The following is a 53,453-nucleotide window of genomic DNA, read 5'->3' on the forward strand; positions in this document are numbered from 1 at the left end:
GGCGGGTTCGGGGGGTTCTATACTGCGCTCGGGCTGGAGCGGCGGCTGCGCGGGCGCGCGCACCAAGTCACGCTCGTTTCCCGCGAGAACTACATGCTATACACGCCGCTGCTCCCCGAGGCCGCCGCCGGGGCGCTGGAGCCGCGGCACCTCGTCGTGCCGCTGCGCACCGCGCTCCGGCGGACGAACATTGTGGTCGGCGCCGTCGTCGCGCTCGACGTCGGGAATCGGTCGGTCACGGTACGGCCGGCCGAAGGCGCGGACCGCGCGTTGACGTTCGATCACCTCGTCTTCGCGCTCGGGAGTGCCACCCGCATGCCGGCGAGCGTGCCCGGCCTCGCTCAGCATGCGATCGGATTCAAGAGCCTGGCCGAAGCGATCTACCTTCGGAACCGTCTCCTCGCGCACCTGGAGTTGGCCGACGGGACGCCTGACGATGCGACGCGGCGCAAGCTCCTGACGTTCGTCTTCATCGGCGGCGGATACGCGGGCGTCGAGGCGGCGGCCGAGCTGCACGCGATGGCGAACGACGCCCTTCGCTTCTACCCGAACCTGCGCCCGGAGATGACGCGGTTCGTGATACTCGAGGCGTTGCCGTCGATCCTGCGCGACCTCGGCGACGCATTCGCGCTCCGGGTGCAGCGGCGGCTGATCGAGAAGGGGATCGAGATCCGGGTCGGCACGACGCTGCGCGAGGTGCGCGCCGACGCGGTCGTGCTCTCGAACGACGAGGTCGTGCCGACGGATACGGTGGTCTGGACGGCGGGGGTGGTCGCGAACCCGCTGGTGGCCGGCATCCCGGGCGAGAAGGACCCCAAGGGACGCATCGTCACCGCCCCGGACCTTCGCGTGCCCGGTACCGACGGCCTATGGGCGCTCGGCGACAGCGCCGCGGTGCCCGATGACAAGGCGGGCGGGCAGGCGGCGCCGGCCACCGCGCAGCACGCCCTGCGCCAGGCTCGCACGCTCGCCCACAACATCGCGGCGACCCTGGACGGCGGAACGACGCGCCGCTTCGCGCACGGCAACCTCGGCATGCTCGCCGCGCTCGGCAACTACGACGGCGCCGGGCGGCTGCTCGGCGTACCGGTGCGAGGGTTCCTGGCGTGGTGGCTGGTGCGCACCTATCACCTGCTCCAACTCCCGACGCTCGCGCGCAAGGCTCGCGTGGTCATCGACTGGACGATTGCGCTCTTCTTTCCCCGCGACCTCGCGCAGCTCGGGAGCCTCGGAAGCGTGCGGCCGGAGGCGCGAAGCGATAGCTTCGAGCCCAGGGAATGAGCGACCAGCCGAACGTTCCAGCCTCCAGGCCGCCGACGGCGGAGCGCCGAGACATCACGATCGAGGCGCTGTCGTCGCTCTTCGCGGTGGGCCGGCTCGAGCTGGAGGAGTTCGAGGCGCGGGTAGACCGTGCCATCCGGGCCGAGACGGTGGCCGACCTCGACCAGCTCGTCGCCGACCTCGCGCCGACGGGAGAGCACCGGACGGCGCCGGTGCCGGCGCCGCCGCGCGAGCCGATGGGCCAGGATCTCCCGCGAGGGAGCCGCGCCACCATCGCGGTGTGGAGCGGCACGCAGCGCAATGGCCGCTGGTTCCCCGCCCCGCGCCACGTCGGCATCGCCCTCATGGGTGGGTTCGAGCTCGACTTCCGCGAGGCGGAGCTGGGACCCGGGACAACCAACGTCTACCTCTACGCGCTATTTGGCGGGATCGGCGTGATCGTGCCGCCGGACCTGGATGTCGAAGTGAGCGGCATGGCGATCATGGGCGGGCTGACGCACCTCGCGTCGCACCCCGAGCGCCTGGAGTCGCAGCGGCCGCGCTTGCGCATCCACGCCTACGCGCTCATGGCCGGGGTCGATGTGAAGGTGCGGTTGCCAGGCGAGACGGCCAAGGAGGCGCGCCAGCGCCGGCGCAGTGAGCAGCGCCGGCTGCGCGGCGGAGACGAGGAGTAGGCGTTAGGCTGCGAGGAAGGCTGTGAGGCTTCGCCCCTCACGGCACACCGATCATGTCCACCTCGGGTTCCGGTCTCAGGCGCGCGGCCAACGGCTAACGCCTAACGGCCAACGGCCAACGGCTATCTCTCCGCTACCGCGGTCCCCAGCCTCGTCGCGAAGAACTCCGCCGCCGCGCGATACGCCGCCAGCCAGTGTTCGTGCCTGAGGAAGTCGTGTACGTCATCCGGGAAGACCAGCTGCTCGACGCTCACGCCCCGCCGGCGCAGCCGCTGGACCAGATCCACCGTCTGAGAGAAGTCCACGTTGCGGTCGTCGTCGCCGTGGATGAGGAGCACCGGCGAGCGCCACCGTTCGATGCTGCCCACCGGCGATGCCTGCCGCATCCGCGCGACCATCGAATCGGGAAGCTGCATCGGCCGCGCGTCGGGGTTCCCGCTCCGCGACCAGTCGTGGACGCCGTGCAGGTCCACGCCCGCGGCGAACAGGTCCGAGTTACGCGCCAAGCCGAGAGCGGTGAGGTAGCCGCCGTACGACCCGCCCCACAGGCCGACGCGCGCCGGGTCCACGTCCGTTCGTGACCGCAGGTACGCCGCCGCGGCCAGCACGTCCGAGTATTCCGAGGCCCCGTCGCGCCCCGTTCGCGGCGCCTGCCGGAAGGCCCGCCCGTAGCCGGTGCCGGACCGGTAGTTCACCGAGACGACGACGAACCCGCGGCTCGCCAGGTACTGATTGAAGGCGTAACTGTTGTGGTAGTAGTACCGGTAGTGCCAGCCCAGCAGCATCTGCCGCCGCGGACCGCCATGGAAGAACATCACGGCGGGACGCCGCCCCCCCTCCGTCCCGCGCTCAGGCGGAAGGAACAACTGAAGATGGACCTCGGTCGAGTCGGATGCGCGGACGATGACCTGCTGTGGCTCAACCAGCTGCTCGGCGGGGAACGCCGTGGGCGCCCGCCATCCCGCCATCGGCTCGGGGCCTGCTCCGGCCGGCATGATGGATGGAGTGGCGGGAAGGCGCGCGTCCGATCTGAGGAGCGCGAGCGTGCTGTCCGCGAGCGGCCTCGGGCTCCATTCGATGGCGTCGCCCGACGTCACGTTGTCCACCGGACCGCCCGACGTAGCCACGCGCTGGATGTGCCGCCGGTCGATGTCACCGCAGTTGGTCGTCAGGTACGCGAGGCGCCGGTCCCCGGTCAATGCGACGTCCTCGACCTCGCAGCCTTGAGGAGTGAGGCGCGTCGCCTCGCCGCCCGCCGCGCCCATCGAGTACAGACCTAGCCAACCGCCGAGTTCCGCGGCGAAGAGCAGTCGGTCGTCCGCGGCCCATTGCAGCACCCATTCGCCGGAGTTGCCGGGCAGCGCGCCGTCGGGCGTGGCCGGTGCGCGCCAGGCCTCGCGGGTGGTGCCGGTCGCGGCATCCGCGACCATGATGGTCCAGGGCGGCACGGTGGTGTCCGAGGCCGCGGGCGTGGCGGGACCCGAAGCCGACGTGGACCCGGGACGCCTGACGAACGCGAGCCTCGAGCCGTCCGGCGACCAGCGGGGGAAGTCGTCGCGGTCCACCGTAGGCGCGATCCAGCGGAGTGCGTTCCGCCGCACCTCGTACACGCCGATGAAGCTGTGGTCGTCGCGCCCGCTGACGAAGGCGAGCGATCGGCCGTCCGGCGACCAGACCGGCCGGGCGCTCTGGCCTCGCGCCCGGAAGAGCACCCGCGGCGGGCCGGCCGCTCTGAGCGGAGCGACCCGCATGGTGTCGCGCAGCACGAACGCGACGAGGTCTCCCGCGGGCGAGGCCGCAGGGTGGGCGCCGTCGCCCAGGCGCCGAGGCGCGCCGCCCGCGACCGGCACGAGCCACACCGCCTGGTCCGAGCCGCCCGGATCACTGGTCGGATTGACGGGGACGTCGGCGGACCAGTTGGAGCCGGGCGCGCCACCGCGGACGTACAGCAGCGCGCGGCCGTCAAAGGTCCAGGTGAGGCCGGACAGTTCCTGCCCGTCGTCGGCGGTGTAGCGGGTGAGCCGGCGGGCGCGGAACGCGGGCGCCTCCGCCACCCAGACATTGCGCCGCCCTTCCTCGTCCCCGATCCACGCCACGCGCGCGCCGTGCGGCGCCGCGACCATATCGGACGGGAACGGTGCGCTGAGGATGTCGGCGAGGGTGAACACTCCAGGATCGGCACGCCCGCGCTGGGCGAACGCCGCGCGTGGATCGAGAGCGATGCCGATGGCCATCGCGACGATCGTCAGCGCCGCTCCGCCCGCCAGGCCGGTCAGCAGCGTGCGGGCCGAAACCCGCCCCATCAGGACGCCGCGTTTACTCGCGCTCATACACCACGCCCGCCGCGGCCCATGGCAGCACCCTGCGCGCGGAGCCGCCGGCGGCCCCGTTCGAGCCCCGCACGTAGCCGGACGGCACGACGGTCAGGTAGCCGGCGAGCTGGAGGCGCACCGCGCCTAACTGCCGGTAGACCGGCACACCGATCTCCACCCCGGACATCCGGTCGCCGAAGCCGCTCGGCGGCCCGTACTCGTCGAGGTAGTCCACCTGGACGTAGGGCTCCGCCGACCACCGTCCCCCCGCCCAGGCGAGCGTGTGCTGCACCCAGAGATTGACGCTGTTCCCCACGCCGGACCCGTGGCCGCGCGCGTACGTGAGCGTCGCGTAGCCTCCGCTCCAGTTCCGCGTAACCGAGGCGACGAACTCGCCCGACATCGCGGGCGACAGTGAGTCCGGGCCTTCGGGCGACGGCTCCGTCTGGGTGCCTGGCATGACGTACAGGAGGTACCCGAACCCGACTTCCCACGCGCCGCGCACCTCGCGGCGGAAGGTCAGGCCGAGCTGCGCCTCGTCCAGCTCGGTCTGACGGTCGAGCGCGCTGGTGGTGAAGGCGTTGAACCCGAGACCGGAGGGAAGCGTCACCTCGACGTAGGGCTGGAAGGCCGGCTTGGCGCGCGACAGGTCGTAGCCACGCCAGGCGTAGCGCGAGACGACCCGCGCTTCGGCATAGACCTCGAGCTTCGGCGCCGAATCGGCCTCGGCCGCCGCCTGGGCGTGCAGACGCGGCACGATGGCGAGGAGCGCGCCGCCGACGAGCGCGGGCCGAAGCCGGCGGATGCCGAGGCTCACGAGTCCGCCGTGCCGTCCAGGACGTCCCGGACGCGGCGCAGCAGGTCGGTGATGGACCAGGGCTTGGTGAGGAAGGGCGTGTCCAGGTCCATCTGGGACGACTCGGCGACGTCGCGCGCGGTGTAGCCGCTGGTAAAGAGGAACTTGGGGGTCTTGCCCTTCTCCCGGAGCGCGGCCATGAGCTGGGGTCCTCCCAGACGCGGCATCACCACGTCCGATACCACCAGGGCGATGCGCGCCTCGTTCGCCTCGAACAGTTCCAGCGCCTCGGCACCGTCGGCGGCGGCCAGCACCGTGTACCCGTGCTTGGCCAGCACCCGCGTGGCGGCGCGCCGGAGCGCATCCTCGTCCTCCGCGAGGAGGATGGTCTCCGTGCCCCCCCGGACGGGACGCGCCGCGACCGGCGCCTCCGCCGCGGTCGCGACCGCGGCGACCTCCGGGAAGTACACCTTGAAGGTGGTGCCGTGGCCCAGCTCACTGTAGAGGTCGACGTACCCCCGGTGCTGCTTGGCGAGCCCGTACACGATCGCCAGGCCGAGGCCGGTGCCGACACCGGCCGGCTTGGTCGTGAAGAACGGCTCGAAGGCCCGCCGTTTGGTCTCGTCGCTCATGCCCGCGCCGGTGTCCGACACCGCGAGGACCACGTACTCGCCGGGCTTCCCCCACCCTTCCCTGGCCTCGAACTGGGCGTCGAGCGACGCGGGGCCCGTGTCGATGGTCAGGGTACCCCCGTTCGGCATGGCATCGCGCGCGTTGGTGACGAGGTTCATGAGGATCTGGTCCACGGCGCCGGGATCCGCGTGCACCGTGGCGTCGGGATCGCGGGAGTGCACCTGCAGCTCGATGTCGGCCCGGACCATCCGTCGCACCATGCGGGCGAAATCGGCCACCGTTTCAGCGAGCTTGAGCGTCTGCATGGTCAGCTGATGCTGTCGCGTGAAGGCGAGCAGCTTGCGCGTCAGCTCGGAACCCCGCTCGCCGGCCCGCTTCAGGCTCTCGAGGTCCTCCAGGTACGACGCGGTCGGCGGCGTCTCGGAACGGATCAGCTCGGCGGTGGCGACGATGGTGGTGAGCAGGTTGTTGAAGTCGTGGGCGATGCCCGCCGCGAGGCCGCCCACGGCCTCCATCTTCTGCGCGTGGCGCAGCTGGGCCTCGATCGCCTCGCGCTCGGTGAGGTCGTGAACCGACACGAGCACCGTCGGCTTCCCGTCGAGCTCGACGAGGGCGCTCACCACCCCGACCGGCACGGAGGCGCTCGCGCCGTGGAAGCGGAACGAGCCGCTCGGGAGCGCGTCGCCGGGTGCGGGATCGAGCCGTTCCGCCAGTCTCGTGCCGGCCAGCTCGGCGCGGGTGCTTCCCGCGAGCGCCTCGGCGGCCGGGTTGGCGTCCACGATCTCGCCGCCCGCCGGGTCCAGGAGGAAGAGCGCGTCCACGCCGCGGTCGAATACCGTCCGGTACTTCTGCTCGGATTCGTGATGGGACTCGATGGCGCGATTGAAGGTGGCGACCAGCTCCTCCCACTCGCGCGAGCCCCCGATCGCGGCGATGGGCCCGAGCCGGCCGGTCTGCCGCATGTCGGCGAACGCGCCGGCGATCGCGCTGAGCGGCGCCTCCACCTGCTTCGCGACGAGCCGGCCTCCGCTCACCGCGAGCAGCACCAGGCCCAGGGCCACGACCAGCGCCGCCGAACCGAGCAGCACCAGGCTCCACCGGCGCAAGTCGCCGACGAAGCTGTCCGAGTGCCGGAGTTGCACCACGATGGTGGGCTCGCCGTAGAGGTCGGCCTCGCGGAACCGGGTCTCGGCGCTGTCCCCCGCGATCCGCTCGTGGCTCGGGACGGTGTCCGCGGGATCGCTCGGAGCGGCCGTCAGCGACACCGCCTCCTGGAGCTCGCCGCCGATCACCCGCAGCAGGGAATCCGTCACGACCTGGGCGAAGACGACGTACCCGTTGCGCCGGCCCCGCGCCGACTGATCCTCGGTGCGCACGATCACGCTGCCGCCGACGAGGTAGAGGCCATGCGTCGTGCGCACCAGTCCGCCGACTCGCAGGCGCCGGTCGATCAGCGGGAACAGCGCCGGGTCGGTAGAGCTCCAGGCCTCGCTGTCGGCCCGGCTCGCCGCCCAGTGGAACAGCAGCCGCCGGTCGTGCCCCCAAAGCAGCACGGCGGTGGAGCCGTACTGGTGCGGCACCCAGTCGACGAAGTTCACCTCCGTGAACTCGGCGGCCGCGCGCCCTTCGGGATGGGCCGCGAAGTTCCACGCTTCGGTCCAGATCCCGAACTCGCCCGTCGTGAGGCGGAGGGCATCCAGCCGGCGGGCCAGCAGGAGCTGGGCGCTTCGCACGCGGGCTTCCTCCTGGTCGCGCTCGACCGTGCGGAGGAGGAACCCCGAGACCAGCCACGAGCTGGCGGTGAGCCCCGCCAGGGCCAGCCCCGCGAAGACGATGACGCGCCGCAGCAGGCGCCGGACGGCGCCGGCGTGCGCAGCCAGCGGCTGGCCGCGCCCGTCCTGCGGTCTCGCAGGGACAGGCGCGGGGTCGGTCACTGCTGGACGTTCTTCAGAAAGCTGAGGTCGTGTCCCTTGGCCTTGAGCATCGCCTCCAGAGCGCTCTTGTCCACGGATTTTATCCACGCCTCGTGCGGCTCCACGAGCTTCTTCTCCACGGCGTCGAGCAGCGCGTCGTTCAGCGTCACCATGCCGATCTTCTTGTTGGTCTGCATCATGGACTGGATCTGGAAGGTCTTTCCCTCGCGGATCAGGTTCGCGATAGCTGGGATGTTGAGCAGTATCTCCCGCACCGCCACGCGCCCGCCGCCGATCTTCTTGCAGAGGATCTGCGCGACCACCCCCTTCAGGGACTCCGAGAGCATGACGCGGATCTGGCTCTGCCGGTCGGCGGGGAACTGGTCGATGATGCGGTCCACGGTGGACGGGGCGGTCGTGGTGTGCAGCGTCCCGAAGACGAGGTGTCCGGTCTCGGCGGTCTCGATCGCGATGGCCACGGTCTCGAGGTCGCGCATCTCGCCCACCAGCACGATGTCCGGGTCCTCGCGCAGCGCGGCGCGCAGCGCCCGCTTGAACGAGTCGGTGTGCAGCGACACCTGCCGCTGCGTGATAACGCAGCTCTTGTTGGGGTGCACGAACTCGATCGGGTCTTCGATCGTGATGATATGATCGGTGCGCTTGCGGTTGACGAGGTCGATCATCGCCGCGAGCGTCGTGGACTTGCCGGAGCCGGTGGGGCCGGTCACCACCACCAGGCCCTTGCTCAGGAAGCAGAGCTTCTGCACGTCCTCGGAGAGGCCCAGCTCCTCCACGGTCATGATCTTGGTCGGGATGACGCGGAAGGCGGCGGCCGGACCCTTGCGGTCGCGGAGCACGTTGGCCCGGAAGCGCGCCAGGTCCAGGATCTCGTACGCGAAATCGCTGTCGTTGGTCTCCGCGAATTCCTTCCGGTTCCGCTCCGGCATTATGGAGAGGAGGAGGGCCTGCACCTCGTCCACGGTGAGAGGCTCGTAGCCCTCCAGCCGCTCCATCACGCCCGACTTGCGGATGATGGGCGGCTCGCCGACGCGCAGGTGCAGGTCGGACGAGCCCGACTTGACCAGCCTCTGGAGCATCTCCTGGATGCGCTCTTCCGCGGCGTCGGAGGCCTCGACCGCCTGGCGGGTCGGCGCGGGCGCGGACTGCATCGGCGGCAGGTTGCCCTCCACGCCCATCCGCGCTTCCATCGGCATCGAGATCGCGGCTGACGAGCGGCGGGCGCGCGCCGGCGACACCCTCACCCGCACGTCCTCTCCGGCGTGCAGGATCTCCACGTCCACCCGCTGGCCTTCGAGCGCGTAGCCGAACGCCATCCGCGACTCGGCGTCGAGGTGGTCCTTCATCCCCTCCGGCGCGATCTCCCGCACCAGCGCCATGACCTTGGGTCTGGTCAGGACCTCCTTGGTGACGGGCCGGTCCGCGCCGTCCACCTCGAGGACGACCGCCGCTCCGCTCTCGAGGCGCACGCAGCCGGCGCCGTGCTCGAACATCACCTGGATGAACTTGTCGAGAATGGCCATCGGTGGGTGGATCCCCGGGTTCGCGACTAGTGGCTGCCGGACGCCGCTTGCTTCTCCTTCTCCTTCTCCTTCTCCTTCTCCTTCTCCTTCTCGCCCTTCTCCCGCTTGTCCGTTTCGACGATCGCTTTCATCGTGCGCTCGATCAGCTGCTTCAGCGCGATCGAGCCCTCGCGGATGGTGCGGGACCGCTGCATCTGGTTCCCGCGCCCCGCGGCCACTCCCAGCATCCCGGCATGATCGGCGACGAAGCCGAGGTTCTTGATCATGGCCTGCTGACGGATCTGGCCCAGCGTGCGCGTCATCTGCGACAGGTACATGTCGGCGCCCTTGTTGGCCTTCGCGTACTGCTCCACCAGGGCCGTGATGTGGTCGCACCTCTTGAGCACGCTCTCCAGGAACTCGTATTCCTCGGCCGCCTTCGCGGACAGCTTGATTCCAGCCATCCACAATCCTACTGCGCCCGCGCGGCTACGTCCAACGCGGAATGACGGAAGAGGAGAGGAAAGAGGGGAGTGGGCAGCGGGGGGAGCGAGACCGGATCGCGAGCCGTCAGGAAACCTCCTAGCAGACCAGCCGGTAGGCGAAGGGACGGAAACCGGTGCCCTGCACCGCCCCGGAAACGGTGATGCGGGCCGCGACGGCGCGCGGCACGTTCACCGACTCCGGAACCGCGCTCACAGCGCCGCTCGCACGTGATGGTGCCCCGCGGTCTTCGCCCTGACCCGCCGCTCGATCCACTCGACGACGCGGGCAACCCCTTCGCCAGTGCGGCACGACACTGGGAAGATGTCCACGCCCGGGTGCACGTCACGGGCGGCGGCCACCGCCTCGTTGTAGTCGAAGTTGGTGAAGCCGAGGAGGTCCACCTTGCTGACGACGATGAGGTCGGCGCGCCGGAACATGAGCGGGTACTTCTTGGGCTTGTCGTGCCCCTCGGCGACGGACAAGAGCATCACCGCGTCGTCCTCTCCGAGGTCGAATTCGGCCGGGCAGACCAGGTTGCCGACATTCTCGATCAGCAGCACGTCGATGCCGTCGCGCACCACGTGGTGGATGGCGTGGTGCACCATGCGCGCGTCCAGGTGGCACGCGCCGCCGGTGTTGATCTGCTGCACCGGCACGCCGAGCCGCGCGATGCGCTCGGCGTCGGCACTGCCGACGATGTCACCCTCGATCACGGCCACGCGGAGGTGCCGGGCGAGCGCCGGCACCAGCCGCTCCAGCAGCGACGTCTTTCCCGCGCCGGGGCCGCTCATCAGGTTCACCGCGTAGGTGCCGCACGAGGCCAGGACGTCGCGGTTCTCCTTCGCGAGCTCCGAGTTCGGCTCGAGGAGCCCGGACTTCAGGTCGATCTCATGCATGGCAGGGCACCTCCACATCCTCGACCTCGAGCTTCCGGACTTCCAGCTCCCGGCCGCTAGCGATCTCGGTACGCTCCGACCCACAGGCCGGGCACCGGAAAACGTACTCCTCCACCGGGTTCGTCGCGCCGCAGGCCGCACAGGCGACGGTGAGCGGCACGACCTCGAAAACCAGACGGGCGGCCTCCAGCCCCGTGCCGCGGGCCAGGCACCCGAACGCGAAATCGAGGGCGTCGGCGCACACGCCGGACATCGCACCGATTCGAACGTGGATCTGGCGCACCGGGCCGTGCGGCACGGTCTCGAGACGATCGATCACACACTCGATGAGCTGCAGAGCTATGCCGGCTTCGTGCATGCGGCCTCCTCTATCACACCCCACTGCACCAACTGGGCCTCGACGCGGCTCACGACTTCCGGAACCGCGTCCTCGACGGCCGGGGTGGGTCGCTCGTCGAACGTGCGGGTATCGGACGCCTCGACGGCGAAGAAGACGATCTCGCCGGGGAGCGGCAGGCCCACGGCGCGGCCGAAGTCGAGCGCCGAACCGAGGCTGATGTCGTGGTAGCCGGCGGCGCGCAGGGTGGGGATGGCCCGGTCGGGACTCAGGCGGTAGACCGTGCCGGGCGGCCCGTGCCGCCACTCGATGGCGTCGATGATGATCGCGCGCGCGAAGCCCGCGAGCAGGTCCAGGAACCGGATCCCGCCCCACGAGCTCTCCCGCACCTCCACCGGCGCGCCGGCGAGGCGCTCGGCCAGCACCCGCGCGGCGAGCACGCCTACGGCGTCGTCGCGCAGGATCGGATTGCCGAGCCCGACGACGACCACCTGGTGAGCGGGGTCCGGTCCGGTCACGCGCTCCTCCTGCGCCGGCGCTACGGTCGGCGCAGCACCTGAACCACCCGGCCGTCCGGGTCGCGGATGCGCAGCTCCAGCGGCATCTGCCCGGGGAGGCTGTGCGTCGCGCACCCGAAGCACGGATCGTAGGCGCGGAAGGCCATCTCGACCATGTTGAGGACGCCGTCGCTGGCCTCGACACCCTTCCGGATCAGCTTCGACGCCGCCCGCTTGACCGCCATCGAGATGGCCGCGTGGTTGTTGGTCGTCCCGACGATCAGGTTCACCTTGCGGACGATCCCCCGGTCGTCCGTCTGGTAGTGGTGGTACAGCGTGCCCCGTGGCGCCTCTACGGATCCCACCCCCTCCGTTGGGATCTCGGTCGGGATGGTGCGGTACTCGGCGCTCGTTATCTCGGGGTCCGTCGCCAGCTCGAGGGTGCGCTCGGCCGCGTACATGATCTCGATCACGCGCGCCCAGTGGGTTGCCAGCGTGGCGTGGACCGGCTTGCCGCCGAGCGTCTGGTACATCCGCTCGTAGGCCTCCTGGGCCTTCGGCGTCGCCATGCCGTCCGCGGCGTTGAGCCGCGCGAGCGGGGTGGCCCGGTAAACGCCCGAATCGGGACCGTCCACGAAGCCCTTCCAGCCGACTCGCTTCAGGTACGGGTACTTCAGGTACGACCACGGCTCGACGTGCTCGGCGATGTGGTCGAGGTAGTCCCTGGCCGGGAACTTCGCGAATTCCTTGCCTTCCTGGTCCACGACCCGGATGAGGCCGTCGTAGAAGTTCACCCGGTTGTTGGCGTCCACCGTCCCCATCGAATAGAGGCGGTGGTTGTACACGTCACCGAGGATGAGGTCCACGTACTCCTGGTTCTTGAGCACGATCGCGTCGAACACGCCGAGCGTGAACTCGGCGAACTCGACGAACTCGCGGGCGAGCTGCTCGATGCGCTGGCGCTCCGGCTCGGTGAGGCCCTTGCTCACCCCGCCGGGGATCGAGGTGACGGGGTGGATGGCCTTGCCGCCCAGGATCTTCACCACCTCCTGCGCGCCCGCCCGCTGGCGGATCACCCGCTTCCCCGCCTCCAGGCCGACCTTCGCGATCACGCCGAGGATGTTCCGCTCGGCCGCGGGCGCGGTGGGCCCGACCACGAAGTCGGGCCCGCCCAGCGCGTAAAAGTGGGTGGTGTGGTCGCCGGTGTAGAACGCGGCGTACAGCAGCTCGCGGAGCTTCTTGGCTGCGGGGGGCGGCTCGACATGGAAGACGGCGTCGCACGCCTTGGCCGACGCCATGTGGTGCGCTTCGGGACACACGCCACAGATCCGCGTCATAATGCGGGGCAGCTCTTCCACCGGCCGCCCCTCGCAGAACTTCTCGAAGCCCCGGAGCTCGGGGATCTGAAGGTAGGTTTCGGCGACCTCTCCCTCGTCGGTGAGGAAGATGTCGATCTTCCCGTGCCCTTCGAGCCGGGTGATGGGATCGATCGAGATGGTCTTCATTTCGCCATCCCCCTGACCGGCGAGACCGGGAGGCTAAACCGGTAGAAGGTGCCGATGGGGTCCTCGATGCCGGAGAGTATCGCCTCGATCTCCGCCGGGTCCTGCGAGTCGATGACCGACGCGAGGGCGCTGATCATCTTCGCGCCCTGGTCCTTGGAGCCCGGCGGCGGGCCGTAGCAGCCGCGGCACGGCATCCCGACGGCCGGGCACAGCGCCCCGCACCCGCTGCGCGTCGCCGGCCCCATGCAGACGATGCACTGGTCGAGGAGGCAGCGGCTCGGGTCGGTGACGACCTCGTGCGGCCGGACGAACTTCCGGATGCGCTTCTCCTCACGCACCCGCGGGCACTCGTCGCAGCAGGTCTTCTCGCCCGCGCCGAGGACCGAGCCCTTGGGCGGCAGCGGCTTGCCCTGCATTATGTGCTCGAGCACCGCCCAGATCTGCACGGCCTGCGGCGGGCAGCCGGGGATGTAATAGTCCACGTCGACCACCTGGCCCAGCGTGCGCACGCTGTCCTGGAACACCGGCAGGTCGAGGTGGCCTTCGGGCACCGCCGTCCGCGCCTGCGGCAGCGTGCCTTCGGGATTCACGGTAGACGGGGTCTCGCGGTACACGCGGGAGAAGATCTCGTCCCTGGTGAACTGGTTGGCGAGGCCGGGGATGCACCCCTCGTGCGCGCACGACCCGAACGCGACCAGCACCTTGCTGGTGCGCCGCAGCAGCCTCGCCATGTGCTCGTTCTCGGACGTGCGGATAGCGCCGCTGAAGAGGCACAGGTCGATCGCGCCGTCCGGCAGCGCCTCGATGTCCTTGTACTTGAAGTCGGTGGCCACCGGCCACAGCACGAGGTCGAACGCCGCCGCGACGTCGAGGATGTGTGCCTCGATGTCGAGGATGGCGATGTCGCACCCGCCACAGGCAGCCGCCCAGTAGATCGCCAGCTTCGGCTTGCTCATCGCTCGCGCTCCTCGCCGCCCCGTCAGTCCGCCGCGGCGGCGGCCGGGGCCGGCGCCTCCACGGGATGCAGGGGGCCCAGGCTCCGGATCTCCTCGGTCATCTCGTTCACGACCCGCGCGTACTTCTCGCCCTCGGCCGCCGAGATCCACTCGACGCGGAGCCGGCGCGGATCGATGCCCTGTGCCTTGAGGAGCATCTTCAGTGCCACGCCGCGGCGCATCGCCTTGTAGTTGCCCTCGGCGTAGTGGCAGTCGCCCGGGTGGCAGCCGGCGATCAGCACGCCGTCCGCGCCCAGCTGGAGCGCGCGCAGGACGAACGTCGGATCCACGCGGCCGGTGCACATCACCCGGACGCTGCGCACGTTGGGCGCCGACTGGATGCGTGAGACCCCCGCCAGGTCCGCCCCAGAGTAGGCGCACCAGTTGCAGAGGAACCCGACGATCCGTGGCTCGAACTCCATGGCCGCTCCCTCCTCAGGCCACGAACAGGCCCTCGAGCTCCGCGAGGACCTGCTCGTCCGTGAATCCCGCGCCCGTGATCGCGCCCGCCGGGCATGCCGCCACGCACGTCCCGCAGCCCTTGCACAGCGCGGTGTTGACCCGGGAGACCTTCTGGTCCGCCACGAAGTCGATGGCGAAGTACGGGCACAGGTTGTTGCAGATCCGGCACCCACTGCACCGTGCCTCGTCGATCGACGCGCGCATCGGGTCGATCGCCACCTGGCCCTTCGCGATCACGCCCATCATGCGCGCTGCCGCTCCGCTCGCCTGCGCCACCGTGTCCGGAATGTCCTTCGGCCCCTGGCACGTCCCGGCGATGTAGATGCCTTCGGTGAAGGTGGACATGGGATCGAGCTTCGGGTGCCGCTCCAGGAAGAACCCGTCCGGGCTCCGGCTGATCGAGAACAGCTTCTTGACCCGGTCGGCGTCGGCCTGCGGCTCGATGGCGGTGCAGAGGATCACCATGTCCACCGGGATCTCCCGGAACGCCCCGATGAGAGTGTCCTCGCTCCGTACCAGCATGGTGCCGTGCTGGGCCATCTCGCCCCGGGCCTCGACGACCTCCGCGGCCCGGCCGCGTATCACGTTCGTGCCTTCCTCCAGCACGCGCCCGTAGAACTCCTCGAACCCTTTCCCGTAGGCCCGCATGTCGATGTAGAACTGGTATACGTGCGCGTCGGTCCGGTCGCGCACCAGGTGCGCGAACTTGAGCGCGTACATACAGCAGACCCGCGAGCAGTAGCGGTGGTAGTCCTCGTGGCGCGAGCCGACGCAGTGCAGGATCGCGATGGCGCGCGGCGCGCGGCCGTCCTTGCAGGTGATCCGCCCCAGCGTCGGGCCGGCCGAGTTGAGCAGCCGCTCGAACTCCAGCCCGTTGTACACCTCCGGCAGCCGGCCGTAGCCGTACTGCTTGATCGTGCGCGCATCGAACAGCTGGTACCCGGTGGCCAGCAGCACCTGGCCAACCTTGACGTCCACCAGCTCGTCCTTCATCCCGAGCACCACCGCCTCCGGCTCGCACACCCGCTCGCACTCCAGGCATTCGACGCAGACACCGCAGTTGAGGCACCGCTGCGCCTCGCGAACCGCCTGCTCCTCGCTGAAGCCCAACTCCACCTCGCGGAAGTCGGCCACCCGCTCCTGGGGCGGCGCCTTGGGCATGGCAACCCGCGGCGCTCGCGGCGTGTCCTTGTACATCGGCGCGTAGGAATGCGGCCGGAACGTCTCGCCTTTGGTGGACCGCTGCCGCACGAGGTGCGTGGTGAAGTCGGCCAGCGGCCGGCCGTTCAGGTACTTGTCGATCGCCTCGGCGGCGCGACGGCCGTTGCCCATCGCCGCGATCACCGTGGACGGCCCGAGCGCGACATCTCCACCGGCGAACACACCCGGGATCGACGTCTGTTTGCTCTCCGGGTCGATCTCCACCGTCCCCCACTTCGTGACCTTCAGCCCGTTCCCATTCCCTTGCTTCCCATTCCCCGTGAGCGCCGCTACGTCGGGCGCCTGGCTGATCGCCACGATCACCGTGTCGAACTCGAGCACGTGCTCGCTGCCTTCAATCGGGATCGGACGGCGCCGCCCGCTGGCGTCGGGCTCGCCCAGCCGCATCGTCACGCACTTGACCGCGCTCACCTTGCCCCGCTCGCCGAGGACTTCGACCGGCGCGATCAGGTAGCGGATCATGACGCCTTCCGCCTCGGCGTCGTCGACCTCGTGCGCCGCGGCCGGCATCTCGGCGCGGGTGCGGCGATAGAGGATGGTGACCGGCGACCCGAGCCGGAGCGCCGTCCGCGCCGCGTCGATGGCGGTGTTCCCGCCGCCGATGACCGCCACCCGCCGGCCGACGTGGCCATTGACCCGCAGGTTGACCAGGCGCAGGAACTCGATGCCGGACACCACGCCCTCGAGGCTCTCCCCGGGCACGTCGAGCCGCACATTCTCGTGGGCGCCGATCGCGAGGAAGACCGCCTGGAAGCCCTGATCGCGCAGCTGCTCCAGCGTGAAGTCGCGCCCTAGCTGGACGCCCGTCTTGAATTGCACGCCGAGCGACCGGATGTAGTCGATCTCCTCGTGGAGCAGCAGCCGCGGCAGCCGGTACTCGGGGATGCCGAGGGCCAGCATGCCCCCCAGCTCCTGGAACTTCTCGAAGACCGTGACCTGGTAGCCCCTGGTGGCGAGATCGTGCGCCGCCGTAAGGCCCGCCGGGCCCGAGCCGATGACCGCGACCTTCTCCGGCCGCGGCTCGATCTTCGGCGGCTTCACGGTCACCTTATGCTCGCGCGCCCAATCCAGCGCGAAGCGTTTGAGGTGCTGGATGGCGATGGGCTGGTCCACCAGGCCGCGGTTGCATTCCCCCTCACAGGGGTGATAGCACACCCTGCCGCACACCACGGCGAGGGGGTTGCGCTGCCGGATGAGCCGCGCCGCCTCCTTGAACTTCCGGTTCCTGATGAGCGCGATGTAGCCCGCGGCCTCCTGGCGGATGGGGCACCCCTCGATGCAGGGCGGCCGTTCCTGCTTCTCGATCACGTAGGTGTTGGGCACCGCCTGCGCGAAGGCCTTGTGGATCGCGGTGCGCTGGCCGAGGAGTTGGTCGAACGGGCTCGGCACGCTCACCGGGCAGACCTTGGTGCAGGCACCGCACGAGGTGCAGTCGGGCGTGACGTAGCGGGCGCGCTTGCGCAGGGTGACGGTGAAGTCGCCGAACGAGCCGGAGACCTTTTCGATGTCCGTCATCGTCATCAGGTGGATGTTCTTGCGATGGCTGACGGACACCATCTTCGGCGTCAGGATGCACGCGGCGCAGTCGAGGGTGGGGAAGGTCTTGTCGAACTTCGCCATCGCCCCGCCGATCGTAGACTCACGCTCGACCAGGTGGATGTCGTTGCCCGTCTCGGCCAGCTCAAGCGCCGCCTGGATCCCCGCGATCCCGCCCCCGACTATCAGCGTCGCCGGGTTGAGGGGGGCGTACGATATCTCGAGGGGCTGGTTCAGCGCCACGCGGTTGATCGCCGCCACCACCAGGCCCTTGGCCTTGGCGGTGGCCGCCGCGCGGTCGCGGTGCACCCACGAGCACTGCTCCCGGATGTTGGCGATCTGGCAGAGGTAGCCGTTCAGGCCGGCCTGCGCGCAGGCATTGCGGAACGTCAGCTCGTGCATCTGCGGCGAGCACGCCGCCACCACCACGCGGTTGACCCCGAACTTCTCGATGTCCTTCTGGATCCGCTCCTGCCCCGGTTGCGAGCACATGAACTTGTAGTCGCGGGAGACGACGACGTTGGGCCTCGTCCCCGCTAACTTCGCGACCTCCTCCACGTCCACCGTCGCCGAGATGTTGGTGCCGCAGTGGCAGACGTAGACACCCGTCTTGATCTCAGACATGGGCGGCCTCCGCGAGCGTGGCCAGCTCCGGGCCCAAAGGCACCAGGTTCATCGGCAGCCCCAGCTCGTCGGCGCCCGCGCCAAGCGCCAGCCCCAGCAGCTGGGTGAAGAAGACGATGGGAACCTCGACCCGTCGGCGCAGGGCCCGGCCGATCTCGCCCTGATACGCTTCGAGGTTGATCTGGCACATCGGGCACGTCGTCACGACCACGTTGGCGCCCGCGTCCATCGCGCAGGCGAGGATGTCGCCGGAGAGCCGCAGGCCCACGTCCTCCGCGGTCGTCATCAGCATCCCGCCGCAGCAGCGGACCTTCATGGGGAAGTCCACCACCTCGGCGCCGAGGCGGCGGAACAGGTGGTCCAGCCACATCGGCACCTCGCGGTCATCGAAACCCCGCTCGGGGCGAACGATCTGGCAGCCGTAGTATGGCGCGACCCTGGCGCCCTCCAGGCTCCGCACCGCCTTGGCCGCGATCGCCTCGAGCCCCACGTCGTTCACCAGCACGTCGAGCGGATGGCGGATGCGCAGCGTGCCGCGGTAGGCCAGGTCGCCCTCGGCCAGCGCCTCCCCCACCCGCTGGCGCAGCCCCGGCTGCTCGGCCAGGTAGCGGTGGGTCTTGTGGAGCACCAGGTAGCAGGCGCTGCACGGAGCCACCAGATCGGCGCCGGCGCCCTCCCGCTCGGCCAGCGCCAGGTTGCGGGCCGAGACCGCCAGGGCCATCGTCTCCGCGACCGACATATAGGCCGTCGCGCCACAGCAGTTCCAGTCGTCCAGCTCGCGCAGGTCGAGGCTGAGCCGGCGGAAGACGGCACGCAGCGATAGGTCGTAGCCCCTGGCCGTCGACTCGAGCGAGCACCCCGGGAAGTACGTGTAGCGCATCGGTTCGCTCCCGTTCCTCAGGTGGCTGCCCGCGCGGAGGCAACGGGCCCCGGGCGCGGCGGCACGCCACTCACCACGCCGTACCCCACCGGCGCCGTCGCGCCCGCGATCTCGTGCTGCACCTGGAGCTCCAGCGCTTCGGCCCGGCGCAGGATCTTCCGCAGGCCCTCGAGTCCCCGGATGCGCCTGGCGCGGAGCGGCAGGCGGCCCTTTCTGAGCAGCCGCAGGGCAAGACCGACATGCTTCAACGCCCTCAAGATCCCGGCGCGGCTGTAGTAGAGCGCCATCAGTCGGGACTCGTTGTTCCGCCCATAGCGCTTCACCACCGTGACGAACGACTCGGCGAGCGCGAAGACGGGATAGCGCGACGGCCGCAGGCCGCGCGCCATCGCCATCCGCTTCAGGGCGTAGATGATGTCGGTGATCTTGATGCCGACCGGGCAGCGTGCCGTGCAGGCGTAGCACGACGCGCACAGCCAGATGGTGCGGCTCCGCAGGATCGTGCCGATGTCTCCCGCGCGGAACCTCGCGATCAACTCCCGCGGCGAGATGTCCATCGCGTAGGACACCGGGCAGGAGCCGGTGCACGTACCGCATTGGAGGCAGCGGCTGATTCGCCGCCCGCCGGGGATCGACTCGACCTCCGCGAGAAACGCGCGGCGCAACTCGTGCTCCGCCGTGCTCATCCCGCGAACGTCGCCCACTACGTGAGCCGTCGTCACCTTTCCCTCCTGGAGCGCGGGCCCGGGGCCCGCCCCTACTGGCGCAGACGGACCTCGGGCCGCCAGGGGGCCTGAAGGTCGTCGAAGGCGTGCGGGTACTGGAGGATCACGGCGTACTCGGCCTCGAGCTCGGACTGGTGGCGCGCGTGGATCTCGGCGAGATACCGAAACATCGACTGGCCGGTCAGGTCGGTTGCAGCGTTCGCGGCGTCGAGATAGAACTCCCGAGCCTGCCGCTCCGCGTCGGCCGCGAAACGGAGTGCCGCGCGCAATCCCTCGCACCGGTCGGGGCCGGTCGGAGGACCGGGCGGCGGAACGAGCGACGGCGGAACGACCAGCGGCACGGCGGGAAAGAGCGCGTCGTAACGGTCGCGGAGCAACTGCTCCAGCTGGGCGGACTCCCGCGCCAGCAACAAGAACCGATCTGTGGCCAGCGGGTTGCTACAACCCGAGGCGAGGCTGCGGAATACTTGACCGGCGTCGATCTCCCGGCGTATGCCGACGCCGAGTGCTTCGAGCGAGGTGAGCTCGGACGTGATCACGGTACCGGCTCCTTTGCGGGTCGATGGCAGGCCCCCGCAACACCCAAACGGCTGCAACGCGCGTACCACCGGGTTTCGGTACCGGAGTCATCGTGTCAGTCGGGTCGGCGCTCGCGGCGCGGACCGTTCCCCGGCCCGAACTCCATATGGAACCGACTCTCCGGCGGCTCGTCCGCGCGATGCCGCGCGGTTTTTCGAACGATTTCCGGGGGCTTTCCCATGGCCGGCGAAAGCCCCGCAAGAACGCCCCAAAAGCACCGGATCGGTGGAGGTGGGAATGCCGGTGCCCCGAAAGGCGAGCACCGGCATCGGGTTGGCCTACGCGCGCTGCTTGAGCACCGGAAGCACCGGGGCCAACATGTCCTCGAGGGTGACGCCGTCCCGGAGCGCGATCTCGTATCGCACGCGGGTCGAGGGCACGGGGATCTTCACGAGTTTGGCGAGATCGATCGGCGTGCCGACCGCCACCGCTTCCACGCCGCCCGCGACCGCGCGGGAGATCGTCTCCTCGAGGTCCCGGATTTGGCGGTCGCCGTAGCCGAGGGCCGGCAGCGCCTCGCGGACGTGCGGATAGTGCGCCAGCGTTTCAGCGATCTCGCCCACCGCGAAGGGCCGCGGGCCCACCAGCTCGCTCGCGCCCGCCGCGCGCGCCGCCAGCACCGCCGCTCCGAAGGCCATCCCGCCGTGCGTGAGCGTGGGACCGTCGTCGATGGCGAGCACGCGGCGACCGGCTAGCACGCTGGGGTCGTCGGCGCGCACCGGGCAGTCGGCCACCACGATCCGCGCGCTCGGGTTGAGTCGCTGCACGGTGCTCCGCACCACGGTCACCGCTCCCGGCGGCGCGGTGTCGGCCTTGTTGATCACGACTACGTCCGCCAGGCGGACGTTGGTCTCGCCCGGATAGTACGACGCCTCGTGACCGGCGCGGTGCGGATCCACCACCGTGACGTAGAGGTCGGCCTCGAGGAACGAGGTGTCGTTGTTGCCGCCGTCCCAGACGATGACGTCGGCCTCGCGCTCCGCCGCCGCGAGGATCGCCGCGTAGTCCACGCCGGCGAAGACCACCGAGCCTGTGGCGATGTGCGGCTCGTACTCCTCGCGCTCCTCGACCGTCACGTGCTGCGCCACGAGGTCCGCCGCCGTCGCGAACCGCTGCACCCGCTCGGCGAGCAGATCGCCGTACGGCATCGGGTGACGGATCACGGCCACGTGAAGCCCGCGCGCCCGGAGCCACGGCACGATGGCGCGCGAAAGGGGGCTCTTCCCCGCTCCGGTGCGGGAGGCGCAGACGGCGATCACCGGCTTGGTGGACTCGAGGACGTGCTGCGCGCCGAGCATCACGAAGTCCGCGCCCGCCGACGTGGCCCGCGCCACCAGGTGCAGCACGTCCACGGCTGAGAGGTCCGAGTACGACAGCACGCACTTGTCCACGCCCAGGTGCCGAACCAGCTCCTCGAGGCGCGTTTCCGGATAGATGGGGATGCCCTCGGGATACCGCGGACCTGCCAGCTCCGCCGGGAACCGCCGCTCTTCGATGTGGGGGATTTGCTGCGCCGTGAACGCCACGACCTCGCTGTCGGGATCGTCGCGATACACCGTGAGAAAATTGAAGAAATCCCGGCCCGCAGCGCCAAGAATGAGGACGCGCTTCATAGGTCACCTCCACCGGGACGGACCCGCAACCTCCGTGCCCGCGGCGGAGGGGAAGGCGCCGTCAGGCAGGCTTCCCTAAGTCGTTTTCACTCTGTCACTTCCAGACGGCGGCGTCGCCCTCACGCCCAGTTCAGGACCAGCTTCCCGAAGTGCGCGTCCGCCTCCATGCGGCGATGGGCCTCGGCGGCCTCCGCCATCGGGAAGACGCGGTCCACGATCGGACGAAGCCGCTCCCCCGCCAACAGCGGCAGCACGTCCCGCGCGAAGTCCGCGGTGAGCGCGATCTTCTCGGCGAGCGGGCGCGCCCGGAGCGTGGTGCCGACGATAGACAGGCGCTTGCCGAGTATCACGCCGAGGTCCACCTCCGCGCTGCGGCCTGCGGTGAGGCCGATGAGGATCAGCCGCCCTCGCGGCGCGAGCGTCCCCAGCGTCTCGCTCCACAACGCGCCGCCGATCAGGTCGACGACCACGTCCACGCCCCGGCCCGCCGTGGCTCGCGCCACCGCGTCGCCGAAGCGCTCCCGCGACGTATCGACGGCCACGTCCAGGCCGAGCGGGAGAGCGTTCTTGAGCTTCGTGGCGCTCCGGCTCGTGCCGATCACCGTGGCGCCAAAGGCCTTGGCGATCTGGAGTGCCGCGGTGCCGACCCCGCTGCCCACCGCGTGGATCAGGACCACGTCGCCCGCCGCAAGATGAACCTGGCGGATCAGCGCGTCGTAGGCGGTGAGGAAGACTTCGGGGACCGCGCCGGCGGCGTCGTACGACCAGCCCCGCGGGATCGCCAGCGCCGTGTCCTCGTGCGTGACCACGTACTCGGCGTATGCGCCACCCGCCACCAGCCCCATCACGCGATCGTCCGCCTTCCACCGCGTGACGCCGGCGCCCAGCGCCGTGACCTCGCCGGCGTACTCGAGTCCCGGGATGTCCGCCGGCACGCCCGGCGGCGCCGGATACTTGCCCATCCGTTGAAGCACGTCGGCCCGGTTGACGCCCGCGGCGTGCACGCGCACCAGGATCTCGCCTTCGGCCGGCGCCGGCTGCTCGGCGTCGCGGAGCTCGAGCACCTCCGGCCCGCCGGCCTTCGCGATGAAGATGGCTCGCATCACCCTGTCCCCTGTACCCTGCCGGCCGCTGCAACACTGCAACGCTGCAACTCTGTCTGGCGACTCATTCGCCGTTCCACTTGAGGATTTCGCTCAACGGCTTGCGCGTGATGTCCGGCACTCTCGCCCCCTCAGCCGGATACCCGACCGGCATCACCAAATACGGCCTCTCGCTCGAGGGCCGCTTCAAGATCTCGCTGAGGAACCCCATCGGGCTCGGCGTGTGCGTCAGCGTCACCAGGCCCATGCAGTGCACCGCCGCGACGAACAACCCCGCGGCGATCCCGCAGCTCTCGCTCACGTAGTAGTGGTTGCGCCGGGAGCCGTCGGGCCGTACGCCATACCTTTGTTCGAACAGCACGACGACGTACGGGGCATCAGTCAGGTGCGGCTTGTGCTCGTCCGTGCCGAGCGGTGCGAGCGCCTCCAGCCAGTCCGGCGGCATGCGGCCCGAGTAGTTGATCCGCTCCTCTTCCTCGGCGGCTTCGCGGATCTTCCGCTTGATCTCTGGATCGTCCACGACGACGAACGTCCACGGCTGCTGGTGCGCGCCCGAGGGCGCCGTGCCCGCGGTCTGGATCGCCAGCTCGATCAGCTCACGCGCCACCGGCTCGGCCGAGAAGTGGCGTGTGGTGCGGCGGCGGTTCATTTCGTCGTAGAAGGCTCGGGCCCGGGCCAGCATCTCGTCCGGCGTCCGCCGCGCGTATTCCAGCGACACGAACCGCGGCTCCCCACTCACTCGCCACACCCCTTCCTCACCTCTCACTCATCACCTCTCACCTCATCACCTCCTCACCTCATCACCTATCACTCATCACCTATCGCGTCTTCTAGTCACCCGTCGTTCCCACCCCCCATACATGGGGTCGGGCAGCAGAAAGTAGCGGACGCCGAAGGCCGCGTCATTGCCGGCGTCCGGATCGGTCTCGCCCGCGGCCGGGAAATCGCCCACCTGGTCCCCGACGAAGCCGAGCACCGTCATCGGCTCCCTGTTCCACGCGCACTGTCCTGAACCCGACCGGACCTCGGCGCGGCGGGCCGCCTTGGTGTAAGCCGTGTCGGAGGTGGGCAGACACAGCAGGTCGCCGTCGCTCCACGCGCCGAGCTTGCCCAGGTTCGCGCGGATGTGGTCGCTGGTGGACGCCTGGTCGTTGCTGATCCACGCCACGCGGCCCCCGATCCTGCGAACTCCCGCGACGAACTCCACGACGCCCGGGACGGCATCCGCGTCCTCGCGCGCGCGCCACGCACCCCAGACGAGCGTGTCGTGCGGCACGCCGTAGGCCAGGCGCTCGAGCTGGTAAACGGCGTCGTCGAGGGCCGTCTGGGCCACGTCCAGGACCACGGCCCAGGCGCGGCCACGGGGCAGCGCGTCTCGCGCGGCGGTCACTTGCCGCAGTGCGACGCGGTAGACCTGGCGGGTCAGCGTCGCGTACTCCTCGCTGTCACGGACCCATTTCACTTCGAGCCCGCTGCGGGCGGCCGGCGTCTGCGCGGCTGCGGGCACGGCCAACGGCATCAGCGCGAACAGCGCGACCAAGCTCCATCTCATGGAACATCTCTCCGTTCAAAGGCGATTCGAGAGAACCGGCTGAATCCCCTCACCGAGACGCTCCGGCGACACCGCGTCGGGCGAGCGCCTCACTGAGAACGCGCCCGTCCACGCGCTCCAGCGGGCTCACGCCCAGGAGCCGGGCCAGCGTGGGGGCGAGATCGACGACGCTGACCCGCCCCGGGTAGCGCCCGGCGGTTACGCCGGGGCCTGCGATGACGAGCGGCACGTGCGTGTCGTCGTCGGTGGGCTGGCCGTGCCTGCCACCGCCCATCGGCGCGCCCCATTGGTAGTGCGGCCGCAGCGTGATCATCAGCTCGCCCAGCGCGTCGGCCGGGAGCAGGTTGCGCCACCGGCGTCCGATCGTGTCGCGCACCGTGTCCACCGCTGCCAGCGTCCGCCGGGTGTCCACGCGCACCACACCGGGGACGCGCAGCGCCGCCTCGCGCATCGCTTCCACGACCGAATCCACATTGACGCCTCGCTGCGCCAGCCCGGCTCGGTCCATCGCCACCAGCCCTACCTCGGCGTATCGGATCCACCGTCCCGGCCCCGCCCGCTCAACCAGTTCGCCCTGCACGCGCCGAGCGAGAGTGTCCACGCGGGCGAACCCGGTCGCCGTGTCGCCGTTGGCGCGCAGGAACTCCGGGGCGGCAGTGACGCCGTGATCCGCGGTGAGCGCAACGACGATCCGCCCCGGCCCGATCGCGCGGTCCAGGGAATCGAGGAACATGCCGAGCCAGCGATCGAGTCGCAGTATCTGGTCGTGCACCTCGCGCGAGCCCGGACCGTAGGAGTGCCCGATCTCGTCGGTGGCGGTGAGGCCCACGGCGAGTAGATCCGGCCCGGGTCCGCGCCCCAGGCCCAGCTCCCGGACGCCCACCAGCGCGAATGCCAGGGTGAGAGAGTCGAGCCAGGGCGAGTGGGCGAAGAAGTTCACCGCCCCTGCCGTATCGGCCGGCGAACGGTGCGGGAAGCTGAAGTTCCGGCCGCGGTTCTCGAACGGCATCGAATCCGGCTCGGGGTACGACGACGGCGGCAGGAGCAGATCCCACACGTAACGTGGCGCGCGCTCACTTACCGCAGCCTCGGCGTTGAAGCGCCGCACCCACTCGGGCAGGGTGTCGGCGTAATAGCGGCTGGTCGTGAACCGCGACCCGGCGATCCAGTAGACATGCTGGCGCGCGCGCCCGATCGGGAGGATCGCGCTCCGATCCTTGTAGGACATGGACAGCGCCCGCGCCGACGGGTACTGGTTCGCGATCCAATCGAATAGCGCCGTACCTCGGAACCGCCGGGGCGAAGCCCCGGGGCCGTTCGACTCCAGCAGCGGCGCCGTCGAGTCGGGCACGCCCTCGTCGTTCCGCACGATGCCGGTGGACCACGGGTTGCGCCCCGAGCCTACGGTCGCGTGGCCTGGTGCGGTTTCGGTGACCGCGTGGTCCTGGTAGGCCCCGGTGAAGACCGCGCCGTTCCGGAGCAACCGCTCCAGGCCGCCGGTGAACTGGGGCCGGAAGCGCACCAGGTAGTCCGGGCTCAACTGGTCCACCGTGATCAGCACCACCAGGCGAGGTACCGGCGGCGCCTGAGGCCGCGCGACCAGCGGTGCGTTGAACGGCAACCAGACCAGGGCAACGCGGACCAACCCTTCGACCATGCGCTCTCCGGCTGGTGACGAGAAGTGGCCCGCAATATCGTCAGGACCGGACGCTGGCGCGATGCCTCCGACGCGGTATATGATTGCGCCCCATGCAGACCGGCCGTTCCTGGTCCTTGCGGCGCATAGTGGATATCCGCTCTGGTGAGGTCACGCCGGTCCTCGCCATGGCGGCGCTGTACTTCTTCGTCATCGGCGCGGCGAGTCTCGTCAAACCGGTGCGGCAGGCTGCGTTCCTCGACGCCGCGGGCGCCAACGCCTACCCGTTCGTGCTGCTGGGCACCGCCGTGGTCGTGGCCCTGCTCATGGGCGGCTACGCCCGCCTCGCCGAGCAGGTGCGCGTCTCGCGGCTCCTCCTCGGCACCTACGTCTTCCTCGCGCTGAACCTCGTAGGGTTCTGGTGGCTTTTCCGGTCGCCGATCGCCCAGGCGACGTGCGTGCGCACGCCTGATAGCGCTTGCCCGCTGCTGTCGGCCCCGGTCCTGATCAGCGCGGCATTCTTCATCTGGGCCGCGATCTACTCGGTGCTCACGGTCTCGCAGTTCTGGCTGCTCGCCAACCTCGGCTACGACGCGCGGCAGGCCAAGCGCCTGTTCGGGTTCATCGGCGCCGGGGGCATCGTCGGCGGGATCGTCGGAAGCTGGGCGGCCAGCGTCCTCGCCAAGGTCCCGGGCATCGGTCGGGTCAACATCGTGCTGCTCTCCGCCGCCGCGCTCCTCCTCGCGGCCGCGCTCGCGGCCTGGATCCTGGCGCGAACGCCCGCCGCCTTGCCCGCCGAAGAGCGGAAGAAGAAAGGCGCGGCGGTCGTCCGGGCCGGCGCCGCGGCGCTGGTGCGGGAGTCGCCCCATCTGCGCGCGGTGGCCGCGATTCTCCTCGTCATCATCGTGGTCTCCGCGATCGCCGACCAACAGCTCAACAGCGCGGTCGAAGCCTACGTCCCGCAGGGCGACGCCCGCACCGCCTTCTTCGGGCAGTACTTCGCCGTGACGAACGTCATCTCGCTGTTCGTGCAGCTATTCGTGACCAGCTTCGTGCTCCGGCGTTTCGGCGTTGGCGTGGCGCTGCTCCTCCTCCCGATCGCGATGCTGGGCACGTCCGTCGCGCTCCTGGTGGCGCCGTCGCTCCTCGCCGCCGCGGTCGTCCGCGGCGCCGACCAGTCGCTGCGCTATTCGCTCGATCAGTCTACCCGCGAGCTGCTCTTCCTGCCGGTCCCCGCGGAGATCAAGGGCCGCGTCAAGCCGTTCATCGACGTCGCCGTGCAACGGTCTGGCAAGGGCCTTTCCGCGATCCTGATCCTGGTGCTGCTTACCTGGCTCAAGGTCCCGTTCCAGTACCTGAGCGTGGCGGCCATCTTCGTGATCGGCATCTGGTTGGCGTGCGTGTGGATCGTGAAGCGCGAGTACGTCGCCGCGATCAAGCGGATGATCAGCGTGCGCGACGTGCAGGTGGACGAGCTGGTGGTGCGGGCGCTCGACGCCGACAGCCGCCGCGAGCTGGCGACCGCCGCCGTCTCGGGCGACCCGGCCGCCCAGCGCTTCGCGCTGGAGCTGCTGCGCGTCGCGGGAGAAGCGCCCGAGGGCGAGACCGCTGCGAAGCTGCAGTACCCGTCCATTGTGGACGTCGAGTCCCGCGCCGAGCAGGTGCGCGCCGAGATCGCGCGCGGCGTCACGCCCGCCCAGGCGGAGGCGTATCTCGCGGACCCGCTGCCTCGGGTCAGGGCCGGTGCGGTGGCGGCGTTGAGCGGAAGCTCCGACGCCGGGATCCGGGCGCTGGCCGAGGACGCGCTCCGACGCATGGCGGAGGCCGATGGTCCACTGGCCGCGACGCTCCGTCGCGAGGCTGCACTCGTCGTCGCGAGCCTCCCCGCCTCGGATGCCACGACGGACGTGCTGCGGCGGCTCCTCTCGGACGATACGCCCGCGGTGCGGAAGGCGGCGTGCGTCGCGGCCGGCCGCCTCGGCAAGCGTGAGTTCGTTCCGCGGTTGCTCGCCGCGCTTCTGGAGCCCGAGCTGCGCGACGACGCTCGTGACGCTCTCCACGCGGTCGGCGGCCGCGCGGCCGGCAGCATCGGCGACACGCTCCGCGACGCGTCTGAGCCGCGCGAGATCAGGATCCAGGCGGCGCGCGTCCTCGCCGGAATCCCGGGGGCCCTCACCGCGGCCGTCCTGGTCGCGGCGCTCGATGACGCCGATGCCGAGATCCGATACCACGCGCTCAAGTCGCTCAACCGGCTCCGACGCGACCATCCGGACACGGTCGTGGACGCCGCCGCGGCCGAGCGCGCCCTGGAGCGCGAACTGGCAAGCCTGCGCACCGTCGCCGCGGCCAAGATCGATCTGGCTCCGCTCATCACCGGCGACGGACCCGGTCTCCTCGCCGTAGCCGTCGCCGAGCGTCGTGACGACGGGATCGAGCGGGTCGCGCGCGCTCTCGGACTCGTCTATCCGCTGAGCGACATGGTGCACGCATACCGCGCGGTCGCCTCCGGTGATGCGTCCGCTCGGACCAGCGGCCTCGAGCTGCTGGAGAACGTGCTCTCCGCGACCCACCGTCGCGTCGTTATCCCCGCGCTGGACGTGGACGCCCTGGCCTCGGTCGCACGCGAGGCACCGCCCTGGCGCGCCGACACCTGGCTGGTCACCTGTGCCGCGCACGCGGCCACCCGCACCCCGCACGGCGAGTCCGCTCCGCCGATCGGGCTCCCGACGTTGGAGGCAAAGATGATGTCGATCCTTGACCGGGCGGAGTTCCTGCGCAACGTCGAGTTCCTCTCGCTCGTGCGCACCGAGTACCTCGCCAAGATCGCGGCCGTGATGACCGAGCGCGCCGTCAACGCCGGTGACGAGGTCGTCGCGCAGGGCGCCACCGTGGACCAGGTGTACCTCGTGGCGAGCGGCAAGCTGGTCGCGCGGCGCGATGGTCAGGTGCTCTTCATGGCCGGCAGGGGCGACGCGGTCGGCGCGCTCTCCGTGCTCGACGGCAAGCCCAGCCCCTTCGCGGCGGTAGCCCTCGAGAAAGCCACCGTCCTTTCGGTGGGCTCGGAGGAGTTCAGCGACCTGATGCACGACAACAACGCCATCATGCTCGGCCTGCTGCGCTACCTCGCGGGGCAGGTGCGCGAGCTCTCGAGCATGGCGCGTCAGACCGGTAAGGCCGCGACGACCATCTCGTGACCCGTCCGCTCGCCGGCTTAGCGCTCGCCGCCGCGCTCGCGGCATCCGCCCCGCCGCTCCGGGCCCAGGACAGCGCGCTGGTCGTTCTGGAGACCCACGGCAACGGCCTTTCACTGGCCAAAGCGATCAGCCTCCCCTTCGAGATCGCGTTGTTCCCGGTTGATCTCCTCGGCCACGGCGTCAACCAGGGTCTCAAGTGGGTCGAGGACCGCCGGGTGATCGCCAAGGTGGCGGTGACGATGGCGCGCATCGCGCCGTTCTCCGTGCGCGTCGGCGGTCTCGGAGAGCACTCGGGCTTGGGACCGGGACTCGCCGTGGCCTTCGGGGACGACGGCGACAGGCGCTGGTCGGCGGGCGCCGCGGCCAACATCACGACACCGGGCTACCAGCTCCACACCGCCGTGCTGAGGTATCGCACCTCCCACGCGCTGGCGATGACCGCGTTCGCCGAATACAAGGTGGACACGCAGGACGAGTTCTACGGCACGGGCGCGACGTCCGCGGTGGGCGACCGATCCGACTACCGATACCGCCGGGCTTCGGCCGGCGTCGGCGTCGAGTGGCGTCCGGCGGCGCGCGTCATGGTCGAGGCGCGCGCGGAATCCCGCCGCGAGGAAACGGAGGGGTCGGCGCGCAACTCACTCATTCTCGACCTCGAGGACCGGTTCGTAGACCGGTTTCCCGCCGGGTTCCTCGCCACATACCCGTCATTCCGACCCGCCGTGCGAGTGGGGTGGGACGGGACGCGCCGCACGGCGCGCGGGCCGCTCGGTGCGTTGGGGATGCTCACTTACGGCTACAATCGTGGGGCCCGCAATACCGACCCGAGCTTCCACGAGGTGGACGTCGAGGCGCGGGGCTACGTCCCGCTCGGCGGCCTGCGGCGAACGCTGGCGCTGCGGGCCCGCGTGGAACTGCGGCGCGCCGATCGCGGCGCGATTCCCTTCTACCGACTGGCGGCCGTCGGCGGCAGCCGGGACCTGCGCGCCTTCCGCGCCAACCGGTTCCGCGACACCGACGGCGTCCTGGTCACGGCGGAGTACCGCTACCGCGTCTGGCAGGACGACCGCGCCGGCAAAGGGCTCGACATGGTGCTCTTCGCCGATGACGGCGCCGTAGTGTCGGACATCTTCTTGGGGCTCGGGGCGAGCGACTTCCACGGCGGATACGGCGCCGGCATCCGCCTCACGGCGCGGGACGTGCTGGGCCGGATCGAGGTGGCGCACGGGCGCGAGGGGACCCGCATCCAGGTGCGCGCGGGGCCGCTGTTCTGATGAGGCGTGGTCCGTTCGTCCTGGCGCTATGTCTTCTCGCCGCCGCCTGCTCGCGAGGCCCGCATCTGGTCCTGACCGCTCCGCCGCGAGCCTACGACGACACCACCCACATCCCAAGGCCGCCGTTCAAAACCTTCAGCGAATACGCCGACATGCTGGAGACCACGGTAGTCGAGCCCGCCGAGCGTTTCTTGAACCCGGCGCGGCGGGTTCGGCGCGCTGGCCACGCGCGCGAGGCGCGGAACTACGACGCCTGGGACGACGTGGTTAATTCGTCATGGTTCGAGCACCGCAACGGCCGCAGTCCGATGACGCCGGCCCAGGTCCGGCGCGGCCCCAACGAGGAGGCCGGTCCGTCCCCCACCGGGCCGCTGACGATCGTCGCGCCCAAGCGCACGGGCGTCACGCCCGGCTTGAGGGTCCTCGACACGAACGGCAACACGTATCTGCTCAAGTTCGATCCGGCGGACTCGCCGGAGTTGGCGAGCGCCGCCGAAGCGATCGCGACGAAGCTGGTGCATGCGGCAGGCTACAACGCTTCGCGCGCGTACATCTACAGCTTCGATCCCGCACGCCTCGTCGTCGGTCCCCGGGCGCGTATGCGCAACCCCGACGGCAGCGAACGCCCGATGACGATGGCCGACGTGAATGCGGTCCTCGCGCGCGCGGCACGCCTGAGCGACGGCCGCATCCGCGCACTCGCGAGCTGGTGGATCCCGGACGCCGTGGGGCCCTTCAACTGGGAGGGGAGGCGCGAGGACGACCCCAACGACCGCATCCCACACCAGCACCGTCGTGAGCTGCGTGGGTTCTACGTCTTCGCGGCGTGGATCAACCACGTGGACTCGCGCCGCGGGAACACCTTCGACCAGTTCGTCGGCGACTCCACCGGCGGCTACATACGGCACATCATGCAGGACGTCAGCTCGACCCTCGGCTCCGGGTCGGATCGCATCCAGACCCCGTACGACGGCGCCGAGACCACGCTCGACTACCCGCACATCGCGGCGCGGGCGCTGTCCCTCGGCCTCTATCGCGTGCCGTGGGAGCGGCTCGACACCGGGCGCGCCGACTCCGCGACCGGATACTTCTCCGTCCGCAACTTCGATCCCGGCGGCTGGATGCCGCTCCGCCCGAACGCGGCCTTCGAGGAGCGCACCGACCGCGACGGGTACTGGGGCGCGAAGATCGTGGCCTCGTTCAGCGATGAACAGCTGCGCGCCGCGGTGAGTGCCGGCGAGTACAGCAGGCCGGCGGCAGCCCAAGCGATCGTGCGCGCGCTGATCGAGCGTCGCGACGCGACGGTGCGCTACTGGTTCGTGCGGGTGACGCCGATCGAGCACCCGGTGGTGCGGTGCGACGGCGCGGATGTCTGGCTCACGTTCGAGGACTACGGAATCCGCCCTGCCGTGGCGGGCGCGGCGGAAACAGCCTACCGCGCCTATCTCGAGTACGCTTCCGCGGGCATCGGCGTCTCGACCTTGGCCCGGGCCGGCGAGACGCTCCGGTTCGCGGCGGGCCTGCCCCGCGGCGACTTCGCGCCGGACCGCGACCAGGACCGTATCGCCCGCATCACGGTTCGCGCCGAGCGGGACGGCCGGGCAGCCCCTGCGGCGACCGTCTATCTACTTTATGAGCCGGCGGTGCGTTGCTACCGGGTGGCCGGGCTGGCTCACTAGAGGGGTGAGGGCCTGCCACCGGGCGGCCCCAAGGTGCGGCATGGAGGTCGGCGGCGCTGGGGTAGTGACTAGCGGGATCCGCACCGCGGCTGCGAGGTTATCCTGGCGAGTCGGGGTGCTTGTGATCGCGTATTTCGCAGGCTAACTCGGCGCTGGGGCCGAGTTATGCCGCGTATCTCGCAGTGTAAGTCCGATTGACAAACACTGCGGGGATGGGCGCCCAATGCTTGTAAACACCCATACGTTAGGCTGCAACCGATGCTTGCTCGGTCAGCGATCTGTGCTCTCGCGGCGACACTCGCCCTGCTGTGCGACCCAGCCTCTGTGGCTGCGCAACGGCACGCCGCGTATCTCGTGCCGGTGCGCGACTCGACTCGTGCCGCCCAGCAAGTGTACCGGCCCACCTACTGGGCGGAGGGCGCGACGGTCGGGGCGGCGATCGTCGGCACCACTGGCGCGTGGATCGCATACGGGTTCCGGTGCGAGTTCTCCGAGATTCCGTCGGACTGTGCGGTGGGCCCGATTCTCGCGACCGGTGTGCTTGGGGCCCTGCTTGGCGGTACCGTAGGCGGTCTGATCGGCGGTGCCTTTCCAGCCGCGAAGACCCGTCCGCTTCAAGGGCACCCGGTCCGATCGACGGCGATCGGGACTGCCGCAGGCGCTCTCTGGAGCTTTGGGCTCTTCTGGCAGTTTTGCCTGAACGGCTGTCGTTCCGACGAGGTCGCGTTCGGACTTTCGACCGCCGCTGTCGGCGCGCTCGCCGGCCTGCTCGTGGGTCGCTAACCCTGGCAGCCGTTGCAGCCTAACTTGGTGAAGCTGCCGGTCTGCGCGCTGTACATTCAGCCGTATCCGCTGTCGCGGGCCGCGCGCGCGGCCCGCAGCTATGCACTAGTCGTTAGCATCGGCAGCACAGAACACGCTCCACCGGGAGGAGCTGCCGCCTAACAGTGGCTCATCTTTGATGTCGCCGTTGGCATTCGGAAGTGACGCGGCTGCCTAACGGGATGAAGCCGCCAGCGCGGCCCACCGGCGCGGCGCGGCGTTTGCTGTCGGCATGGCCTCGCCTCGCAGCTTACGCGCCGCCCGTTAGGCGCCCTTATGCGATGTAGGACATGCGCCCCACGCGTCCCTGCGCCGGATCGCCGGCAATTGCACAAGGAGGAGCAGTGGCTAAAGCGACACAGAACCTGATCATCGGAGTTGGTGGCCACGCCGTAGCAATCGACCACGCGACAGGAGCCGAGCTTTGGCGGACCAAGCTGAAGTCGAACAGCTACGTCACCACGGTCTGGTCGTCCGCCGGGCGCGTCTATGCCGGGGCGGCGGGAGAGCTCTTCTGCCTCGACGCTCATACCGGCGCAGTCCTGTGGCACAATCGCTTGAAGGGTCTAGGGACGGGTATCGTTGCCTTCAGCACCAGCAGCGACATCGTGTCCGGCGCCGCGGCGGCGGCGGCAGTTGCCGCTACCGGTTGACGCGCGCCGTCGCGCCCGTCAGACCGGCAGGGCGCCTAACCAGCGCTGAGCCCGTGTGAAAACTCGCACCGGTGATGGCCTCTGAGAATTCCGACGCTCACATCTCGCTCAGGAGCCAGGATCTCGACCCAGTCAGAAGTCGGAAGACCCTCTCGTTATGCACATCCGAGAGTTGTCACACCGGCTCCGCGTGAAGCTGACGAGCCGCGGCCCGCCGTCAACGCGGTGGCTCGAGTGCTCGGCGGCCGCGCCGCAGCTATGCGCGAGTCGTTAGCCGCCACAGGGTCCCAACTGGCGCATACGGGCGGCATCGGGGTAGAATGCACCTATGACCAAGGCCCTGCAGAAGGTTCTCGACGTTGTCTCGCGCCTGCCGGATCAGGACCAGGACGCGCTGGCCGCGGCAAGTTGCTGACGCGCAGCGGACCCTTGTCGGGTTGTTGAGCGCCGCGGACTTGGAGCGGGCAATCACGTACGACAACCCACCCGGAGTTCGTTGGAGGTATTCGCTTGGGCAGGTGATGCAGCACGTCGTCAATCACTCTACCTACCATCGTGGCCAAACCACCAGCTTGCTGCGCCCGCCAGGCTTCCCAGCGGTGCCGACGGATTTCCTGGTCTATTTTGACGAGGTGACCGCCGCGGCCCGCGTGGTGGACGCTACGCACTAGACATGCGCCTCTCCGAACATCAGACGCACTCGGGCCGGTTCCTCTTCAGGTGGAGGAGCTACCTGCCGCTCGCGCTCCTGCCGGTCTTCGCCCTCAGCCTCGCCGACTACCGCTATCCGCTCGGCTCGCCCAAGCTGGGACTGGCGTGGGAGATCGTCTGCCTCGCGGTCGCTCTGGTGGGACTCGCGATCCGCGTGGCCGTAGTGGGGACCGTCCCGGCGGGGACTTCCGGCCGCAACATGAGCGCGCAGCAGGCGGAGGCGCTCAACACGACCGGCATCTACTCCGTCGTGCGCCATCCCCTCTACCTGGCCAACTACCTGATCTTCCTCGGCCTCGCCCTCCTGCCGTTCACCTGGTATCTCCCGGTCATCGTCACGCTCTCCACGGCCCTCTACTACGAGCGGATCATCCTCGTGGAGGAGGAGTTCCTCGACCAGCGCTACGGCGAGGCGTTCCGTTCGTGGGCCGCCCGCACGCCCGCGGTCATCCCGCGGTCGAAGGGCTGGGTCACCTCGTCGCTGCCCTTCTCGTGGCGCATCGCGCTCAAGGGAGAGATATACGCCGCGTTCGCGATCGTGGCGGGAGTCTTCGCGATCGACTTGGTCGAGCGTTCCCTGGTCGAGCGCGAGCTCCGAATGGACCCCGTCTGGACGGCACTATTCGCCGCGGGAGCGGTGGCCTTCTACGTGGTGCGGGGGCTCAAGAAGAAGACGTCGCTGCTGACCGTGGAGGGGAGGCCATGAGCCGGCGACGCGGGCACGACGCTCGGCGAAGCGACGGACTACCTGGCCGAGGCCGCGTAGCCAGCGAGGGCGCGGCTCACCCGTCGGCCTCGCGCTGCACCGACGCGGCCCGCACGCCGAGCGCTCGCCCCACGGTCTCAGCTCTTCCCGCATCCAGGCCCGCCCGCCGCGCGATCGCGATCGTGGCGCGGCCCAGCGCCTCGTAGAGTGCCGCGACCTCCGGAGGCACGGCGCGAAGATGCTTGCGGACGGTCTCGACGTCCCCCCGCGCGATAGGCCCTGTCAGCGCCGCCTCCGGCCCCAGCCGCCCGACGTTGTCCACCGTCGCCCGCGCGATGGGTAGCAGGGCCGCGCGCGCGGTCTCAGGCGTCATTCCCGCTTCCTCCAGCAGATCCTGGGCGGTCGAAAGGCAGGTGAGCAGGTAGTTCGACGCGAAGACCGCTCCCGCGTGATACGCCGCTTTTGATTCCGGCGCGATGAAGGCGGGCATCCCGCCCAGGCGGCGCGTGAGTGCGTCAGCCGCTGCTACGGCCTCGAGGTCACCCTCGAGCGCGAAGCACGCGCCCTTGAAGTGCGCCGAGGCGCGGCCGGGCTCTTCGCCCACCGTCATCAACGGATGCATGGAGCCCAGCGCCGCGCCCTCCGCGGCCAGCGGCTCGAGGACGTCGTGCGTGAGGGCGCCGGACAGGTGTAGCGCCACCTGCCCGTGCGCCAGCCCGCCGGCCTCCAGCAGCTCCGCCACGAGCGGGCGGAGCGCATCGTCCCGCACCGCGAGGATCACGACCCCCGCTTGGCGAAGCCAGGGCGGCGCTCCTCCGGCGGTGAGCTTGAGGCCGCGGGGCGCCGCCTTCGCGCGCCGCCCGTGCACGCCGAGGACCCGCACTCCCGCGCGCTTGAGCGCCAGCGCGAGCCCCAGCCCCGCCCTGCCGGGTCCGATGATTCCCACCGATGGAACGGCCGCCCCGCCCTTCTTCCTCACAGTAGATTCTCTATCACCAGGTCCGTCCCTATCGCCGCCAGCAGCACTCCGAAAACCCGCCGCAGCGTCATCACCGGCAGGCGGCGGTTGAGCCACACGCCGAGCGGCGCGGCGATCACCGCGCCCACGGCCAGCGGCAGTCCGTGAAGCAGGTCCACATGGCCGACCACCCACCCGAACGGCACCGCTGGCGTGGGGGTGAAGAGATAGCTCGCCGTGCCGCCGAACGCCGTGACCACGATGACCGCGAGAGAGGTGGGCGCGAGCACCTCGAATGGAAGGTGGAGGACGTAGTACAGCCCCATCGTCGCCGGGACCCCACCCCCGATGCCGAGCGCCGCCGAGAGCGCCCCGACCGGGACGCCGAGGAGCGCGGCGCCGATGGTGGGCGCGCGGCCCGTCGCCGGTGCGCCCTTCCGGTGGTCCCGGCGGAGAACCAAGTCGGTCGCCACGGCGAGGAGGAAGAGGCCGAAGCCCACGCGGAGCATGGGGTGCGGCACGCGGGTCGCGAACGGCGCGGTGGCCGCCGCCGCGACGGCCGAGACGACGGCGAGCGGGAGCGAGGCGCGCCACTTCACGACCTTGAGGCCGCGATACCCGTAGAGCCCGCGGATCGCCGTGGGCACGATGACCGCCAGGCTGGTCGCGTGGGCCAGCACCGTGGCGTCGCCCGCGGGGACGTGCAGGCGTCCATAAAGCACGTAGAGGAACGGCACCATGAGCACCCCTCCTCCAATGCCGGTCAGCCCCGAAACGAAGCCGACCAGAGCGCCGACCGCCAGCGCGGCGGCGACGACCGGCACTAGGGGCGCGGCGCCGGAGCCGGCGTCCCGGGTCGGCCGGCGATCGTGAACAGCTCGGTCGGGGTGCGAGCGCGACCAGCGAGCCTCGTCGCCTCGGCGAGCACCGGGTCCTCGGTCGCGAGGCGGCGGATCTCACCCGCCCGGCCGAAAGCGAACCGCGCCACCTGCGAGCCGATCTGCCGGTCGATGAAGCCCCCGGTCGCCGCGAGCGCGCCATCGTCCAGGCGCACGCCCCGCCGCGCCAGAATGCCCAGGAACTGCTGCCTCATCTCGGGCGTCACGCGGAAGGTCGGGCTCGTGACCGAGTGCCGCGCGCGGGCGTCGAGCGCGAAGGCCGCGAGCGCGTCGGTGTACTTCGCCACGTCGGAGCCGAGCGCCTGCTGGAGCCGCCGCCCGACCGCCGCCTGCTCGCTGTCCGCCCGCACGATCACGTCCGGCGCGATCCCGCCGCCGCCGCCGATCACGCGGCCGCGGTCGGTGCGGTACGTCTCCACGCGCGTGGTGTCCCTCCGCGCCGTGGTGTCCCTCCCTGCCGTCGTGTCCCTCCGTGCCGTGGTGTCTATCCGCACCGTTGAGTCGCGCACCGCCGTCTCGTCGTCCGGATCGCGCTCCTCGTCGGCGGGTCCGGGGCGCTGGATGCTCCGACCGCTGGGCGTATACCAGCGACCCGTCGTGATCTTGAGCGACGCGTCGTTCGAGAGGGTGAAGACCGACTGCACCAGCCCCTTGCCGAACGTCGTCGTGCCGACGAGCAGCGCGCGATCGTGGTCCTGGAGAGCGCCGGCCACGATCTCGGACGCGGACGCCGAGGCGCCGTTCACGAGCACGACCAGCGGCAGCTCCGGATAGCGCTGGGGCCGGCGGTCGGTGAAGCGGCGGGTGGCCCCGGGCGCGCGGCCGCGCGTCGCGACGATCTCCTGCCCCGGATTCAGGAACACCTCGGAGACCGCGATGCCCTCGTCGAGCAGGCCGCCGGGGTTGTACCGGAGGTCGAGCACCAGCGACCGCATTCCGGCCCCGCGCAGCGAGTCGATCGCCGCCCCGAGCTCCGCCGCCGTCGCCTGGCTGAAGGTGCTCACCTCGATGTAGCCGACGCCGCCGTCCAGCAGCATCGAGAGCCGTACCGAGCGCGCGTGGATCTGCGCGCGGGTGAGCGTGTAGGTGATGAGGTCGGTGACGCCGGGACGCTCGATCTTGATGGTCACCTGCGTCCCCACCGGCCCGCGCAGCGTGCGCACGGCCTCGTCCTGGTTCAGGCGGGCCGTGCTCTGCCCGTTCACCTCGACGATGCGATCGCCGGTCGTGATGCCGGCCCGCTCGGCCGGCGTCTCCGGCAGCGGCGCCACTACGACGATCGCCCCGTCCCGCACCTCGATCTGGATGCCGAGACCGCCGTAGTTGCCCGTGGTCTGCTCGGACAGGCTCCGCATATCGCGCCGGTCGAGGAAAACGGTGTATGGGTCACGCAGCTCGCGCAACATCCCGTCGATCGCCATCCGGTAGAGCTGCCGCTCGTCCAGGGAATCCACGTAGTAATCGGAGACATGCGACAGCACGTCGTCGAAGAGCCGCGCGCTCTGATACACGGTTTCGTCGCGGCGGGTGCCCTGCTGCATGAACCAGCCGCCCGAGAGGAATGCGGCGACCGCGACGGCGGTGGTGACGATGACACGCTTGCGTGACATGGACCCTTCCTGGCGGGACTGCGGGATGTTACCCCGCGACCCGGGAAAACGTTTGCGGAAACCGGCCGGCGAGCGCGTCCCACAGCTCATCGTGGACGGCGCCGAAGGGCCGGTCGGCCGATAGATGAAGGATGTTCGGGGCGGCGGCGTTGCGAAAGGCCTCCGCCACCCTGCGATGGAACCCGGTGTCGGCCCGCTCGATCTTGTCGGGCGCCTTGCCCTCGGCCGCCTGCCTTGCCTGCCCCGCCTCTACCGGGATGTCCAACACGACGTACAGATCTGGCTGAAGTCCCCCCGTGGCAAGAGCGATGGCCCCTTCGACCCTGGCCAGGTCCAGCCCGCGCCCGGCGGCCTGGTAGCACCGCGTGGACAGCTCGAACCGGTCGGCCAGCACCACCTGCCCGCTCTCCAGCGCCGGACGGATCACCCGCTGCACCAGGTCGGCGCGGGCAGTGAGGAAGAGGAACAGCTCCGACGCCGCGGAAAGGTCGTGCGGGGCGTGCAGGATTAGCTGCCGCGCCGCTTCGGCGACGGGCGTCCCTCCCGGCTCGCGCACCACCACAGGCTCCCGCCCAAGCCCGCGAAGCCGCTCAGCAAGCCTCATTAGTTGGGACGTCTTCCCGGCGCCCTCGATGCCCTCGAGGGCCACGAAGATGCCGCTGCTCGCGCTGCCACTACCCAAGGGAGATGATCCTGCTGTCAACACCCTTCCTCATCCCTTCGAGTATCTGCTCGTTGACCTTGTACATCAGCTTGTCGAAGTTCGCCTGGGCAGCCACCACGCCCTGATACAGCGGATGCCCCTGCACCCCGCTGATCACCTGGTCCAGCTCCGTCTGCTGCTCCGGCTTGGGCGCCTCGCCGCGGTCGGCCTGATCCGCCAGGGCCAACTGCAACCCGCGCAGCTTGTCCAGTGCGATGCGCAGCTCGGCCTCACCCATCATGCGCTCGTTGGCGCGCTTCAGCCCCTGGTACTCGTCGCTCTGGCCGAGCAGTCGGCCCAGCTCCAGCGCCCGCTCAACGATCATCGGAATGTCCCGGTTGGCGGCCCTGCACGTAGCGCGGGCGCCCGAAAAGGTCCGTTCCGACCTCGACGCATTCGAAGCCGGCCATGCTTGCCACATCCGCCGTGTCGGTCGCGCGACGGGAATCCACTTCGAGCGCGAGCAATCCGCCCGGCAGGAGCGCGTCCCTGGCCTGAGCGATCAGCTCGCGCATCAATCCCATGCCGTCCGGCCCGCCGTGGAGCGCGAGCATCGGCTCGTACTCGCGTACCGAGGGATCAAGCCCCTCCCATTCATCCGTGGCGACATAGGGCGGGTTGCTCACCACGACGTCCACCGGCTCGCCGAACAACGGCTCGAGCAGGTGGCCTCGGCGGAAGCTGATGCGCTCCTTCGCGCCCAGGGCCGCGGCGTTCTCGATGGCGAGGCTGAGCGCCTCGTTCGACTGGTCGATGGCGATGATGCCCGACACCGGCGCCTCCAGCGCTAGCGCGATGGCGATGGCGCCGGAGCCGGTCCCGACGTCGGCGACGAGGGGCGGTACGGCGTTACGGCGGTGCGGCGGTGCGACGGCGCCGGGCGAAGCACGCTCCACCCATCGAACCACCAGCTCCACCAGCCCCTCCGTCTCCGGCCGCGGGATCAGTACCCGCCGGTCTACCCTCAGCCAGTGACCACGGAAGTTGGCGCGGCCGGCGGCATATGCCTGGGGCCAACCCTCAGCCCTTCGCGCCGCCGCTTCCCTGAACCGCGTCCGCACCGACGGCGCGACCGGCCGCTCGCGGTCGAGCCACGCCGCGCTGGTCGCCCCGCAGACGACGGCGGCGTACAGCTCCTCCGCTTCGCGCCGCGGATCGGCAACGCCGGCGGCCTGGAGCACGGCGCAGGCGTCGTCGAAGGCGTCACCCATCGAGCTCTTCCTGCCGCTGCGCCTTCAGCGCCAGCACGACTTCCGTCAACTCACCGTCCAGCACTCCCTGGAGGTTGTGCACCGACAGCCCGATCCGATGATCGGTCACCCGGCTCTGCGGGAAGTTGTAGGTGCGGATCTTGGCCGACCGGTCACCGGTGCCCACCATGGCGCGCCGCTCGCGCGACCGCGCCGCCTCCTGGTCCGAGATCATCTTGTCGAGCAGGCGCGACCGCAGGACCTCCATAGCCTTGACCTTGTTCTGGAGCTGGGACTTCTGGTCCTGGCACTGCACCACGAGCCCGGTAGGCAGATGCGTGATGCGGACTGCGCTGTCCGTCGTGTTGACGCTCTGCCCTCCCGGACCGCCCGAGCGGAAAACGTCGATGCGCAGGTCCTTGTCCTCGATCTTGACGTCGATCTCCTCGGCTTCCGGAAGGACGGCGACCGTGGCGGCCGAGGTGTGGATCCGCCCCGCGGACTCGGTGGCCGGCACCCGCTGGACCCGATGCACGCCCGATTCACTGCGCAGGTCGCCGAAGGCGTTGGACCCCCGGACGGCGAAGATCGCTTCCTTTATCCCCCCCACGTTGCCCTGCGACAGCGAGATGATCTCGACCTGGTGGCCCCGCCGCTCGGCGTACCGGGTGTACATGCGGAAGAGGTCGGAGGCGAAGAGCGACGCTTCGTCTCCCCCGGTTCCAGCGCGTATCTCCACGATGGCATCGCGGTCGTCGAGAGGGTCGCGTAGGGTGAGCAGGTCGGTCAGCTCGGCCTCGAGCTTGGTCACCTGCGGCTCGAGCGCAGCCACCTCCTGGCGCGCCAGCGCCCCCATCTCGGGGTCGCCGGAATCGGCCAGCTCTCGGGCGGCGGACAGCTCTTCCTGGAGCTTCATGAAAAACCGCCCCGAGCGCACTATGGGCTCGAAGCGGGCGTTCTCACGTCCCAGTGATTTGAGCTTGGAGGAATCCCGCGCCGTGGCAGGGTCCGCCAGCTCGGCGGCGACCTGCTCGGCGCGAGCTAGCGCGGCCGCGAGGCGGCCGCGCAAATCAGCTTTCGGCCGAGCTCCGGTACTTAGCACGGAACCGCTCGACGCGGCCCGCGGTGTCCACCAGCCTCTGCTTGCCCGTGAAGAAGGGGTGGCACTTGGCGCAGATCTCGAGGTGAATCGACTTGGCAGTCGAGCGCGTCTTCCAGGAGTTCCCGCAGGCGCACACCACGGTCACGGTATGATAGTCGGGATGAATGGCTGCTTTCACGAACTCCGTCTCCACCCGCTGAAGGTCGGTCGAACCGGCCGCAAATATAACCGGGACCGCGACTTGGCGACAAGGTGAGTCGGGTCCGGCCATTTGACACCCGCCGAACCGAACGGTAAACTTCGCGCAAACACGTACTTAGCCCCTCTCGCGCCGGAACAGCATGTCAGCGACCGACGTCTTGCAACGGGTTCCGCTATTCACCGACCTCAACGAGGCTGAGCTGGCTCGCTTCGCCGAGGTGACGCGGGAGCGGGAGTACCCCAAGAACAGCGTTATCCTCTTCGAGGATGACCCCGGCGACGCGCTGTACATCGTCTCCACCGGCCAGGTAAAAGTCGTGCTCATCGGCGAGGACGGACGGGAGGTCATCCTCTCCGTCCTGAGCGACGGCGATTTCTTCGGGGAAATGGCCATCATCGACGACGAGCCCCGCAGCGCGCACGTCATCGCCATGAAGGACTCCCACCTGCTCGTGCTCCGTCGCGAGGCTTTCCAGGCCCAGCTCGAGCAAAATCCCAAGATCGCGCTGAAACTGCTCCGGGTGCTGGTCCAGCGGCTCCGCCGTGCCGACGAGAAGATCGGCGGCCTGGTGCTGCTGGACGTGAACGGCCGCGTGGCGCAGCTTCTCCTCGACCTGGCGGAGGAGAGTGGCGGGCCCAAGATCACCCGACGCCTCACCCACCACACGATCGCACAGATGATCGGCAGCTCTCGCGAGACGGTCTCGCGCGCGATGCGGGAGTTGGTGGAGCGCGGCTTCATCGAGGTGAGCCGGCGCGAGATCACGATCAGGCAGCGCGATTCCCTGCACTCCCTGGCCGGCTCGAAAGCGTGAGGAGCGTCACGACGTGCGAGTGACCCGTTTCCTAGTCCCAGAAGCCCCCTTTCGGGTAGCTTTCGGCGTGCGCGTGGCGTCGACCCGGAGATGAGCGCTTCTGTCACCTTCTGGGGCACGCGCGGAACGGTGCCTACCCCCGGCGCGCAGACGGCGCGACTGGGCGGCAACACCGCGTGCGTCGAGGTGCAGGACGGGGACGGTAACCTCGTCATCCTGGATGCCGGCACGGGCATCCGGGGTCTCGGCAAGCAGCTGCTGAGCCGGATCGGGACCAACGGGGTGCGGGCCGACATCATCCTGTCGCACGCGCACTGGGACCACATCCAGGGGCTCCCCTATTTCGCCCCGCTGTTCCTCAAGGGGAACGTGCTCCGGGTGTGGGGACCCAAGCAGGGCGACGTGGCGATGGAGACGATCCTGCGGCAGCTGATGCAGCCGGTCGTCTTCCCGGTGCCGCTCGACGCGCTGGCAGCTACGCTCGAGGTGCAGCACGTGGGCGCCGACCCGATCATCACGGCCGGCTGCACCATCACCTCGATGCGCGTACGCCACCCCGCGGTGACTCTGGGGTACAAGCTTGCGATGCCAGGCGGCCGCACGGTGGTGTACGTGACGGACGACGAGCTTGGCCCCGCGGGCGAGTACGACGTCGGATCGAACTGGCGGAAGCGGTTCGTGGACTTCATAGGCGGGGCGGACCTGCTGATCCACGACGCGATGTACACGCCGGAGGAGTACGACGCCCACGCCGGCTGGGGGCACTCGACCTTCGTCGAGGCGGTGGACTTGGCGCATGAGGCCGGCGTGAAGCGGCTGGCGCTCTTCCACCACGAGCCCGAGCACAGCGACGACGCGATGGACGTGATCGTGTCGCGGGCGCGGGAAGTAGCCGGGAAGCAACGCGGAGCGCTGGAGGTATGCGCTGCCGCCGAAGGATTGACGATCGAGCTGTAGCGCGCCGGCGCGTTGGCGCGTCAATAGGTCTCTCACCGGAGGTCGCACGTATGAAGCGGTTGGCAGCGGGAACCTCAGCCTTGGCGCTGGCCGCGCTGTTCGTGGCGATGCCGGCCCGGGCGCAGCAGCGGCCTCCGGCACCGGCCGCCGGCCAGCAGGACGCGCGGCCGGGGATGGCCGTGCTCGATTTCGACATCGGCGCGACTATCGGCCAGGACCCGGACGACTACCAGGCCCTCAGGCGCGGACTCGCTTCGATGACCATCGGCGAGATCGCGGTGAACCCCGCGGTCCGCGTGGTCGAGCGCGCTCAGCTCCAGCAGATCCTCCAGGAGCAGAACCTGGGGCGCGAGGGGCGGGTCGAAGCTAACACGATCGTCCAGATCGGCCGGCTGATCGGCGCCAGGTACATGGTCACCGGCACGCTGTACGACGTGCGCGGATCGTTCCGCATCGACGCGCGGCTCTTCGACGCGGAGACGGGTCAGATCCTGCGCACCCAGCGGGTCACGGGCCGGCTCGACAACGTCTTCGAGCTGGTCTCGCAACTCGCGACGCAGCTCATGCGAGACGCCAACCTCCCGCCCCTGGAGCGGCGGGTGCAGGAGGAGCGCCAGCGCCAGGGCAATCCGCCCACCCAGGCGGTGATGGCCTACTCGCGCGGGGTGCTCTACGCCGACCGCGGCGACACGAACCGGGCGGTGGAGCAGTACCGGGCGGCGCTCACGGCGTTCCCCAACTACACCCAAGCCCGCACTGATTGCAACCGCTTGCAGCAGGGCGCCTGTGCGTGATATGCTGAGGCCGTGACGGCGGTCGTCGCGGCAATCGGACAATCGGGAGCGCGCCGGCTTTCCGTTCTCGGAGGGCTGGCGCGCTTCGCATTGAGGGCCATGTCGGCCGCGGCCCGGCTCAGCCGGGCCGGCCGCTGGGTCACGCTACGCGTGCTCGTCAACCAGATCCGCTTCACCGGCATCCAGGCCATCGGCCTGGTCGCACTCCTCTCGGCGATCCTCTCGTTCCTGGTCATCGCGCAAACCAGCAGCCAGCTGGGGGCGGTCGCGCCCAACTTCATCGGCACCATCATGGTCGTGGCGGTGATCCGGGAGCTGGGCCCGCTCCTGACAGCGCTCATCGTCGTGAGCCGCTCGGGGACCGCGATCGCGGCCGAGATGGCGACCAACCGGGTATTGGGAGAGGTCACCGCTCTCGAGGCGATGGGGATCGACCCGTACATCTACCTGGTGCTACCCCGCATGCTCGGCGCGATCGTGTCGGTCGCATGCCTGATGATCGTGTTCGACGGGGTGGCGCTCGTTTCGGGCTACATCGGCGCCAGCTTCGGCTCGGGCGGCATGCGGATCAGCCGCTACGCCGACATCGTGTTGAGCACCCTGTCGGCCAAGGACGTCTGGCTGACCGTCGCCAAGGGGATCACGTTTGGGGCCGCGGTGGCGCTCTTCTGCAGCTACCACGGCCTCGCGGTAAAGGCGGGCCCGACCGAGATCCCGCAGGCCGTGACGCGTGGAGTCGTGGGGACGATCGTGGCGATCTTCATCATGTCCGCGGCGTTCGTAGCCATCGCGGCATGAGCCCGGAGCGCCGCTCGTTCCTAGCCCAGGCATACAGGTTCGGCGTGGAGACGGCGGCGGCGCTCGTCTTCAAGGACATTGACCTTCGCGACCGGCCCGACCACCCCGACCACCGGTTCGACGTGACGGTCGAGGCGGGGGAGGTCGTGGCGGTGGTGGGCGACGAGGACAGCGGCGTGGGCGACCTGGGGAGCTACGCGCTGGGCCTTCGGCGACCGCCCAGCGGCCAGACGATCGTGTTCGGCGCGCCGATAGCCGACCTTCCCTACTACGATCTGCTCGTCTTCCGGCGGAGGCTGGGCTACCTTCAACTCGGCGACGGTCTCTTGCAGAATCTCACTCTGCACGACAACGTGGCGCTACCGCTGCGCTTCGCGTCAGACCATCGGCTGGCCGAGGTGGATGGTCGCGTGACGCAGCTGATGGACGACCTCCACCTCAGGGCGGTGGCCGGACTCCGCCCCGCGCAGGCGAACGAGGAAGACCGGCGCCGCACCGCCGTCGCTCGCGCCATCTCGCTCGATCCGGACCTGGTGGTGCTCGAAGCGCCGTTCGACGGGCTCACCGGCCGGGCCGCCGTGGACCTGATCGAACACGCGAGCCGCCGCGATGATGGCTCGCGCCGCACCGTATTCCTCACGGCGCAGGACCTGGTGCCGGCGATCCGGCGGCTGCTGACGCGCGTCGTGAAGGTCGTGGATGGCGAGGCCGTGGACGAGACGCCGTGACCCGAACCCGAACCCCAGACTCGTGAACGTTCAGCGCAGCGACCTTTACGTCGGCATGTTCCTCATTGGCACCGTCGCCCTCGTGGTGGCGGCTCTCGTCGCCACCAGCGGCTGGGGGATCAAGCGCTACGACGTGTACGTGCGCACCGACGATGCCAAGGACATCGCGGTCGACACCAAGATCTTCATGCAGGGCCTGGAAGTCGGTCGCGTGGCCGCGATATCACCACGGCCGGCGGCGGGCTCGGCGGGCCGGCTCGAATTCGTCCTCAAGCTCTCGCTGCTCGACGCATTCGCCGACGGCACCCCCCTGCGCCTCCCCCGCGGCACCGATGCGGAGGTCGAAAGCGGCCTCCTGGGCGGCTCCACCCTGCTGCTGGTGATCCACTCCGACAGCGGCGGAACGCTGGGCCCCGGTGACACTATCGACATGCACCGCAGTCCCGCGGCCATGGAGGCCTTCGGCGCGCTGGCCAACGACCTCAAGGGCACCATCCAGGCGGCGCTGGTCGCCGCCACCGGCACCTTGGACGCGACCCGCCGCCTCGCCGACAGCCTCGCCGCCGCCTCAGGGACCGCACGCCACTTCCTAATGGGCGTCGAGCCCGAAACGCACAAGCTCATGGGCGGCGTGGCGGCGAACCTCGACCGGCTCCGGCTCATCATGGACAGCAGCAACGTCAGGACGGGCGTTACTTTCCGCCAGGTGGACTCGACGATCGTGCAGTCTCGGCGGCTCCTTATCAGCGTTGATTCGCTCACCCGCCTCTTCATCGCGATGGGAGGGGAGAACCGGCCGGAGATCGCCGCCATCATCGCGAACCTCCGGCAGCTCACGCAGCAGCTACAGTTCGTACTCGAGCAGGTGGGCCGGCGCCCCATGCGGCTCATCACCGGCGTCAAGATGCCCGACTCGCTCGCCGCGTGGCGGCGCGACTCCGCGCGCGCCGCGACCCCGCCGGTCCGGCCCGACACGACACGCCCCACCCCCGCCGCGCGCGATACCACCCCGCGCCCCAGGGACCAGCGATGAAGTTCGTCCTGCTCCACGGGCCGACCTGGGACCCGGGCGAGGCGCGGGCCGCGCTCGACGCCGAGCAGATAGAGCGCAAGGCGATCAACGCCCTCGGCCCCGGCACCATCGACGAGCGGCCTACGGTCCTGCTGCTCGACGAGCCGCTGCGGCGGATCCTGGGCCTGGGGGGAGTGCGGAGCGCCGCGAACGCGGGTGCGAGCGTGGTCGGCCTCGGCGCCCCCGGCGAGGCCGACATGCCCGCCGACCTGCCCGGCGCGGACTTGGTCTCCGCCTTCCTCACGCACCCCGCCGGACCGCGCCAGCTCTTGACGGCGCTGAGGGCGGCGTACCGCGAGGCGGCCATGCGGATCGACGCGCACCGTGCCCGAGCGGAAATAGCGGCGCGCTCGAAGGAGATCACCGACCTCACCCGCATCGGCGTCGCGCTCAGCACCGAGCGCAACTACGACGTCCTTCTGGACCTGATCCTCACCCAGGCGCGACAAATCACCCAGTCCGACGGCGGCTCGCTCTACCTCGTCGAGGGGCGCGACACTCCCGCCCCGCAACTCCGGTTCAAGCTGACGCAAGGCGATACCCTTCAGAACGCGGGCTTCGTCGAGTTCGCGATGGCGCTCGACAACCGGAGCCTCGCGGGCTACGTCTGCTCCACCGGCGAGCCGCTGGTCATCGACGACGTGTACTTCCTGCCGCCCGACGTGGAGTACTCGTTCAACCGCAGCTTCGACGAACGCAACAACTACCGGTCCAAGTCCATGCTCACCGTCCCGATGCGGAACCACCGGGACGAAGTGATCGGCGCGCTCCAGCTCATCAACCGGAAGCGCGACCCGGCTGTGAAGCTGGTCTCGCCGGAGCTGGTGGACGGGCAGGTAGTTCCCTACTCGCGGCGCACCGTCGAGATCGTGACCGCGCTCGCCGGGCAGGCCGCGGTATCCATAGAGAACAGCCTGCTATATGAGAACATCGAGCGCCTGTTCGAGGGATTCGTCACCGCGGCCGTCACCGCGATCGAGCAGCGAGACCCGACCACGTTCGGCCACTCCGGCCGCGTGGCTACCATGACCGTGGGGCTCGCGGAAGTCGTGGACCGCGCCTCGGACGGCCAGTACCGGCACATCAACTTCTCGCGCGAGCAGGTCAAGGAGATCCGCTATGCCGGGCTCCTGCACGACTTCGGCAAGGTCGGGGTGCGCGAGCAGGTGCTCGTCAAGGCCAAGAAGCTCTACCCGCCGGACCTCTCGCTCGTGAAGTCCCGGTGCGCCTTCATCAAGCGCACCGCGGAGCTCGAGTATCACCGCCGGCGCGCGGACTACCTCACCGGGCACGGCACGCAGGGCTACGGAGAGTTCATCGCCGAACTGGACCGGACCCACTTCAAGGAGATCGACGCCCTGGATTCGTTCCTCAAGACGGTGCTGTCGGCCAACGAGCCTTCGCTGCTGCCCGAGGGGAGCTTCGAGGAGTTGCTGGCCCTGGCCGAGAGGCGGTTCACCGACATCGACGGCCACGACCAGGCGTACTTGTCGGACGACGAGGTTCGGTTTCTGACTATCCGGAAGGGGAGCCTGGACGAGGCGGAGCGGCTGGAAATAGAGAGCCACGTCACGCACACGTACCAGTTCCTGCTCCAGATCCCATGGACGAAGGAGCTGTCGCAGATCCCGCTCATCGCCTACGGGCACCACGAGAAGCTGGACGGGCGCGGCTACCCCAGAAAGGTGGCGGCCGCCCACATCCCGATCCAGACCCGGATGATGACGATCAGCGACATCTTCGACGCGCTGACGGCGGCGGACCGGCCGTACAAGAGGGCGGTGCCGTTGCAGAGGGCGCTGGATATCATGTCGTCCGAGGTGAAAGAAGGGATGCTGGATCCCGAGTTGTTCAGGTTGTTCACCGAGGGGAAGGTGTTCGAGACGTTGGCGGGCTAGGAGAGCCGTCTTCGCCGCGACCGGGCAACGGATACGTCGGCTGCCGATCAGGATGACAGGATGACGGGATTACAGGGGGCGGTAGAGTTGCAGAGTTGCAGAGTTGCAGCGGTGGACAGGCGGACGGGTTTCAGGACTGAGGGCCCGTGACCGAGCTCCAGACCATCATCACCGCCATCCAGAGGGCAGGAGTCAGGGGAAAGCCAGCCGTGCTGGCCACCCTCATGAAGGTGGCGGGTTCGGCGTACCGGGGTCCCGGCGCGCGAATGGTCGTGCTGCCTGACGGCACGAGCGTGGGCGCCATCAGCGGCGGGTGCCTCGAGAAGGACGTGGTCGCGCACGCTGAACGGGTGCAGACGAGCGGCAAGGCCGTAGCGGTCGAGTACGATCTCACCCGGGACGATGACGCGCCGTGGGGACTGGGCATGGGGTGCGCGGCGAAGCTCGACGTGCTCCTTGAGCCGGTGGCCGCCGGGCGCGCGCCTGCTCACCTGGAGTTCATGGAAGCGGTGATGCGGGACCGGGTACCGGCCGCCGTGGCCACGTTGTTCCGCGCGCCGGAGGGCGCCGGGTCGGTCGGCGCCCGGCTCGTTGTCCGGGCGGACGGCGATGCCATCGGCGACCTGGTCGGCGGCGAGTTGGGCGGCTCGGTCGTGACCGACGCCGAGAGGGTCATGCGTGAGGAGCGATCGGACGCGGTCGAGTACCGGACGGCGGGCGGCGTGGCGGAAGTGCTGATCGAGTATGTTCCCCGCCCCATCGCGCTCGTCGTCTGCGGCGACGGGAACGACACCGGTCCGCTTGCTCAGCTCGGCCTCGAGCTGGGCTGGCAGGTGCGCATCGTGACGAAGGACGATCCCGTCGGGGTGCTCGACGACCGGACGGCGGCGGTGGTCATGACACACAACTATCCTCGTGACGCCGTCCTGCTGGAGACCCTTCTGAAGTCGCACACCCGCTACATCGGCCTGCTTGGCCCGCGGTCCAGGACCGAGCGGCTGCTGGGCGAGCTGAAGCAGCGCGGCGAAGAGCCCAATCTCGTCCAGCTCGCCAAGCTCCATGCACCGGTCGGCCTCGACCTCGGCGCCGAGACGCCGGGCGAGATCGCGCTGTCGATAGCGGGAGAGATCCGCGCCGTGATGGGCGGGCGCGCCGGCGGGATGCTGCGCGAGCGGAAAGGGCCGATCCACGACCGGCGCTGAGCGGCGTACCGCGCCGGTGGTCGGCGTGATCGTTCTCGCCGCGGGCGGCTCCACGCGGCTCGGTCATCCCAAGCAACTGCTGCCGCACCTGGGGCGCACGCTGCTCCGCCACGCGGCGGACGTCGCCGTGCAGGCGGCGACCGGCCCGGTCGTGGTGGTCCTCGGCGCGCAGGCGGATCTCCTGCGGGGTCAGGTGTCCAGGCTGATGCTCGAGGTCATAGTCAACCGCGATTGGCGCACCGGCATCGCGACGTCGATCCAGGCCGGCCTCGGATCCCTGGGCAGGGACCGGGAGCCCGACGCCGTGATCCTCATGACCTGCGACCAGCCGCACGTTTCAGCGGAACTGCTCCGCCGCCTGGTGGACAGGTACGCGGACGCCCGCCCGCCCGCGGTCGCGTGCGCCTACGCCGGCACGCTGGGCACGCCCGCGCTGTTCGACCGGTCGCTCTTCGGCGAGCTCTTCCTGCTCACCGGCGACAACGGCGCGAAAAAGGTGATCGAAAAGCACAAGAGCGGAGCCATTCGTGTCACGTTCGAGGAGGGCGTTGTGGACATCGATACCCCGGAAGACCTGCGCAAGCTCGGCATCCGGCGCTCGGGCGCGAGGGAGAGGTTGTGAAGAACGCGGTGCGTGGTGCGTGGGTCGCGATGGTGACGGTCTGCCTGGCGGCGGTCGCCCCGGCGGCGGCGCAGGCCCCGGCCGAGGGGTGGTGGCGTCACGTGTCGGCCCTCGCCGACGACTCCATGCGCGGCCGCGAGACCGGGAGCGTGGAGCACCGCAAGGCAGCCGCTTACGTAGCCGACCTGTTCCGGGGCGCCGGCCTCCGGCCCGGCGGCACTCAGGGCTACATCCAGACCGTCCGCTTCCGCACCCGACGCGTGGTGGAGGAGCGTTCGAGCCTCGCATTGGTGCGCGCGGGTGGCGCGGTCGAGCCCATCCTCCTGGGCGACGAGGCGACGCTGGGAATGCGTATCAACCCGGCGCCTAACACCGAAGTGCCGCTGGCCTTCATCGGATTCGGGCTCACCGTCCCCGAGCTTTCCTACGACGATCTCGAGGGTCTCGACGTCCGCGGCAAGGTCGTCGTCCTGATGTCGGGCGGCCCCCCCACGATCCCGGGCCCCGTGCTGGCGCACTCCCAGTCGGTGCGCTGGGAAGCGCTCCGGCGCGCGGGCGCCGTCGGCGTCATCACCATCCCGAACCCGCGCGGCCAGGACATACCGTGGGCGCGGTCGATGCTGTCGCGCTTCGCGCCCTCGATGACGCTAGCCGACTCGACGCTCGACGAGACGGCCGGCCAGCGGCTCGCCGTGACGTTCAACCCCGAGCGCGCGCAGAAGCTCTTCGCGGGTTCCGGTCACACCTTCGCGGAAATGCTGAGCCTGGCCAACGCCGACCAGCGGTTGCCGAGGTTCCCGCTGGCCGCGTCGATTCGCGCCACGGTCGCAACTGAGACCGCCGATGTCGAGTCGCAGAACGTGGTCGGGATCCTTCCCGGGACCGATCCCGTGCTGCGGAACGAGTACGTCGTCATCAGCGCCCACCTCGACCACGTCGGCGTCGGGCGGCCCATCAACGGCGACAGCATCTACAACGGAGCGATGGACAACGCCTCCGGCACCGCGACGCTTCTGGAGACGGCGCTCACGCTCGCGCGCACGCGCACCAGGTTCCGCCGATCCATCATCTTCCTCGCCTGCACCGCCGAGGAGAAGGGCCTCCTGGGCTCACGCTACTTCGCGGCGCACCCGACGGTGCCCGCGGCCGCCATCGTCGCGGACGTCAACGTGGACATGTTCCTTCCACTCTTCCCGCTCCGCAGCCTCATCGTCAACGGACTCGAGGAGTCGGACCTCGCCTCCGATGTTCGCGCGGCCGCCGAGCCGTTAGGCATCATGGTGCTGTCCGACCCGGAGCCGTTGCGCAATGCGTTCACCCGGAGCGACCAGTACAGCTTCATTCGCCGAGGCGTGACGTCCATTTCGCTGAAGAACGGCTTCGACGCGGGGTCCCCGGAACACGCGATCGTCCGGCGCTTCCGCGCGGAACGCTACCACGCCCCCGCCGACGATCTCGCCCAGCCGGTGGACCTCCAGGCCGCCACCGACTTCAACCGGGTGTACCTGGCCGTGCTCGAACAGGTCGCGAACCGACCCACGAGGCCGGCGTGGAACGCGGACAGCTTCTTTAGGCGTTTCGCGCGGAACCAGGCCGCGACGCCCTAGCAGGGTGCTGAAAAACCTCTGAAGCGAGCCGCTTGAGCGGCGAGGAGGATGTATGGCGCGGCGGCGTCTGTTGGCGATCGTGGCGATGGGTGCGGGGCTCTGCGGCTTGGCCGGTTGCGGCAAGTCGTCCGGCGATGCGGTGTGCCGCGACGGAGAGGCCACGGAGACGGGGCTCCGCGTGACCGCGGGCACCGACGAGTACTTCTACGCGGTGGACGGCGGCGGCCGTCAGGTGGGATACCAGCGCGCCGGTCAGGTCCTCGCGCTCCCGCCCGGCGACTACCGGGTCAAGATCAACAACTCGCAGAGGGGCGTTACCGTGCGGGCGGGGCGCGTCACCACGTGCACGGCGGGCGACGTCCGGGTGACCGGCGGCACCGACGCCTACTTCTACATCCTGGACACCCTCGGCACCCAGCTCTCGTACCAGAGGATCGGCGGGCTCCTGTCCGTGCTGCCGGGCCGCTACCTGGTCAAGGTGAACAACTCCCGATCGGGCTTCGAGGTGCACGGCGGCGACACCGTTACGCTGCCGGCGGGCACGGTGTCGGTGGCCGGCACCACGGACGAGTACTACTACGTCCTTGACACGCTGGGAACTCAGCTTGCCTACGAGAGACTGGGGCGGCTGCTCGACGTGTTCCCGGGCGGGTACGTCCTCAAGCTGAATAACGCCACCGCGCGGACCGCCGTGAGCGCGTCCGACACCATGATGCTTCGCTCGGGGACGCTGTCGGCCCTGGGGACCACCGACGAGTATTACTACGTCCTGGACACGGCGGGGACGCAACTGGGTTACGCCCGGCTCGGGAGCGCGACCTCGTACCTTCCAGGGCGGTATCGAGTGAAGGTCAATAACGCGGATACCCTGGTTGCCGTGCCTGCGGACAGCTCTACCCGAGTCGCAACCGGGACCGTGGTCGTGCATGGGGCCGGCACGGAGTATTACTACGTCAACGACGCGACCGGCCGACAGCTGAGCTACAGCCGTCTCGGCGCGCCCCTGGCGCTCCTGCCCGGCAGCTACTCGGTCAAACTGGGCCAGCGCATGACCACCGTGAGCGTCGCGGCCGGCGCCACGGTGATCGCGCGGCCGTGAGACTCGCCGTAGACCCGGGTGCGCAAACGCGTCGGACGCCCTGAGTCGGATGAGCGGCTAGCGGAATTGGATCGAGAGGACCGGGTGCAGCTCGATGAAGTTGGGGGCCGCACCGGTCTGGCCGTGGTTCCGATCGAAGAACCCGACGCCGGTCACGATCGCGACCGCCTCCTCTGATCGATCGGGATCGTTGACCCAGGTCTCGAACGCCTGACGGGCCCGCGCATACCGTTCGGCGAACCCCGATCGGCAGGAACCCGAGCATTCCGGGTCGCGGATCTCGGCGATCATCGTGGCCGAGCGGTCTTGAAGCCCCCCCCTCGCGCAACCAGAATCAAGATGGCGTGACGGCGCGGACGTGGCGATGCGGCGCCTCGCGCGGC

Annotated in this window: 48 protein-coding genes; 19 read left to right on the top strand and 29 right to left on the bottom strand. The window is 69.8% G+C overall.

Annotated features, from left to right (window positions below):
* The coding region (locus Q8Q85_16310; protein ID MDP3775823.1) for an NAD(P)/FAD-dependent oxidoreductase at positions 1-1,281 on the top strand (1,281 nt) is incomplete at its 5' end.
* Complete coding sequence (locus Q8Q85_16315; GenBank protein ID MDP3775824.1) at positions 1,278-1,955, top strand: DUF1707 domain-containing protein; 678 nt, start codon at positions 1,278-1,280, stop codon at positions 1,953-1,955. The genes Q8Q85_16310 and Q8Q85_16315, both read left to right, overlap by 4 nt.
* A 122-nt stretch (positions 1,956-2,077) precedes the next feature.
* On the opposite strand, the gene Q8Q85_16320 is transcribed toward Q8Q85_16315, so the two are convergent.
* The 20 genes from Q8Q85_16320 to Q8Q85_16415 form a co-directional block, all read right to left on the bottom strand.
* Positions 2,078-4,285, bottom strand: coding sequence for a prolyl oligopeptidase family serine peptidase (locus Q8Q85_16320; GenBank protein MDP3775825.1), 2,208 nt, complete (start codon positions 4,283-4,285; stop codon positions 2,078-2,080).
* The gene (locus tag Q8Q85_16325) at positions 4,272-5,084 is read right to left on the bottom strand and encodes a TorF family putative porin (protein ID MDP3775826.1); all 813 of its coding nucleotides are present in this window, start codon (positions 5,082-5,084) and stop codon (positions 4,272-4,274) included. Before Q8Q85_16325 ends, Q8Q85_16320 begins: the two co-directional genes overlap by 14 nt.
* Positions 5,081-7,630, bottom strand: coding sequence for an ATP-binding protein (locus tag Q8Q85_16330; protein MDP3775827.1), 2,550 nt, complete (start codon positions 7,628-7,630; stop codon positions 5,081-5,083). The genes Q8Q85_16325 and Q8Q85_16330 overlap by 4 nt, the downstream gene beginning before the upstream one ends.
* Complete coding sequence (locus tag Q8Q85_16335; protein ID MDP3775828.1) at positions 7,627-9,150, bottom strand: type IV pilus twitching motility protein PilT; 1,524 nt, start codon at positions 9,148-9,150, stop codon at positions 7,627-7,629. The genes Q8Q85_16330 and Q8Q85_16335 overlap by 4 nt, the downstream gene beginning before the upstream one ends.
* Positions 9,151-9,176: 26 nt before the next feature.
* Positions 9,177-9,593: a hypothetical protein gene (locus Q8Q85_16340; protein MDP3775829.1), complete on the bottom strand. Its 417-nt coding sequence runs from the start codon at positions 9,591-9,593 to the stop codon at positions 9,177-9,179.
* A gap of 231 nt (positions 9,594-9,824) precedes the next feature.
* On the bottom strand, positions 9,825-10,511 hold the full coding sequence (gene hypB, locus Q8Q85_16345) for a hydrogenase nickel incorporation protein HypB (GenBank protein ID MDP3775830.1): 687 nt from the start codon (positions 10,509-10,511) through the stop codon (positions 9,825-9,827).
* On the bottom strand, positions 10,504-10,869 hold the full coding sequence (locus tag Q8Q85_16350) for a hydrogenase maturation nickel metallochaperone HypA (protein MDP3775831.1): 366 nt from the start codon (positions 10,867-10,869) through the stop codon (positions 10,504-10,506). The genes hypB and Q8Q85_16350 overlap by 8 nt, the downstream gene beginning before the upstream one ends.
* The gene (locus Q8Q85_16355) at positions 10,851-11,366 is read right to left on the bottom strand and encodes a hydrogenase maturation protease (GenBank protein MDP3775832.1); all 516 of its coding nucleotides are present in this window, start codon (positions 11,364-11,366) and stop codon (positions 10,851-10,853) included. The genes Q8Q85_16350 and Q8Q85_16355 overlap by 19 nt, the downstream gene beginning before the upstream one ends.
* 20 nt (positions 11,367-11,386) lie before the next feature.
* The gene (locus tag Q8Q85_16360) at positions 11,387-12,850 is read right to left on the bottom strand and encodes a Ni/Fe hydrogenase subunit alpha (protein ID MDP3775833.1); all 1,464 of its coding nucleotides are present in this window, start codon (positions 12,848-12,850) and stop codon (positions 11,387-11,389) included.
* Positions 12,847-13,806 (bottom strand): F420-nonreducing hydrogenase, encoded by a 960-nt coding sequence (locus Q8Q85_16365; protein ID MDP3775834.1) that lies wholly within the window; start codon positions 13,804-13,806, stop codon positions 12,847-12,849. The genes Q8Q85_16360 and Q8Q85_16365 overlap by 4 nt, the downstream gene beginning before the upstream one ends.
* A 23-nt stretch (positions 13,807-13,829) precedes the next feature.
* Complete coding sequence (locus tag Q8Q85_16370; GenBank protein ID MDP3775835.1) at positions 13,830-14,267, bottom strand: hydrogenase iron-sulfur subunit; 438 nt, start codon at positions 14,265-14,267, stop codon at positions 13,830-13,832.
* Between the two features lie 13 nt (positions 14,268-14,280).
* Positions 14,281-17,688 carry an FAD-dependent oxidoreductase gene (locus Q8Q85_16375; protein MDP3775836.1) on the bottom strand — a complete coding sequence of 1,136 codons (3,408 nt, stop codon included), beginning with the start codon at positions 17,686-17,688 and terminating at the stop codon, positions 14,281-14,283.
* The gene (locus tag Q8Q85_16380; GenBank protein ID MDP3775837.1) at positions 17,681-18,568 is read right to left on the bottom strand and encodes a CoB--CoM heterodisulfide reductase iron-sulfur subunit B family protein; all 888 of its coding nucleotides are present in this window, start codon (positions 18,566-18,568) and stop codon (positions 17,681-17,683) included. Before Q8Q85_16380 ends, Q8Q85_16375 begins: the two co-directional genes overlap by 8 nt.
* 17 nt (positions 18,569-18,585) lie before the next feature.
* Positions 18,586-19,290: a 4Fe-4S dicluster domain-containing protein gene (locus Q8Q85_16385; GenBank protein ID MDP3775838.1), complete on the bottom strand. Its 705-nt coding sequence runs from the start codon at positions 19,288-19,290 to the stop codon at positions 18,586-18,588.
* 35 nt (positions 19,291-19,325) lie between these two features.
* Complete coding sequence (locus Q8Q85_16390) at positions 19,326-19,832, bottom strand: ferritin family protein (protein ID MDP3775839.1); 507 nt, start codon at positions 19,830-19,832, stop codon at positions 19,326-19,328.
* 318 nt (positions 19,833-20,150) lie between these two features.
* Complete coding sequence (locus Q8Q85_16395) at positions 20,151-21,485, bottom strand: GTP-binding protein (protein MDP3775840.1); 1,335 nt, start codon at positions 21,483-21,485, stop codon at positions 20,151-20,153.
* 119 nt (positions 21,486-21,604) lie between these two features.
* Positions 21,605-22,588: an NAD(P)H-quinone oxidoreductase gene (locus Q8Q85_16400; protein ID MDP3775841.1), complete on the bottom strand. Its 984-nt coding sequence runs from the start codon at positions 22,586-22,588 to the stop codon at positions 21,605-21,607.
* Between the two features lie 64 nt (positions 22,589-22,652).
* The gene (locus tag Q8Q85_16405) at positions 22,653-23,327 is read right to left on the bottom strand and encodes a nitroreductase family protein (protein ID MDP3775842.1); all 675 of its coding nucleotides are present in this window, start codon (positions 23,325-23,327) and stop codon (positions 22,653-22,655) included.
* A 75-nt stretch (positions 23,328-23,402) separates the two neighbouring features.
* Complete coding sequence (locus tag Q8Q85_16410) at positions 23,403-24,140, bottom strand: HAD family acid phosphatase (protein ID MDP3775843.1); 738 nt, start codon at positions 24,138-24,140, stop codon at positions 23,403-23,405.
* Positions 24,141-24,189: 49 nt separating this feature from the next.
* Entirely contained in the window at positions 24,190-25,797 is a 1,608-nt protein-coding gene (locus Q8Q85_16415; GenBank protein ID MDP3775844.1) for an alkaline phosphatase family protein, read from the bottom strand.
* Between the two features lie 92 nt (positions 25,798-25,889).
* On the opposite strand from Q8Q85_16415, the gene Q8Q85_16420 reads away from it, so the two are divergent.
* The 6 genes from Q8Q85_16420 to Q8Q85_16445 all read left to right on the top strand — a co-directional run bounded on the left by Q8Q85_16420 (position 25,890) and on the right by Q8Q85_16445 (position 34,815).
* Positions 25,890-28,970: an Npt1/Npt2 family nucleotide transporter gene (locus Q8Q85_16420; GenBank protein ID MDP3775845.1), complete on the top strand. Its 3,081-nt coding sequence runs from the start codon at positions 25,890-25,892 to the stop codon at positions 28,968-28,970.
* Complete coding sequence (locus Q8Q85_16425; protein MDP3775846.1) at positions 28,967-30,244, top strand: BamA/TamA family outer membrane protein; 1,278 nt, start codon at positions 28,967-28,969, stop codon at positions 30,242-30,244. The genes Q8Q85_16420 and Q8Q85_16425 overlap by 4 nt, the downstream gene beginning before the upstream one ends.
* Positions 30,244-31,923, top strand: coding sequence for a hypothetical protein (locus Q8Q85_16430; protein ID MDP3775847.1), 1,680 nt, complete (start codon positions 30,244-30,246; stop codon positions 31,921-31,923). Before Q8Q85_16425 ends, Q8Q85_16430 begins: the two co-directional genes overlap by 1 nt.
* A 354-nt stretch (positions 31,924-32,277) precedes the next feature.
* Positions 32,278-32,706 carry a hypothetical protein gene (locus tag Q8Q85_16435; protein MDP3775848.1) on the top strand — a complete coding sequence of 143 codons (429 nt, stop codon included), beginning with the start codon at positions 32,278-32,280 and terminating at the stop codon, positions 32,704-32,706.
* A 383-nt stretch (positions 32,707-33,089) separates the two neighbouring features.
* The gene (locus Q8Q85_16440) at positions 33,090-33,398 is read left to right on the top strand and encodes a PQQ-binding-like beta-propeller repeat protein (protein ID MDP3775849.1); all 309 of its coding nucleotides are present in this window, start codon (positions 33,090-33,092) and stop codon (positions 33,396-33,398) included.
* A gap of 673 nt (positions 33,399-34,071) precedes the next feature.
* Positions 34,072-34,815, top strand: a complete 744-nt coding sequence (locus Q8Q85_16445) for an isoprenylcysteine carboxylmethyltransferase family protein (GenBank protein MDP3775850.1) — start codon at positions 34,072-34,074, stop codon at positions 34,813-34,815.
* 76 nt (positions 34,816-34,891) lie between these two features.
* Here Q8Q85_16445 and Q8Q85_16450 read toward each other — a convergent pair whose 3' ends face one another.
* From Q8Q85_16450 to rpmE, 8 genes are read right to left on the bottom strand one after another with little or no spacing between them, the layout of a single operon-like run.
* Positions 34,892-35,794 (bottom strand): DUF2520 domain-containing protein, encoded by a 903-nt coding sequence (locus Q8Q85_16450; protein ID MDP3775851.1) that lies wholly within the window; start codon positions 35,792-35,794, stop codon positions 34,892-34,894.
* Positions 35,791-36,597, bottom strand: a complete 807-nt coding sequence (locus Q8Q85_16455) for a sulfite exporter TauE/SafE family protein (protein ID MDP3775852.1) — start codon at positions 36,595-36,597, stop codon at positions 35,791-35,793. Before Q8Q85_16455 ends, Q8Q85_16450 begins: the two co-directional genes overlap by 4 nt.
* Positions 36,597-38,282, bottom strand: coding sequence for a S41 family peptidase (locus Q8Q85_16460; protein MDP3775853.1), 1,686 nt, complete (start codon positions 38,280-38,282; stop codon positions 36,597-36,599). Before Q8Q85_16460 ends, Q8Q85_16455 begins: the two co-directional genes overlap by 1 nt.
* Positions 38,283-38,310: 28 nt before the next feature.
* Positions 38,311-38,964, bottom strand: coding sequence for a dTMP kinase (gene tmk, locus Q8Q85_16465; protein ID MDP3775854.1), 654 nt, complete (start codon positions 38,962-38,964; stop codon positions 38,311-38,313).
* Positions 38,957-39,310 carry a YlbF family regulator gene (locus tag Q8Q85_16470; protein MDP3775855.1) on the bottom strand — a complete coding sequence of 118 codons (354 nt, stop codon included), beginning with the start codon at positions 39,308-39,310 and terminating at the stop codon, positions 38,957-38,959. The genes tmk and Q8Q85_16470 overlap by 8 nt, the downstream gene beginning before the upstream one ends.
* Complete coding sequence (gene prmC, locus Q8Q85_16475; protein MDP3775856.1) at positions 39,300-40,196, bottom strand: peptide chain release factor N(5)-glutamine methyltransferase; 897 nt, start codon at positions 40,194-40,196, stop codon at positions 39,300-39,302. Before prmC ends, Q8Q85_16470 begins: the two co-directional genes overlap by 11 nt.
* Positions 40,189-41,244 carry a peptide chain release factor 1 gene (prfA, locus tag Q8Q85_16480; GenBank protein ID MDP3775857.1) on the bottom strand — a complete coding sequence of 352 codons (1,056 nt, stop codon included), beginning with the start codon at positions 41,242-41,244 and terminating at the stop codon, positions 40,189-40,191. Before prfA ends, prmC begins: the two co-directional genes overlap by 8 nt.
* Position 41,245: 1 nt before the next feature.
* The gene (gene rpmE / locus Q8Q85_16485) at positions 41,246-41,455 is read right to left on the bottom strand and encodes a 50S ribosomal protein L31 (GenBank protein ID MDP3775858.1); all 210 of its coding nucleotides are present in this window, start codon (positions 41,453-41,455) and stop codon (positions 41,246-41,248) included.
* A 163-nt stretch (positions 41,456-41,618) separates the two neighbouring features.
* Here rpmE and Q8Q85_16490 point away from each other — a divergent pair, with 163 nt between their 5' ends.
* From Q8Q85_16490 to Q8Q85_16540, 11 genes are all read left to right on the top strand, one after another.
* Positions 41,619-42,293: a Crp/Fnr family transcriptional regulator gene (locus tag Q8Q85_16490; GenBank protein ID MDP3775859.1), complete on the top strand. Its 675-nt coding sequence runs from the start codon at positions 41,619-41,621 to the stop codon at positions 42,291-42,293.
* A gap of 90 nt (positions 42,294-42,383) precedes the next feature.
* On the top strand, positions 42,384-43,250 hold the full coding sequence (locus Q8Q85_16495; protein ID MDP3775860.1) for an MBL fold metallo-hydrolase: 867 nt from the start codon (positions 42,384-42,386) through the stop codon (positions 43,248-43,250).
* A gap of 50 nt (positions 43,251-43,300) precedes the next feature.
* Complete coding sequence (locus Q8Q85_16500) at positions 43,301-44,044, top strand: CsgG/HfaB family protein (GenBank protein MDP3775861.1); 744 nt, start codon at positions 43,301-43,303, stop codon at positions 44,042-44,044.
* A 99-nt stretch (positions 44,045-44,143) separates the two neighbouring features.
* Positions 44,144-44,842 carry an ABC transporter permease gene (locus Q8Q85_16505; protein ID MDP3775862.1) on the top strand — a complete coding sequence of 233 codons (699 nt, stop codon included), beginning with the start codon at positions 44,144-44,146 and terminating at the stop codon, positions 44,840-44,842.
* Positions 44,839-45,570 (top strand): ATP-binding cassette domain-containing protein, encoded by a 732-nt coding sequence (locus tag Q8Q85_16510; GenBank protein ID MDP3775863.1) that lies wholly within the window; start codon positions 44,839-44,841, stop codon positions 45,568-45,570. The genes Q8Q85_16505 and Q8Q85_16510 overlap by 4 nt, the downstream gene beginning before the upstream one ends.
* A gap of 22 nt (positions 45,571-45,592) precedes the next feature.
* Positions 45,593-46,603: an MlaD family protein gene (locus Q8Q85_16515; GenBank protein ID MDP3775864.1), complete on the top strand. Its 1,011-nt coding sequence runs from the start codon at positions 45,593-45,595 to the stop codon at positions 46,601-46,603.
* A complete protein-coding gene (locus Q8Q85_16520) occupies positions 46,600-48,540 on the top strand; it encodes an HD domain-containing phosphohydrolase (GenBank protein MDP3775865.1) in 1,941 nt (646 codons plus the stop codon). Before Q8Q85_16515 ends, Q8Q85_16520 begins: the two co-directional genes overlap by 4 nt.
* A gap of 146 nt (positions 48,541-48,686) precedes the next feature.
* Entirely contained in the window at positions 48,687-49,742 is a 1,056-nt protein-coding gene (locus Q8Q85_16525; GenBank protein MDP3775866.1) for an XdhC family protein, read from the top strand.
* 25 nt (positions 49,743-49,767) lie between these two features.
* Positions 49,768-50,364 (top strand): nucleotidyltransferase family protein, encoded by a 597-nt coding sequence (locus tag Q8Q85_16530; GenBank protein MDP3775867.1) that lies wholly within the window; start codon positions 49,768-49,770, stop codon positions 50,362-50,364.
* Positions 50,361-51,971: a M28 family metallopeptidase gene (locus Q8Q85_16535; protein MDP3775868.1), complete on the top strand. Its 1,611-nt coding sequence runs from the start codon at positions 50,361-50,363 to the stop codon at positions 51,969-51,971. The genes Q8Q85_16530 and Q8Q85_16535 overlap by 4 nt, the downstream gene beginning before the upstream one ends.
* 52 nt (positions 51,972-52,023) lie before the next feature.
* Positions 52,024-53,070: a hypothetical protein gene (locus Q8Q85_16540; GenBank protein ID MDP3775869.1), complete on the top strand. Its 1,047-nt coding sequence runs from the start codon at positions 52,024-52,026 to the stop codon at positions 53,068-53,070.
* A 57-nt stretch (positions 53,071-53,127) separates the two neighbouring features.
* On the opposite strand, the gene Q8Q85_16545 is transcribed toward Q8Q85_16540, so the two are convergent.
* The coding region (locus Q8Q85_16545; GenBank protein MDP3775870.1) for a hypothetical protein at positions 53,128-53,453 on the bottom strand (326 nt) is incomplete at its 5' end.

Source organism: Gemmatimonadales bacterium, from assembly GCA_030697825.1.
In the GTDB taxonomy this organism is placed as follows: Bacteria; Gemmatimonadota; Gemmatimonadetes; order Gemmatimonadales; family JACORV01; genus JACORV01.

Excerpts from the sequence above, each read along its gene's own strand:
- Q8Q85_16510 (MDP3775863.1), top strand. The coding sequence starts at position 44,839 with ATGAGCCCGGAGCGCCGCTCGTTCCTAGCCCAGGCATACAGGTTCGGC.
- Q8Q85_16490 (MDP3775859.1), top strand. The coding sequence starts at position 41,619 with ATGTCAGCGACCGACGTCTTGCAACGGGTTCCGCTATTCACCGACCTC.
- Q8Q85_16370 (MDP3775835.1), bottom strand. The coding sequence starts at position 14,267 with ATGGAGTTCGAGCCACGGATCGTCGGGTTCCTCTGCAACTGGTGCGCC.
- Q8Q85_16395 (MDP3775840.1), bottom strand. The coding sequence starts at position 21,485 with ATGAAGCGCGTCCTCATTCTTGGCGCTGCGGGCCGGGATTTCTTCAAT.
- Q8Q85_16380 (MDP3775837.1), bottom strand. The coding sequence starts at position 18,568 with ATGCGCTACACGTACTTCCCGGGGTGCTCGCTCGAGTCGACGGCCAGG.
- Q8Q85_16335 (MDP3775828.1), bottom strand. The coding sequence starts at position 9,150 with ATGGCCATTCTCGACAAGTTCATCCAGGTGATGTTCGAGCACGGCGCC.
- Q8Q85_16540 (MDP3775869.1), top strand. The coding sequence starts at position 52,024 with ATGGCGCGGCGGCGTCTGTTGGCGATCGTGGCGATGGGTGCGGGGCTC.
- Q8Q85_16400 (MDP3775841.1), bottom strand. The coding sequence starts at position 22,588 with ATGCGAGCCATCTTCATCGCGAAGGCCGGCGGGCCGGAGGTGCTCGAG.
- Q8Q85_16350 (MDP3775831.1), bottom strand. The coding sequence starts at position 10,869 with ATGCACGAAGCCGGCATAGCTCTGCAGCTCATCGAGTGTGTGATCGAT.
- Q8Q85_16495 (MDP3775860.1), top strand. The coding sequence starts at position 42,384 with ATGAGCGCTTCTGTCACCTTCTGGGGCACGCGCGGAACGGTGCCTACC.
- Q8Q85_16410 (MDP3775843.1), bottom strand. The coding sequence starts at position 24,140 with ATGAGATGGAGCTTGGTCGCGCTGTTCGCGCTGATGCCGTTGGCCGTG.
- Q8Q85_16500 (MDP3775861.1), top strand. The coding sequence starts at position 43,301 with ATGAAGCGGTTGGCAGCGGGAACCTCAGCCTTGGCGCTGGCCGCGCTG.
- Q8Q85_16360 (MDP3775833.1), bottom strand. The coding sequence starts at position 12,850 with ATGAAGACCATCTCGATCGATCCCATCACCCGGCTCGAAGGGCACGGG.
- prmC (MDP3775856.1), bottom strand. The coding sequence starts at position 40,196 with ATGGGTGACGCCTTCGACGACGCCTGCGCCGTGCTCCAGGCCGCCGGC.
- Q8Q85_16365 (MDP3775834.1), bottom strand. The coding sequence starts at position 13,806 with ATGAGCAAGCCGAAGCTGGCGATCTACTGGGCGGCTGCCTGTGGCGGG.
- Q8Q85_16505 (MDP3775862.1), top strand. The coding sequence starts at position 44,144 with ATGTCGGCCGCGGCCCGGCTCAGCCGGGCCGGCCGCTGGGTCACGCTA.
- Q8Q85_16375 (MDP3775836.1), bottom strand. The coding sequence starts at position 17,688 with ATGTCTGAGATCAAGACGGGTGTCTACGTCTGCCACTGCGGCACCAAC.
- Q8Q85_16430 (MDP3775847.1), top strand. The coding sequence starts at position 30,244 with ATGAGGCGTGGTCCGTTCGTCCTGGCGCTATGTCTTCTCGCCGCCGCC.
- Q8Q85_16320 (MDP3775825.1), bottom strand. The coding sequence starts at position 4,285 with ATGAGCGCGAGTAAACGCGGCGTCCTGATGGGGCGGGTTTCGGCCCGC.
- Q8Q85_16315 (MDP3775824.1), top strand. The coding sequence starts at position 1,278 with ATGAGCGACCAGCCGAACGTTCCAGCCTCCAGGCCGCCGACGGCGGAG.
- Q8Q85_16415 (MDP3775844.1), bottom strand. The coding sequence starts at position 25,797 with ATGGTCGAAGGGTTGGTCCGCGTTGCCCTGGTCTGGTTGCCGTTCAAC.
- hypB (MDP3775830.1), bottom strand. The coding sequence starts at position 10,511 with ATGCATGAGATCGACCTGAAGTCCGGGCTCCTCGAGCCGAACTCGGAG.
- Q8Q85_16420 (MDP3775845.1), top strand. The coding sequence starts at position 25,890 with ATGCAGACCGGCCGTTCCTGGTCCTTGCGGCGCATAGTGGATATCCGC.
- Q8Q85_16445 (MDP3775850.1), top strand. The coding sequence starts at position 34,072 with ATGCGCCTCTCCGAACATCAGACGCACTCGGGCCGGTTCCTCTTCAGG.
- Q8Q85_16460 (MDP3775853.1), bottom strand. The coding sequence starts at position 38,282 with ATGTCACGCAAGCGTGTCATCGTCACCACCGCCGTCGCGGTCGCCGCA.
- Q8Q85_16340 (MDP3775829.1), bottom strand. The coding sequence starts at position 9,593 with ATGGCTGGAATCAAGCTGTCCGCGAAGGCGGCCGAGGAATACGAGTTC.
- Q8Q85_16520 (MDP3775865.1), top strand. The coding sequence starts at position 46,600 with ATGAAGTTCGTCCTGCTCCACGGGCCGACCTGGGACCCGGGCGAGGCG.
- Q8Q85_16470 (MDP3775855.1), bottom strand. The coding sequence starts at position 39,310 with ATGATCGTTGAGCGGGCGCTGGAGCTGGGCCGACTGCTCGGCCAGAGC.